51 protein-coding genes, 5 tRNA genes and 2 pseudogenes are annotated in these 57,671 nt (G+C 49.4%); 39 read left to right on the forward strand and 19 right to left on the reverse strand.

The annotated features are described in order from the left end of the window. Window positions 1-315 precede the first annotated feature (315 nt). The 4 genes from EB241_RS16190 to copA all read right to left on the reverse strand — a co-directional run bounded on the left by EB241_RS16190 (window position 316) and on the right by copA (window position 6,317). The gene (locus EB241_RS16190) at window positions 316-1,860 is read right to left on the reverse strand and encodes a methyl-accepting chemotaxis protein (protein ID WP_124234151.1); all 1,545 of its coding nucleotides are present in this window, start codon (window positions 1,858-1,860) and stop codon (window positions 316-318) included. 393 nt (window positions 1,861-2,253) lie between these two features. Next, window positions 2,254-2,733 (reverse strand): Cys-tRNA(Pro)/Cys-tRNA(Cys) deacylase YbaK, encoded by a 480-nt coding sequence (gene ybaK / locus EB241_RS16195; protein WP_124234152.1) that lies wholly within the window; start codon window positions 2,731-2,733, stop codon window positions 2,254-2,256. 182 nt (window positions 2,734-2,915) lie between these two features. Further along, window positions 2,916-3,716 (reverse strand): TraB/GumN family protein, encoded by an 801-nt coding sequence (locus tag EB241_RS16200; RefSeq protein ID WP_124234153.1) that lies wholly within the window; start codon window positions 3,714-3,716, stop codon window positions 2,916-2,918. 87 nt (window positions 3,717-3,803) lie between these two features. Then, entirely contained in the window at window positions 3,804-6,317 is a 2,514-nt protein-coding gene (copA, locus tag EB241_RS16205) for a copper-exporting P-type ATPase CopA (protein ID WP_124234154.1), read from the reverse strand. 655 nt (window positions 6,318-6,972) lie between these two features. On the opposite strand from copA, the gene ecpA reads away from it, so the two are divergent. The 6 genes from ecpA to cueR all read left to right on the forward strand — a co-directional run bounded on the left by ecpA (window position 6,973) and on the right by cueR (window position 13,607). Beyond that, window positions 6,973-7,560 carry a common pilus major fimbrillin subunit EcpA gene (gene ecpA / locus EB241_RS16210; RefSeq protein WP_124234155.1) on the forward strand — a complete coding sequence of 196 codons (588 nt, stop codon included), beginning with the start codon at window positions 6,973-6,975 and terminating at the stop codon, window positions 7,558-7,560. A gap of 100 nt (window positions 7,561-7,660) precedes the next feature. Then, window positions 7,661-8,338: an EcpB family pilus assembly chaperone gene (locus EB241_RS16215; protein WP_124234156.1), complete on the forward strand. Its 678-nt coding sequence runs from the start codon at window positions 7,661-7,663 to the stop codon at window positions 8,336-8,338. 9 nt (window positions 8,339-8,347) lie between these two features. Then, window positions 8,348-10,873: a TcfC E-set like domain-containing protein gene (locus tag EB241_RS16220; RefSeq protein WP_124234157.1), complete on the forward strand. Its 2,526-nt coding sequence runs from the start codon at window positions 8,348-8,350 to the stop codon at window positions 10,871-10,873. Window positions 10,874-10,875: 2 nt separating this feature from the next. Then, entirely contained in the window at window positions 10,876-12,489 is a 1,614-nt protein-coding gene (locus EB241_RS16225; RefSeq protein ID WP_124234158.1) for a fimbrial protein, read from the forward strand. Window positions 12,490-12,498: 9 nt separating this feature from the next. Then, window positions 12,499-13,173: a fimbrial biogenesis chaperone gene (locus EB241_RS16230; protein WP_124234159.1), complete on the forward strand. Its 675-nt coding sequence runs from the start codon at window positions 12,499-12,501 to the stop codon at window positions 13,171-13,173. A gap of 23 nt (window positions 13,174-13,196) precedes the next feature. Continuing rightward, complete coding sequence (cueR, locus tag EB241_RS16235; protein WP_124234160.1) at window positions 13,197-13,607, forward strand: Cu(I)-responsive transcriptional regulator; 411 nt, start codon at window positions 13,197-13,199, stop codon at window positions 13,605-13,607. 506 nt (window positions 13,608-14,113) lie between these two features. On the opposite strand, the gene EB241_RS16240 is transcribed toward cueR, so the two are convergent. The 5 genes from EB241_RS16240 to tesA all read right to left on the reverse strand — a co-directional run bounded on the left by EB241_RS16240 (window position 14,114) and on the right by tesA (window position 17,985). Next, on the reverse strand, window positions 14,114-14,605 hold the full coding sequence (locus tag EB241_RS16240; RefSeq protein WP_124234161.1) for an NfeD family protein: 492 nt from the start codon (window positions 14,603-14,605) through the stop codon (window positions 14,114-14,116). Next, on the reverse strand, window positions 14,602-15,516 hold the full coding sequence (locus tag EB241_RS16245) for an SPFH domain-containing protein (RefSeq protein WP_124234162.1): 915 nt from the start codon (window positions 15,514-15,516) through the stop codon (window positions 14,602-14,604). Before EB241_RS16245 ends, EB241_RS16240 begins: the two co-directional genes overlap by 4 nt. Before the next feature lie 114 nt (window positions 15,517-15,630). Next, complete coding sequence (locus EB241_RS16250; protein WP_124234163.1) at window positions 15,631-16,488, reverse strand: co-chaperone YbbN; 858 nt, start codon at window positions 16,486-16,488, stop codon at window positions 15,631-15,633. Window positions 16,489-16,541: 53 nt separating this feature from the next. Next, window positions 16,542-17,339, reverse strand: a complete 798-nt coding sequence (locus EB241_RS16255; RefSeq protein WP_124234164.1) for an SDR family oxidoreductase — start codon at window positions 17,337-17,339, stop codon at window positions 16,542-16,544. A 4-nt stretch (window positions 17,340-17,343) separates the two neighbouring features. Then, window positions 17,344-17,985: a multifunctional acyl-CoA thioesterase I/protease I/lysophospholipase L1 gene (gene tesA / locus EB241_RS16260; protein ID WP_124234165.1), complete on the reverse strand. Its 642-nt coding sequence runs from the start codon at window positions 17,983-17,985 to the stop codon at window positions 17,344-17,346. Here tesA and ybbA point away from each other — a divergent pair. Both ybbA and ybbP read left to right on the forward strand, forming a co-directional pair. Further along, complete coding sequence (gene ybbA, locus EB241_RS16265; RefSeq protein WP_124234166.1) at window positions 17,956-18,642, forward strand: putative ABC transporter ATP-binding protein YbbA; 687 nt, start codon at window positions 17,956-17,958, stop codon at window positions 18,640-18,642. The genes tesA and ybbA overlap by 30 nt on opposite strands. Continuing rightward, complete coding sequence (ybbP, locus tag EB241_RS16270; RefSeq protein WP_124234167.1) at window positions 18,639-21,056, forward strand: putative ABC transporter permease subunit YbbP; 2,418 nt, start codon at window positions 18,639-18,641, stop codon at window positions 21,054-21,056. Before ybbA ends, ybbP begins: the two co-directional genes overlap by 4 nt. 452 nt (window positions 21,057-21,508) lie before the next feature. On the opposite strand, the gene purK is transcribed toward ybbP, so the two are convergent. From purK to ppiB, 4 genes are all read right to left on the reverse strand, one after another. Continuing rightward, window positions 21,509-22,591, reverse strand: a complete 1,083-nt coding sequence (purK, locus tag EB241_RS16275) for a 5-(carboxyamino)imidazole ribonucleotide synthase (protein WP_124234168.1) — start codon at window positions 22,589-22,591, stop codon at window positions 21,509-21,511. Next, window positions 22,588-23,097, reverse strand: coding sequence for a 5-(carboxyamino)imidazole ribonucleotide mutase (gene purE, locus EB241_RS16280; protein ID WP_124234169.1), 510 nt, complete (start codon window positions 23,095-23,097; stop codon window positions 22,588-22,590). The genes purK and purE overlap by 4 nt, the downstream gene beginning before the upstream one ends. Window positions 23,098-23,232: 135 nt before the next feature. Beyond that, window positions 23,233-23,958: a UDP-2,3-diacylglucosamine diphosphatase gene (gene lpxH / locus EB241_RS16285; RefSeq protein ID WP_124234170.1), complete on the reverse strand. Its 726-nt coding sequence runs from the start codon at window positions 23,956-23,958 to the stop codon at window positions 23,233-23,235. Beyond that, window positions 23,958-24,452, reverse strand: a complete 495-nt coding sequence (gene ppiB, locus EB241_RS16290) for a peptidylprolyl isomerase B (protein ID WP_124234171.1) — start codon at window positions 24,450-24,452, stop codon at window positions 23,958-23,960. The genes lpxH and ppiB overlap by 1 nt, the downstream gene beginning before the upstream one ends. Window positions 24,453-24,687: 235 nt before the next feature. Between ppiB and cysS the strand changes: the two genes are divergently transcribed. Then, on the forward strand, window positions 24,688-26,079 hold the full coding sequence (gene cysS / locus EB241_RS16295) for a cysteine--tRNA ligase (protein WP_124234172.1): 1,392 nt from the start codon (window positions 24,688-24,690) through the stop codon (window positions 26,077-26,079). A 58-nt stretch (window positions 26,080-26,137) separates the two neighbouring features. Here the strand turns inward: cysS and ybcJ are convergent, their stop codons facing one another. Both ybcJ and folD read right to left on the reverse strand, forming a co-directional pair. Further along, window positions 26,138-26,350 carry a ribosome-associated protein YbcJ gene (ybcJ, locus tag EB241_RS16300; RefSeq protein WP_124234173.1) on the reverse strand — a complete coding sequence of 71 codons (213 nt, stop codon included), beginning with the start codon at window positions 26,348-26,350 and terminating at the stop codon, window positions 26,138-26,140. Next, window positions 26,350-27,216: a bifunctional methylenetetrahydrofolate dehydrogenase/methenyltetrahydrofolate cyclohydrolase FolD gene (gene folD / locus EB241_RS16305; protein ID WP_124234174.1), complete on the reverse strand. Its 867-nt coding sequence runs from the start codon at window positions 27,214-27,216 to the stop codon at window positions 26,350-26,352. Before folD ends, ybcJ begins: the two co-directional genes overlap by 1 nt. Before the next feature lie 186 nt (window positions 27,217-27,402). Between folD and EB241_RS16310 the strand changes: the two genes are divergently transcribed. The 16 genes and pseudogenes from EB241_RS16310 to EB241_RS21615 all read left to right on the forward strand — a co-directional run bounded on the left by EB241_RS16310 (window position 27,403) and on the right by EB241_RS21615 (window position 41,654). Further along, window positions 27,403-27,479: transfer RNA gene (locus EB241_RS16310), tRNA-Arg, on the forward strand. 195 nt (window positions 27,480-27,674) lie between these two features. Beyond that, window positions 27,675-27,749 (forward strand): annotated as a pseudogene (locus tag EB241_RS21610) (integrase); the annotation flags it as partial. A 78-nt stretch (window positions 27,750-27,827) separates the two neighbouring features. Further along, window positions 27,828-29,000, forward strand: a pseudogene (locus EB241_RS16320) (IS3 family transposase). Window positions 29,001-29,243: 243 nt separating this feature from the next. Further along, window positions 29,244-30,971 carry a glycoside hydrolase family 18 protein gene (locus EB241_RS16325; RefSeq protein WP_124234175.1) on the forward strand — a complete coding sequence of 576 codons (1,728 nt, stop codon included), beginning with the start codon at window positions 29,244-29,246 and terminating at the stop codon, window positions 30,969-30,971. Between the two features lie 85 nt (window positions 30,972-31,056). Then, window positions 31,057-31,533 carry a type II secretion system protein N gene (locus EB241_RS16330; RefSeq protein ID WP_124234176.1) on the forward strand — a complete coding sequence of 159 codons (477 nt, stop codon included), beginning with the start codon at window positions 31,057-31,059 and terminating at the stop codon, window positions 31,531-31,533. A 105-nt stretch (window positions 31,534-31,638) separates the two neighbouring features. Further along, window positions 31,639-33,561 (forward strand): type II secretion system secretin GspD, encoded by a 1,923-nt coding sequence (gene gspD / locus EB241_RS16335; RefSeq protein ID WP_407644281.1) that lies wholly within the window; start codon window positions 31,639-31,641, stop codon window positions 33,559-33,561. Further along, window positions 33,558-35,027 (forward strand): type II secretion system ATPase GspE, encoded by a 1,470-nt coding sequence (gene gspE / locus EB241_RS16340; protein ID WP_124234178.1) that lies wholly within the window; start codon window positions 33,558-33,560, stop codon window positions 35,025-35,027. Before gspD ends, gspE begins: the two co-directional genes overlap by 4 nt. 3 nt (window positions 35,028-35,030) lie before the next feature. Next, complete coding sequence (gene gspF / locus EB241_RS16345; protein WP_124234179.1) at window positions 35,031-36,239, forward strand: type II secretion system inner membrane protein GspF; 1,209 nt, start codon at window positions 35,031-35,033, stop codon at window positions 36,237-36,239. 18 nt (window positions 36,240-36,257) lie between these two features. Next, window positions 36,258-36,692: a type II secretion system major pseudopilin GspG gene (gene gspG, locus EB241_RS16350; RefSeq protein ID WP_124234180.1), complete on the forward strand. Its 435-nt coding sequence runs from the start codon at window positions 36,258-36,260 to the stop codon at window positions 36,690-36,692. Beyond that, the gene (locus tag EB241_RS16355; RefSeq protein ID WP_124234181.1) at window positions 36,685-37,251 is read left to right on the forward strand and encodes a prepilin-type N-terminal cleavage/methylation domain-containing protein; all 567 of its coding nucleotides are present in this window, start codon (window positions 36,685-36,687) and stop codon (window positions 37,249-37,251) included. Before gspG ends, EB241_RS16355 begins: the two co-directional genes overlap by 8 nt. Continuing rightward, the gene (gspI, locus tag EB241_RS16360; RefSeq protein WP_124234182.1) at window positions 37,248-37,610 is read left to right on the forward strand and encodes a type II secretion system minor pseudopilin GspI; all 363 of its coding nucleotides are present in this window, start codon (window positions 37,248-37,250) and stop codon (window positions 37,608-37,610) included. Before EB241_RS16355 ends, gspI begins: the two co-directional genes overlap by 4 nt. Then, window positions 37,607-38,212 (forward strand): type II secretion system minor pseudopilin GspJ, encoded by a 606-nt coding sequence (gspJ, locus tag EB241_RS16365; RefSeq protein ID WP_124234183.1) that lies wholly within the window; start codon window positions 37,607-37,609, stop codon window positions 38,210-38,212. The genes gspI and gspJ overlap by 4 nt, the downstream gene beginning before the upstream one ends. Further along, window positions 38,209-39,237, forward strand: coding sequence for a type II secretion system minor pseudopilin GspK (gene gspK / locus EB241_RS16370; RefSeq protein WP_124234184.1), 1,029 nt, complete (start codon window positions 38,209-38,211; stop codon window positions 39,235-39,237). The genes gspJ and gspK overlap by 4 nt, the downstream gene beginning before the upstream one ends. Window positions 39,238-39,253: 16 nt before the next feature. Next, window positions 39,254-40,414: a type II secretion system protein GspL gene (gene gspL, locus EB241_RS16375; RefSeq protein WP_124234185.1), complete on the forward strand. Its 1,161-nt coding sequence runs from the start codon at window positions 39,254-39,256 to the stop codon at window positions 40,412-40,414. After that, window positions 40,411-40,881 (forward strand): type II secretion system protein GspM, encoded by a 471-nt coding sequence (gspM, locus tag EB241_RS16380; RefSeq protein WP_124234186.1) that lies wholly within the window; start codon window positions 40,411-40,413, stop codon window positions 40,879-40,881. The genes gspL and gspM overlap by 4 nt, the downstream gene beginning before the upstream one ends. A gap of 50 nt (window positions 40,882-40,931) precedes the next feature. Then, window positions 40,932-41,654: a prepilin peptidase gene (locus EB241_RS21615; RefSeq protein WP_407644282.1), complete on the forward strand. Its 723-nt coding sequence runs from the start codon at window positions 40,932-40,934 to the stop codon at window positions 41,652-41,654. A gap of 24 nt (window positions 41,655-41,678) precedes the next feature. Here the strand turns inward: EB241_RS21615 and gspS are convergent, their stop codons facing one another. Then, entirely contained in the window at window positions 41,679-42,065 is a 387-nt protein-coding gene (gene gspS, locus EB241_RS16390; protein ID WP_124234188.1) for a type II secretion system pilot lipoprotein GspS, read from the reverse strand. A gap of 557 nt (window positions 42,066-42,622) precedes the next feature. Continuing rightward, complete coding sequence (locus EB241_RS16395) at window positions 42,623-43,213, reverse strand: DJ-1/PfpI family protein (RefSeq protein ID WP_124234189.1); 591 nt, start codon at window positions 43,211-43,213, stop codon at window positions 42,623-42,625. A 209-nt stretch (window positions 43,214-43,422) separates the two neighbouring features. Here EB241_RS16395 and mltB point away from each other — a divergent pair, with 209 nt between their 5' ends. From mltB to luxS, 14 genes are all read left to right on the forward strand, one after another. Beyond that, the gene (mltB, locus tag EB241_RS16400) at window positions 43,423-44,502 is read left to right on the forward strand and encodes a lytic murein transglycosylase B (protein WP_124234190.1); all 1,080 of its coding nucleotides are present in this window, start codon (window positions 43,423-43,425) and stop codon (window positions 44,500-44,502) included. 510 nt (window positions 44,503-45,012) lie between these two features. Next, window positions 45,013-45,507 carry a nicotinamide-nucleotide amidase gene (gene pncC / locus EB241_RS16405; protein ID WP_124234258.1) on the forward strand — a complete coding sequence of 165 codons (495 nt, stop codon included), beginning with the start codon at window positions 45,013-45,015 and terminating at the stop codon, window positions 45,505-45,507. 95 nt (window positions 45,508-45,602) lie between these two features. Further along, window positions 45,603-46,670, forward strand: a complete 1,068-nt coding sequence (gene recA / locus EB241_RS16410; RefSeq protein WP_124234191.1) for a recombinase RecA — start codon at window positions 45,603-45,605, stop codon at window positions 46,668-46,670. Window positions 46,671-46,809: 139 nt separating this feature from the next. Beyond that, window positions 46,810-47,325 carry a regulatory protein RecX gene (locus EB241_RS16415; RefSeq protein WP_124234192.1) on the forward strand — a complete coding sequence of 172 codons (516 nt, stop codon included), beginning with the start codon at window positions 46,810-46,812 and terminating at the stop codon, window positions 47,323-47,325. A gap of 138 nt (window positions 47,326-47,463) precedes the next feature. After that, window positions 47,464-50,091 (forward strand): alanine--tRNA ligase, encoded by a 2,628-nt coding sequence (gene alaS / locus EB241_RS16420; protein ID WP_124234193.1) that lies wholly within the window; start codon window positions 47,464-47,466, stop codon window positions 50,089-50,091. A 247-nt stretch (window positions 50,092-50,338) separates the two neighbouring features. Further along, entirely contained in the window at window positions 50,339-50,524 is a 186-nt protein-coding gene (csrA, locus tag EB241_RS16425) for a carbon storage regulator CsrA (RefSeq protein WP_004155916.1), read from the forward strand. A 305-nt stretch (window positions 50,525-50,829) separates the two neighbouring features. Next, window positions 50,830-50,922: transfer RNA gene (locus EB241_RS16430), tRNA-Ser, on the forward strand. A 3-nt stretch (window positions 50,923-50,925) separates the two neighbouring features. After that, window positions 50,926-51,002, forward strand: a tRNA-Arg gene (locus EB241_RS16435). A gap of 235 nt (window positions 51,003-51,237) precedes the next feature. Continuing rightward, window positions 51,238-51,314 (forward strand) — tRNA-Arg (locus EB241_RS16440). Window positions 51,315-51,645: 331 nt separating this feature from the next. Beyond that, a tRNA-Arg gene (locus EB241_RS16445) sits at window positions 51,646-51,722 on the forward strand. Window positions 51,723-52,124: 402 nt separating this feature from the next. After that, complete coding sequence (yqaB, locus tag EB241_RS16450) at window positions 52,125-52,691, forward strand: fructose-1-phosphate/6-phosphogluconate phosphatase (RefSeq protein ID WP_124234194.1); 567 nt, start codon at window positions 52,125-52,127, stop codon at window positions 52,689-52,691. 23 nt (window positions 52,692-52,714) lie between these two features. Continuing rightward, the gene (locus tag EB241_RS16455; protein WP_407644283.1) at window positions 52,715-53,128 is read left to right on the forward strand and encodes a YqaA family protein; all 414 of its coding nucleotides are present in this window, start codon (window positions 52,715-52,717) and stop codon (window positions 53,126-53,128) included. 61 nt (window positions 53,129-53,189) lie between these two features. After that, the gene (gene gshA / locus EB241_RS16460) at window positions 53,190-54,749 is read left to right on the forward strand and encodes a glutamate--cysteine ligase (protein WP_124234196.1); all 1,560 of its coding nucleotides are present in this window, start codon (window positions 53,190-53,192) and stop codon (window positions 54,747-54,749) included. 152 nt (window positions 54,750-54,901) lie between these two features. Beyond that, a complete protein-coding gene (gene luxS / locus EB241_RS16465; protein ID WP_124234197.1) occupies window positions 54,902-55,417 on the forward strand; it encodes an S-ribosylhomocysteine lyase in 516 nt (171 codons plus the stop codon). Window positions 55,418-55,466: 49 nt separating this feature from the next. On the opposite strand, the gene EB241_RS16470 is transcribed toward luxS, so the two are convergent. Then, on the reverse strand, window positions 55,467-56,753 hold the full coding sequence (locus EB241_RS16470; RefSeq protein WP_124234198.1) for an HlyC/CorC family transporter: 1,287 nt from the start codon (window positions 56,751-56,753) through the stop codon (window positions 55,467-55,469). 25 nt (window positions 56,754-56,778) lie between these two features. Next, window positions 56,779-57,570 (reverse strand): cytochrome C assembly family protein, encoded by a 792-nt coding sequence (locus tag EB241_RS16475; RefSeq protein ID WP_124234199.1) that lies wholly within the window; start codon window positions 57,568-57,570, stop codon window positions 56,779-56,781. Between the last annotated feature and the right edge of the window lie 101 nt (window positions 57,571-57,671).

Below are 57,671 nucleotides of genomic sequence, written 5' to 3' on the forward strand. Positions count from 1 at the left end.
GCTTCGAGGCGAAACTCAGGGCTAAAATTGCGTCTGTTACGTCCGGTCATAATGTCACCTGTTTTGGCTATGAGGTGATGATATCACCTCTATTCAGGTGGCCAAATTCACTATGCCACTACAAATCGAAGACAATCAGATTGTTTTTGCATTAGACGAGACCATCTGGCACCAGCAATAAAAGCATGTCATGCCGTATTAAAGGCTCATTTTGGTGAGCCTTTTTGCTGTCAACACAGAGGCGGTAGTTTTGACTTCCGCTGATCTTTTTCAGGCTGCATGTCATGCGGCCTGTGGCGTTGCGGGCATAGTGACTTACACCCGGAAGGTTTCAACCATACCTCGCAGGGCATGTGCCTGCTCAGCGAGTGACTGTGAGGCAGAAGAGGATTCTTCAACCAGTGCAGCGTTGTTCTGGGTGACGCCATCCATCTGGCTGACCGCGATGCTAACCTGCGAAATGCCCCGCATCTGTTCAGAAGATGCCAGTGATATTTCGTCCATAGACCCGGCCAAATCGCCCACCATGCCAACGATCTTCAGAATGCTCTGGCCAGTACCAGCAGCAACCTCCACACCACTCTCAATCTGTGCCACGGCCTGTTCAATTAGCTGCTTGATATCCCGTGCCGCCGTTGCGCTGCGCTGTGCAAGGGTTCTTACTTCGCCAGCCACCACCGCAAAACCACGGCCATCTTCACCCGCGCGCGCTGCTTCCACCGCCGCATTAAGCGCCAGGATATTGGTCTGAAAGGCAATACTTTCAATTACGGTGGTGATGTCTCTTACTTTTGTGGCGCTCATTGAGATGTCGCTCATGGTCTCTGACATCTGTTGTACGTCTGCTTCACCCGAACGGGCAAGCGTTGCGGCACCGCGAGCGGCCTCAGCGGTCTGCTGGGCACCCGCGGCGTTACTTTTTACCGTTGCGGTAAGCTGCTCCATGCTGGCGGCAGTTTCCTGAAGTGCGGCAGCCTGTTGCTCTGTACGTGAGGACAGCTCGGTATTACCTTGCGAAATCTCGTCCGCGGCCAGTGCCACGGAAGCGGAGGCATCTTTGATCTGCGACACCAGTTGCCGCAGATTCGTTTGCATGCTATCAAGCGACGCCAGCATGCTTGCGGTATCGTTGCGACGCAGTGCGACCTGTGTCGTCAAATCGCCTGAGGCAATAGTGGCGGCGAGCGCCTGTGCCTGTGCGGGTTCTCCGCCTAACTGCTGCATCAATGTGCGCACGGTCAGTATGCAGGTACCCGCTGCGATAAGTACTGAAACCCCTGCCAGAATAATGATAATCAGCGACGAGTGGTCGGCGGCAGCGCTGTTCTGCTCAACCGCGGACTGGCTGTTTTTCATCTGAACCTGTGCCATATCATTGAGGGCGTTCAGCAGAACATTCTGTGTGGGGCGCGTCACATTCATCAGGTAAGCGGTGGCTTGCTGCGTCTGGTTATTCAGCCCCAATTGCCCGACGCGATCCAATGAAGTAAATGTTGCCGGTTCGGCATCCGTCATGCGTTTGAACGTTTCACGTCCAGCGGGCGTAGAGTCAGTTTCAAGAATATTGCCCAGTGCCTGACGATTAGTAATGTAAAGTGTTTTCTGCTTCTGCAACCTGTCCCATTCAGATTTCATGGCCTGTGGGTCAGTCAGCAGCACGACGTTACGGACAGCAATGGCCATATCCCTCAGACTGCTACGCATATCCAGTACAAGCTGATACTTTTTCATTTTGATATTGACAGTGTCGTCCATGCCGTCGCTGGCTCTGTTAAGGGCATTCAGGGCAATTGAGGTACAGAGTATAAATAACAGAATTAGCAGACCGAAGCCGGTAAAAAGCCGCGTAGATATCTTCATTGTAGGGACCCGGGTTTATTGGTTATCCCTACTGCTATCGGCTGGTTCGGGAATTAAAAGAGAGCAGATGTAAAATAAGATCGCATTCGATGTTAAATGACTTATCTTGACATAATATGCTGTTCTTGAGGGTTTTTTAAGGTTGTTTGTTTTTTACTGGCAAAGATGTTTACCCACTGTGGTTACATTACCTTTATCCCACACACTTACTGTGTCCATGACCGCGATGCAAAAAGTGACGCGGAGTGAGAAAGCCATATCGTTATGGAGGGTGCCGCCCTAAGCATGTTTTTTATTGTCTGTTAAACCTCAGACTTTATGCTGCCAGTGGAACTATGCGGCCGTTGCTTACCGACGCTTTGCAGTAGTAAGCAGCGGAAGGTTCAGGCAGCATTAATCCTGCCGGGAAATATCGGCAAATGAGGCATTAAGTTGCTGGGACAATACCTGCGGGGCCAGTTCAATTTCCAGGCCACGTTTGCCGCCGGAAATAAAAATAGTTGGAAAGTTCAGGGCAGAGCGGTCGATGACCGTTGGCAGACGCTTTTTCTGCCCCAAAGGGCTTATCCCACCCAGCAAATATCCTGTGGTGCGCTGGGCGATGTGCCGATCGGCCATTTCCACCTTTTTTACCGTTAACGCTTTTGCTACCAGCTTCAGATCCAACTGCCCGGCGACGGGTGTTACAGCCACAGCAAGCGTCCTGTTATCGCCGTTAAGTGCCACCAGCAGCGTTTTATACACTCGTCCGGCGTCCTGGTTTAGGCGGGCCACCGCCTCATCGCCAAAATGCGTTTCACCGGTATCATGCTCATAAGAATGCAGGCGGAAACTGACTTTGTTTTTTTCCAGAAGTTTTACAGCGGGCGTCATTAAACGGGTCCTTGTGAATGAAAATCATCTGTCAGGCATGTCTTGCCGCTGCTGAAAAAAACGCTGGCGAAAATTCAGGCTTTACGCGACAATTATAGACATCAGCAATAGTCTGCTGATAACGAACTAAAATTATTAAAAAATTTCTTTTGACAGGCCAATAGTTATATTGGCCTTCTTTTTCAGCTTTTTTCCAACATGGTTAGCAAGTTCCCTTCGCCATAGAGATGCAGCGCCCCGACAGCCACCACATACCTTCCCGCTGGCAAATTACGCAGTGTCTGGCACCAACGCTGGTTACGCTGCAACATCAGCACATCATTCAGTGCTTCGTTAAAGGTATTGGGCATGTTGCTATGGCTGGTGGTTGGCGGACTTTCCAGCCACCAGCTAATCATGGTTTGCAACAGGCGGGCATTGGTGTGCCAGTGCGTCAGGGTGTCTTCCAGCAGAGAAAGCCCATTATTTGGCAGCCCATTCAGCAGCGCCAGTTGGGTTTCCGGCCCTTCCAGTTCAATAACTTTTTTCTGTTGCACGTGGGCTGCTTCCAGCAACTGGAAATCAATCCCACAGTGGGTGTGCAGACCAAGACGTTGTGCCTGCTGTGCCTGAAGCATAAGCGCTATTTGCCAGCCAGGAAGTGAATCAATGCCTTCATGGCCGATTTCCATCTCATCACACCGACGATAAAGATCGTGCAATTGTAACCCTGAAAGACGCTCTGCCAGTGGGTTACATTGTTCACTTTGGCTGAACGGCGACGCGCCAGAGGTAATATCCGCTTCAACAATCAGTGCGTCTGCACATTCAAGCTTTGCCAGCAATTGTACAGGAAGTGGTGCCATGTCTGGTGTACCCATATGAATACTACCGACCATGTGCAGCTGGCGGTGACCCAGGGTGATATCTTCTGCTGGCCATGTATAGTCTGTCCGCGAGAATTTTTGTAACAGGGATGTCAGCTTACAAAATAGTTTTGCCATATTCTCCGCCTTACCGTTATCACACCATGCTAACGTTTAAGCTGACAGCGGAACAGGCAAACAGGCGGGAAACGTGTCGGGCCGGGGTTACGCATTGTCAGATGGTTGGTAGCGGAGCAGCCGGTTTGCGTTAGTGACAACGGTCACGGACGACAACGCCATTGCCGCTCCTGCCACTACCGGACTGAGCAATGTGCCGGTCAGTGGGTAGAACACACCCGCGGCAATCGGAATACCACAGAGGTTATAAACAAATGCCCCAAGCAGGTTTTGTTTCATATTACGCAGCGTGGCGCTGGCAATCGCCAGACCATCAGCCAGGGCGTTCAGATCATTGCGCATCAGCGTCATGCCAGCGGTTTCAATTGCCACATCGCTGCCGCCACCGATAGCAATGCCCACATCGGCCTGCGCCAGCGCTGGCGCATCATTGATGCCATCGCCAATCATGGCTACCTGGTGTCCCTGCTGTTGCAGAGCGCGGATGGCATCTGCTTTACCTTCCGGCAACACGCCAGCGATCACTTTCTCCAACCCTGCCTCCAGGGCAATCGCCCGGGCAGTGGTTTCGTTATCGCCGGTTAACATCACCAGTTGATAGCCCCGTGCTTTCAGTCGTTTCAACGTCCGCACGCTGGTTGCCCGCAGCGGGTCACGAACGGAAAACAGTGCTTTTATTTCACCATCGGCTGCAAGCAAAACCGGCGTACTGCCTTTTGCCGACTGGGCGGCTATTTGCGCCGAGGCTTGCGTAATGGCGATATTCTGTTGTGACAACAGGGTACTGTTCCCCAGCCACAGTGCTGTCCCGTCAGCGTTACCACACACACCCAGCCCATGAAGGGTACGGAATTGGGTTATTTCCGGCAGGGAAATATCCCCGGCGTGATGTTGAATGGCACGGGCCAGTGGATGCTGTGAACCCTGTTCAAGCGCCGCTGCCCAGCGAAGCGCCTGCTGTTCAGTTGTACCATTGAACAGGATGATATCGATCACGCGCGGTGCCCCTTCTGTTAGCGTGCCAGTCTTATCAAACACCAGAACAGAGAGCGTGCTGGCGCGCTGTAGGGCGTTTGCATCCCGGACCAGAACGCCCGCTTCGGCGGCCCGACCGACACCAGCAATGATTGACATTGGAGTGGCAAGCCCCAGTGCGCAGGGGCAGGCAATAATCAACACGGTTGTGGCGATCGTCAGCGTATAAACAATTTGTGGTGCCGGGCCTGCGAGATACCACACTACCGCGCTGAGCAGGGCGATAAGTATGACAACCGGTACGAAAACAGCCGAAATGCGGTCGGCCAGTCGACCAATTTCTGGCTTACTGGTTTGTGCCTGACGCACCAGATGAATAATGCGTGCCAGCGTAGTGTTTTTACCCACCTCGCTGGCCGTGAACAGTACACTGCCATCCTGCATGACGGTTCCTGCATGAATTTTATCCCCCGGAGATTTTTCCTGCGGCATTGCTTCACCGGTTAACATCGCTTCATCAAGCCATGCCTGTCCCTGAGAAATAACACCGTCCACCGGAACCCGATCTCCGGTGGTTAACCGCAAGCTCATTCCTCGCCGCACATCGCCCAGACTGATGGTTTTTTCTCCGTCTTCTGTCACTACTCTGGCGCCAGGCGGAGTCAGGTCTAACAGACGTTCAAGCGCGAGGGAGGAGCGTTGACGTGCACGCTGCTCAAGCATATGACCAAGGTTTATCAGCCCGATTATCATCGCGCTGGCTTCATAATAAAGGTGACGTGAAGCGGGTGGAAATACGTCAGGCAACAGGCTGACGGTAATCGAGTAAAGCCATGCGGCGGCGGTTCCCAGCGCCACCAGGGTATCCATGGTGGTCGTCCCTTTCCGCAGGCTGAGCCAGGCGCTACGGTAAAAATGCCCCCCTGCGGTCACCATCACCAGAAGCGTCAGAAAACCCACCAACAACCAGCCGCTACGATTACTTTCTGTAAGCATCATCCGATCGCCGGTCATTCCCCATAACATCAGAGGAGTACCGAGCGCCAGTGCTACAATCGCCTGCCAGCGGAAACGGCGCATGGCATTAGTCGCCGCCTGTTGCTGTTTTTCCCGACGTTTATGATCGTCACTGATAATCTCTGCACCGTAACCGGCGTCCTGTACTGCCTGAATAAGTACAGAAGAGGAAGTATCACCCACTACCAGCGCGCTGCGTTCGGCCAGATTGACTCGCGCCTGGTGAACGCCGGACACATTGTGCAGCGCCCGTTCTACCCGTGTCACGCAGCTGGCGCAGCTCATGCCATCAATCAGCAGATGAAAACTCTCTTTCCTCTGTGCCGGAAGCTGATGAATGTCCGCTGTCAGCGCGTCCGGCTGAGATTCTGATACTGTCAGCGGTTCAGGCTTTGGGTGAATGACCTTCTGAATAGGGGAAGCATGATATCCTGCCTGTTCCACGGCAGCGATCATCTCTTCTGTACTGCCACTGCCGCTAATCTGTGCTTCGGTAAGCGTAACTTCCACACTCTGCACATCAGAACGCAGTTCCAGTGCCTCTTTCACGCGTTTAACACAGTGACCGCAGGACAGACCTTCTAACGCAAGGGTAATCGTTTGTGGCATAAATCCTCTGGGGAATCCCTTTTATCTGTACTCAGGATGGATACAAGATTAAACCTTCCAGTAACGGGAAGGTCAACGTGATGTTTTACCATGTCGTATTGTGGATGGACTAAGGCTGTTTCTGTGCCTTGTTTTATTTTTATTGTGTTTCGCAACTTGCTGTTTTGTTTTCTGGTGGTCTGTTTATGTTGGTACTTGTTGTTAAAATGATATTTTTTTTGGATTTGTCTTGCTGATATTTGAGTGCTAAAAAACATGGGATTACTTTTAGCTGTTTCGCTTATGTTAAATAATTGAGTGTTATATCTCTGTGTCTTGCTACGAAATATCCCAATAGCTGTTCTGCAAAGTTTCGTGTGAAGGTGAATCCAGTTTTATACGGCCATTCAACGTAAATACATATTATAATTGGATCTTGTAATGTTTTTTTTCTTAAAATATCATGATGTGGCCTTGTAGTGACGAAATTGGTTTTTAATTTTTGTCAAATAATATCAAGTGTGATAAAAACCAACAGGTTACCGGCAGGAGGTTGTAATCCTTTTGTAATAGAGGTTGGGTTATTTAATTACTCTTTTTTAGGTTTCGTGAAAGGTTAAGGTGTTATTCCTTTTCTGTTAAGGAAAGCAAGAATATATTTTATTAAGGATTGAAAATGAAAAGACTTGTACTTGTAACTTCTTTAGCCGCCGCATTATCTTGTGCTAATGCCGTAGCTGATATTACTACATCAGCTACGGCAAGTTGGGACGCATCTGCTACTAAAGACACTACCAGTTCCCTGATCGTTACCCCATTAAAGTCGCTGTCATTCCAATATGCTGAAAGTATCGCCGCATTCAATTCACAGGAAGGTGCTTTCGATATCACTATTCAGGGACAGGATGGTGCCACTGATTTCACATTAACCTCTCAGATTATCAGTAATACTCTGAGCCGCAGCACTGACGATTCAACACTGAATGTGGGTGTAAAATGGAACGGTGGGAGCCTGAGCAAAACGGCGGCAATCACCATGATCGACACTGCAAAAAGTCAGAGTTCCGGGCTTGATACCCTGGCATCTCCAACGGCTTTTGCAGGTTCAGAACGCGTCAGTGCCCTGGGCGCATTTAACTTCACGGTTGATTCCGCGACCTCAGATGGAAGTACCGCAGCGAAATTCTCCGATCTGGCAGATGGTTACTGGAGTGGGGATGTGAAAGTTCAGTTCACTGCTGTCTGGTCAGAATCTGCGACTTAAACTGAGTAGCAGTAAGCAACTATAAAAATTGTACATAGGAGGTCGGAGACCTCCTTTTTGCGCCTGCCTGTAACACAGATGGCGATTTTAAGGGATTGTTATGAAAATAAAAAACTGTCTTTATCTCCTTTTAACACTTTGTGTCTCCCTGTCAGTTCAGGCCATTAATGTTGGTGAGATAACGTCTATTATCACTTCTGATTCATCCAGCCTGGCAAAAGAAATAATTAATACAACGGATTCTGCCCGCTTTGTCAGTATCAGCGTGGAGCGTATTTCTTCGCCAATGGCTGGCGGAAAAATTATTCCTATACAAAGCAAGTCAGAGCTACTGTTTACGCCTGCCAGTCTGATTATGCCCGGTGATGCAAGAGAACATTTTCGTTTTATTTATGGAGGAAAAGAAGATGACAAGGAAAGGTATTATCGTCTGACATGGACGGATGAACCTGTTACCGAGTTTAATGCCATTCCGGGTCAAAAAGGTGGTCATGCAACAACGTCGGCCACCATCAGTACTATTCTGGTCGTTGCACCCAGGAAAGAACATTTTTCATTCAACTACCAGGATGGAGTGGTGAGTAATAATGGCAATACTTCATTCCGTGTTGTTGCGTTTGGCCCTTGCAAAGATAAGGGAAAAAATCAGAAGGAAGGATGCCGGGAACGTTATTATGTTATGCCAGGAAACAGTGTGAGAATGAGTAATACTGATACTGAGAAAAATAAAACACGCATCGGAATATGGCACGGTGGTAAGTACATTTCAGTTAAATAAGGTCTGTCTATGCATAAGTCAGATGGTGTTAAGTGGATTGTTCTTACCGGTGTAGTTGCGATTTGCATAACAGGAAATGCTTTTTCATCAACCTCTTTAGTGCCGGTTCGTATTAATAATTATATTGTTCCGGCTATATTTGCCAGCGCATTATACCAGGGGATGAAGGTTCCGGTATTTATTCGTTATGATAAGTCTGATGAAATTGCGCAGAGCAAGCAAAAAATAGCCGATGCATTACTCTCGCTTCATGATGGAGAGTTCCAGATTAATCAAATCACATTATCAGACTTGCCAGATCGGACCGCACTTTCATCGGAGGTGAAAAACGTGCTGGAGGGCTTGAAGAATAAACGGTTGGGGAAAGAAACTCACTTGCGATTATCAGAGGATGCATCGCTCTCCCTTGATACAAAATCTTTTTATCTTGAGTTGACGGTCAGTGAGGCGGCCACATCGGCTTTGCTGTTACCCAGAACATCTGTGTTGGGCAATTCTTCCGCCGATCATTTCTCAAACGTACTCAACTATACCTTTGGCAGCTATTACAACCAGTCCGGTGGGCTCAATAATGCCAGTAGTTACCTGACTGCAGATAATACTTCTGCCTTACGTGAACACCATTTTAACCTTAATGGATCGCTTTACGGTGTTGGCACCGCTAATCCACACGGCGGTTTGTATCGCGCAATGTATGAGCGTGATTTCCAGGGGAGACGTATTGCTCTGGGTATGGTAGATACCTGGAATTTACAGTCCGTAGCCAGTATGAGCGCACTTAACTCAAGCCGTATCTATGGTGTAAGTTACGGCAATAAGAGTAATACGCAAAGGGAAGACAATACGCTTTCGCTGGTGCCTGTCACCGTATTTTTGCCTGCGGCTGGCGAAGTTCATGTTTATCGGGATGGGAAGCTGTTAAGTATTCAAAACTTCATGATGGGGACTTATGAAGTTGACACGTCGCGCCTCCCGTTCGGTATTTATAATGTGGATGTTCAGGTGGTGGTCAATGGAAAAATAGTCAGTTCACGCACGGCACAAATCAATAAAACCTTTGCCCGAGACTCCAGCGTCACCGGAAATGTTTCATGGCAACTTTTTGGTGGTGTTCTGGAATATAACGAAACCAGTTACCGTAAAAGTGGCGATGTTTACTATGGAAAAAAACAGACCTGGATATCCGGGGTGGCTGCCGCCACTACCCAGCCCTGGCTGTCCGGTGTGACGTTAAAATCCACACTCTATGGATTTGATCATAATGTCGCCAGTGAGTCAGAGGCTAATCTTGCTTTTAACGACAGATTGAGTCTGAACCAGCAGGTACTGCTGGCGACTGACAGCAGCTGGCAAAGTATCAGTACGCTTAATCTGAATGTCCCCGGCGGCTATGGCAGTTTTTGGGGAGCGAGAAGTTTCAGCCACGCCGGCATTCATTTACCGCTGAAACGAAGTGATTCTTTTATTATCGGCTCTACGGCAAATCTTGGTAAATTTTCCCACTGGTTGGGCGTTTTTTCTGTTAGCAGAACGGATAATCGATATAATAATAACAGATATACCAATGCAAACTATTCTCAGTCTGTTTTTTCTAATCGTTATATCTCTGCTACGTTAAATACAGGCATTCAACGATACAGTTATGACAGTGGTAAAGAAGTAAATGAGAAATACGTAAGTGCCAGTCTTTCATTGCCGTTGTCAAGCTGGCTGAGTGCGGGTGTTTCCAGCGAGAATGGCAATTTTTTGGCAAATGTATCTGTACGTAGGCATTTTGATAACAGCGCTATTAACCAGGCCGGGATCTCAGTCTCCAAACGTATAAATAATAATGAAAGAAGCTATGCATCAAACAGTGCCGCGGCAAATGGTTACATGTCGTATGCTGCGAAATATAATTCAGGCACGCTGTCCGCCACCCGTTCCTCCGATGGAGGGACAACCGTAAATTTCAGCTCGCAGGGTAGTGTCGGCTTTGCCGAAAATAGCCTTACCGCTGGGCAAGGTTTGCAAAATGCTGGCCTGATGGTTAAAACAGGTTTTACGGATAATGAAAAAATCATCGCAAAAATAAATGGCAGGAATTATTCCCTGAGTGGGAAGGATAATTATATTAGTCTGCCATCTTATTCAGAATATCAAATAGAACTGATGAATGATAAAAACTCCCCGGATACCGTCGATATAATCAGTAGCAGGAAAAGTAAGGTTGTGCTTTATCCTGGCAATATCGGCGTGATTACGCCCGAAGTCAAGCAGCTGGTGACGGTTTTCGGTCGTATTCGTCGCGCAGATGGGAGTGCTTATATAAATACTGATATTGCTAATCATATCGGTAAAACCCGCACCGATGAGTATGGAGAGTTTGCGATGGATGTGGATAAACGCTATCCGGTTATCACACTCATCAACAGCGACGGTGAACGATGTGAAGCTGAACTCGACCTTCACAGTGCACGTGGTGCGATCTGGATAGGTGAAGTAACGTGTATTCCTCTGGAACGTTTCGCCTTACGTAATAAAGGGAATCAGTAAATATGTCTATTTTTCTCAAGATATTGCTACCGATCGTGGGATATTTTTTTCTGCTGATGCCGGTGAGTGCGGTGAATGTTTCCAGTAGTGGTTCCGGTAGCAATAGTTTCCTTCTTATTGAAAATGGAGTGGATAATGAGTTTTTTATTACGCCTTCTTCATTAGATCCACGTTTTTCTGGCGCCAATATCTGGACTCGTTACTCTACCAATCAGGTCAGTCTGGCTTATATCGGGTATGTGGGCTGGGCTTATGCCAACCGCTACTTTGATATGTGGATCAGTGATTCTCCCATCATCAGGCCCTTTGAGGGTATACGCTGTATGACTTCGGGTAGTGCCTGTCCTTCTTCCGGTCGCGTGCAAGCTGATGTTACTGATGATGAAGGGTTTTATCATGCAAGATCGGGAAGTTCTGTCTACAACGGAAGCTATGGGTTCGCTTCATTAAGTTCGGCGGCGTTCGAGTACTTTCGCACTATGTCGGTAGGTGAAAGTAAAGCGTTGACCCTGAACTTGTGTTACACCAACACCAACTATGATTATGCATCAGGGGTAAAATGCCGGGATCTGGCATCGGGCGCAACATGGCGTCAGTACACAAGTACCTTGACTAAAGTGGGCCATTTATCGCTAAAAAGCACCGGGGCTGCTTCTGAAATCTGGATTGCCAGTGACGGAACGCCGGGCACAAATGGAAACACTGATTTATGCTACACGGCAGTGGTCTCGAATGTTTCTGGTATGGTTTGTAAGATGGTTTCTTATCAGCTTCAGCAAACCCAGGTTGTCACATCGCTACTTCGATTCAGTATGATTATTGATACTGCAACGCTGGGTTTTTCACCTTCAGCGTCTGAAGTCAGATTTAGTGGTAATGGATCGAGCTGGCAGAATTATTCTGCTTCGGCCTCCGCGTACAGCAATTTTTTTAGCGTGGGTGATGGTTATATTTATGTTTTTTTTGCAAACAGCTTTTTCTCTAAAATACTCAACAGTGGTAAAGATTTAACTAATAAAGATGAACTTTTCACCTTCTATTTCAATAATAGCGTTAACCCGGAATCAGGTTATTATCAGTTCACTGCCTCAAATCAGATAAATATTATCCCCAAAGAATATGGCATCAGCATCATTTCTTCAGATGGTGCGTCTTTTTCCAAAGGTTCCGGCAAGATTGGCAGTGAGTCACCCATTGAATTTAGCTACAGGGTAACCACTTCTGCATCCCGTCAGGCTGACAGTATCACTGCACAGGTCACGGGGGACAGTACGATAATCAATGGCACAGCCTACTGCGTGTTCACTTCCACAGATGGCTCATTTTCTGTGCCGGTGCCAGCCTACCTTTCCTGGGTTTCAGCTTCAGGTGCAACGCAAACCAGACGTAACAGCTGTGGTGAAGATGCTGTTGATATGACATCGGCTAACTGGGTTCAAACAGCGTGGAACGCGGTTGTAGATGATGGTTACTTTTATACCACCACCCTGAAGTTACTGTTTCCGATGGATAACTCCCGATCACAGTTTACCGTCGACGGAGCAGACTGGCTGGGAACCGTCAGTGCCAGTGGCGAAGTCAGGGTCACAGCAACCTGGGTTGGCGTTGACAGGTAACGGCAGAAAATGAAAAAGATAATCTGTTCTTTCGTGTTTTTTTTGACGTTCACTTTTCCGGCGGGCGCGGTTTTTCTCGACTCACTGGTCTTCGATATTACACCTGATAAATCATTTACTTCACGGGCTGTATTGAATGACACAACAAGAAACAACCTTTATCAGCTGACCGTTTTCAAGATTGATAAACCAGGTCGGGGAGGGGAGAACCGTATTACTGGGGGAGATAAAGAAGTGCTGTACAGCCCACTTCGTTTTACGGTTCAGCCCGGTGAAAAAGACTATTTCAAACTTTTTTACCGTGGGCCTTCAGATGATCAGGAACGTTATTATCGCGTTATTTTCAGAGAGTCTCCCGTGTTACTTTTTCCTCTGAAACAGGAAAAGCAGCATATGTATGCTATTCCTGTTATTGCGTTGAGCACGCTACTTATAGTGCGTCCGCGTAATGTTAAGCTTGACTTCACGTTTGATGAAGAGAACGGCACAATACGTAATACAGGTAATACCTTCTTTCGGGTTATTATTCAGAAAGGTTGTCATGGTGATGATGAAAGTTCTCTCCAGTTCTCAATGTTGCCGGGCGAAAGCTGGCAGAATTCGCAGGTTAACGTCAACAACAGGAAATTTATTGTCGCACTCGGACGCTACTACCCACTCGGTAAGGGATGTTTTGACGGCTAAACGTGTAAGGATGGAGAGGTGAGATGAATATCAGTGATATTGCCCGTAAAACCGGACTGACAAGCAAGGCGATCCGTTTTTATGAGGAAAAAGGGGTAGTCACGCCGCCAAAGAGAAGTGAAAATGGCTACCGCTGCTACACAGAAAAGAACCTCGAAGAACTCACATTATTACGCCAGGCAAGACAGATTGGTTTCACCCTGGAAGAGTGCAGGGAAATGGTATCACTGTTTAACAACCCAAACCGTCACAGTGCTGATGTGAAAGCTCATACGCTAAATAAAGTCACTGATATTGAAAAACATATTCAGGAACTGGTGCAGATGCGTGAACGCCTGCTTGCGCTGGTTGACATCTGTCCGGGAGATGACAGTGCCGACTGCCCAATAATTAATGCTCTTGCAGGATGTTGTAAGGGTAAAAACACGGTCTGAGCCTGCTTCCTCTCAGCATGGACGTCCTCTGGTCAGACATTTGGCACAGGATACCCCATTTTACAGCTTTGTACCCTGCACCGTTCGGTGCGTTTTGCTATCCGGTTACCGCCATGTGTTTTCCCATTTTTTTATTCACCAGACCGCGTTTATCTGCAATGACTGCCCCGATCTGGCCTTTTGTCTTTCAACATGGTGCCTGGCGACTGAAAGCGATGACTTATGCCAACGCCTGAGCCCGATTGCCTTACGTTTTTCTCAGGGTAAGGATGTGTTGCCGTTTTATTCAGTATCAGGCGGGACGGGAAGAAATTATAATTATCCAACGCAAATAAACGCGCCTGCACCAAAAGAAGGTGAGAACATCACTTCCTTAGCAGAAGATATTTCTGATGTGCGGCTATACCCGTCTTCGTAGTATCATCAGGTGCTGACCGGAAAACGCTGATTGCCGCAGTGCAGGTGCGTTAAAAATATGGCGGGTGGCACCCGGCGGTTAACCCTTATTAACGCCGGATACTGCTTTCTGAGCATTCCGTTGACGCGTTATCAATGAACCTGTCAATCTGCAGGGTAATTCCTTCAACAGCCATCACCACGACCTGAGTACCCGCCGGATAATTTTCTTTTGCCTGCACGCGCCAGCTGCTGTCACCTATTCTCACATGACCAAATCCGTCAACCAGGGAATGTTCCAGGGTAAGTTTACGACCAGTCAACTGTTTGCCACGCTGATTGAGAGAGGAGGACGGCCGGTGGTTATGGCGATTTTTCAGCCAGTAATACCAGCCAATGGCGGAGAGCACAGTCAGCATGGCAAAACTGACGCCCTGCCATTCCCATGAAAATGGTACTATCCATATCAGCAAACTGACCAGCAGCGCTGCCACACCGCTCCAGAGCAGATAGCCGCTTGCACCCAGCATCTCAGCAGCCAGCAGCACGCATCCAACTGCCAGCCAGAGCAGCCAGGGAGTCGCTAACAATTCGGCCATCATTGTTGCCGATCTTTTTTAGTTTCGTTCAGCAGCTCAGAAATCCCGGCAATGGACCCTATCAGGCTGCTGGCGTCCAGCGGCATAAGCACCATTTTGCTGTTACTGGCTGTACCAATATGTTGCAGGGCATCGGTATATTTCTGGGCCACGAAGTAATTAATGGCCTGGATATCACCGGCAGCGATAGCTTCCGACACCATTTTGGTTGCGGCTGCTTCCGCCTCTGCACTTCGTTCCCGCGCCTCTGCCTGTAAAAACGCTGACTGCCTTTCTCCCTCCGCTTTAAGGATCTGTGCCTGTTTATCGCCCTCCGCACGGAGAATGGCTGCCTGGCGTACCCCCTCTGCTTCCAGAATATCTGCACGCTTGGTACGTTCAGCCTTCATTTGCGCATTCATTGATGCAGTCAGTTCGGCCGGAGGCCTCACATCACGAATTTCGATACGGGTTATTTTCACGCCCCACGGATTGGTTGCCTCATCCACAATACGCAGCAGCCGGGTATTGATGTTGTCGCGTTGCGACAGCATTTCATCCAGCTCCATCGAACCCAACACGGTTCGCATATTGGTCATGGTCAGATTCACAATCGCCAATTCCAGATTGCTGACCTCATAGGCGGCGCGTGCGGAGTCCACCACCTGAGTAAAGCAAACGGCATCAATGGTGACGCTGGCATTGTCTTTGGAAATGATCTCCTGAGAGGGGATATCAAGTACCTGTTCCATCATGCTGATCCTGCGGCCAACGCGATCCATGAAAGGCACCAGCAAATTCAGGCCCGGCTGCAACGTTTTGGTATAACGGCCAAAGCGTTCCACCGTCCATTGATAGCCCTGTGGGACAATTTTAATGCCTGACCAGACGATAATCAGGGCCAGAATAACAATGACGGGAATAACAGTCAGCATATAACCTCCGGGTTGTTGATATCACAGGCCGAAAAAATCCCTTCGGCCATCATTGACTGATCCTTACTGGCAGGCAGCTGCACTCGCTGCCACCAGCATTAAGAACGCAATAAATTAATAGAGCAACGCGTAAAGCTGTCGGCGGTATTTAGCCGCCAGTGCATCACCGGTTCCCAGCGCTGCGAGAATTTCCTGCAGCATTTTACGTGCCTGCCCTTCAGCAGCGCTTAAATCTTTCTTCAGAAAGCCGAACAGTAGCTCCAGCGCTTCCTCATTACGCCCAACCTGATGCAGTTGCAAAGCCAGTTTCGTGGCCAGTTCAGCATTATCCGGTTCGGCCGCAATCTGCTGCTGGAGCTGTTGGATTTCCGGCGTGTCCGCGGCCTGTTTCAACAGATCGATCTGCGCGATAAGTCCATGATATCTTGTGTCCTTGTCCTGTAATGGCACCACATCCAGCACCGACTGTGCTTCATCGCTGCGATTCAGGGCAATCAGCGCTTCAGCCAGCAGGAAGCCCATTTCACTGCTTTGTTTGCTTAACTGCCAGGCTTCTTTCAGCAACGGCAGCGCTTCCAGCACCTTGCCCTCATCCATCAGCTGCATACCCTGTTGCGCTTTCAGTTCTTCCTCTTTTGGCAGGACTTTATGCAACAGCGTGCGGATGGCTTCTTCCGGCTGAGGGCCCTGGAAACCATCCACTGGCTGTCCATTCTGAAACAGATATACGGTAGGAATTGAGCGAAGGCCAAATTGCTGTGCCACAGCAGGTTCTGCGTCACAATCCAGCTCTGCCAGAATAAACTGACCGGCATACTCCTGTGCCAGTCGCTCCAGCACGGGCGTCAGTTCCTGGCAGTGCTGGCTGCGACCAGACCAGAAATAGAACAGCACCGGAACCTGCATTGACTGTTCCAGCGTCTGATGCAGATTGCTTTCGTTAACGTTGATGATGGCAGGTTGTGGTGACATGGATTTATCTCTTAAAGAAAGTTTCTTACTTTATGGGGGCAGAAGCCCGTGCTTCAAGGTTTATAAGCGTTATCTGCCGGTTTACCGCGCAAAATGCGATCCAGCATCCGGCCGGGTAGCAAGCGCCGCAATACTGTCATGGCATGGGCGACAAGCGTCACAGGATAACGTAAACGCGGACGGCGGCTCTCCAGTGCATGATGAAGTTTAGATAATATTGCCTCCGGTGGCAGCGCGAAGCGGGCGGCAATACCGGGATTTTTAACCGGTCTGTCCTGTTGTGCCTGGTGCACGTTGTCAGTAAAAAGGGTGTTAATCGGACCGGGTTCAATCAGGCTGACATAAACGCCGCTGTCATGCAGTTCCATACGTAAAGCATCTGACCAGGCTTCCAGTGCGTATTTGCTGGCAGCATAAGTCCCACGACCCGGCGTGGAGATAAGGCCCAGCACCGAGCTGGTGTTGATAATTCGCGCGTTACCGTTGGCGCGTAATGCCGGAAGTAACAGGGTGGTGAGTTGGTGAGTACCAAACAGATTTGTGGCAAATTGCTGCTCCATTTGCTCACGGCTGATGGATTCCAGCGGGCCGTAAACGCCATAGCCACCGTTATTGAACAGAGCGAACAGCCTGTGATGACTCAGTTCAAGGATCTGTGCGGCAGCGTGGGCAACGCTGCTACTGTCATTCAGATCCAGTGCTATGCCGGTGAAACCCAGTTGGTTCATACGTTCCACATCCTGCGGTTTACGGCAGGCAGCGAAGATATGATAACCCCGATGCAGTAAATCGTTGGCGGCAGCCAGTCCGATCCCGCTGGAACATCCGGTTATGACGATTGTTTTTTGCATAACTTCACCTGTCAGTAGTCTGTGACTCATGTTTAACTAACGGGGCCAGCGCTTTGGCCATCAGCTCTGCGATAAATGGCTGAGCGTCGGGAGCAGGGTGAATGCCATCCTGCTGCATCCATTCCGGTTTCAGGTAAACCTGCTCCATAAAAAATGGCACTAACGGAACCGTAAATTTGTCAGCCAGACTGGGGTAAATCTCACTGAACGATGCGGTATAGCGTCGACCATAGTTGGCCGGAAGACGGATTTGCATCAGCAGGGGCTGTGCATTTGCTGCTTTGACCTGGCTAATAATTTTACTAAGGTCGTCAGCGATAGTCTGTGGTGGGAAGCCGCGTAAACCGTCATTGCCCCCCAGTTCAATCAGCACCCAACGTGGCTTATGCTGTTTCAATAACACAGGCAATCTTGCCAGCCCTTGCGCTGCGGTGTCGCCGCTTATGCTACCGTTGATGATGGTGGGTGATTTCTGCCATTTGTCATTAAGGAGCGCGGGCCATGCGGCAGTGGCAGACATCCGATAACCGGCGCTGAGGCTGTCACCAAGCACCAACAACGTATCCGCTGCGGTCGCACGTAGCGTTATCAGTAACATGACAATCAGGAAAGGGTAATGCCAGCGGAAAACATTGTTGAAGTTCATCGTCTTAGTAAGTCCGTCGGTGAGGGAGAGCATCAGCTCTCCATCCTTACCGGAGTTGAGCTGGTTGTCAAACCGGCAGAAACCATCGCCCTGATTGGTGAGTCAGGCTCGGGGAAATCCACCCTGCTGGGTATTCTTGCCGGTCTGGATGATGGCAGTGACGGAGAAGTCTTTCTGCTTGGCTCCCCTTTGCATCTGATGGATGAGGAAAAGCGGGCAGCGCTACGGGCGAAAAATGTCGGCTTTGTTTTTCAGTCGTTTATGCTGGTGCCTACCCTTAACGCGCTGGAGAATGCCCAGCTTCCCGCACTGCTTCGCGGGGAAAGTGACCGGCAAAGCCGTGAGCAGGCCCGTAACCTGTTAGCCCAGCTCGGACTGGCAGAGCGCCTGCACCATTTGCCTTCGCAGCTTTCCGGCGGTGAGCAGCAGAGGGTTGCACTTGCCAGAGCGTTCAATGGTCGTCCGGCGCTGCTGTTTGCCGATGAGCCAACCGGCAATCTGGACAGAAAAACCGGCGATCGTATTGCCGATCTGCTGTTCTCACTCAACCGTGATTTCGCCACCACGCTGATTCTGGTCACACATGATGAACAGCTGGCAGCGCGTTGTGACCGCCGACTGCGTGTCCGCGACGGTAAGCTGTGGGAGGAAGCATGATTTGGCGCTGGTTTTGGCGTGAGTGGAAATCGCCCTCGCTACTGATTGTATGGCTGGCACTGACGCTGGCGGTGGCCTGTGTACTGGCGTTGGGCTCGCTCAGTGACCGCATGGAGAAAGGGCTCACCCAGCAAAGCCGTGACTACATGGCAGGCGACCGGACATTGCAAAGCTCGCGTGAAATACCGCAGGGATGGCTGGACGAAGCCCGTCACAACGGGTTGCAGGTGGGGCGCCAACTGACGTTTATGACCATGACGTTTGCAGGAGACGTGCCGCAGCTGGCATCGGTCAAGGCGGTGGACAATATCTATCCCATGTTTGGTACTCTGCTGACCAGCCCGGCGGACCTGAAACCGGCAGAAGGGACGGTACTGGCCGCGCCGCGCCTGTTGGCATTGCTTAATCTGAAGGTGGATGACAGGCTGGATGTGGGGGACACCACGTTGCGTATTGCCGGTGAGGTCATTCAGGAGCCGGATGCGGGCTTTAATCCTTTCCAGACTGCTCCCCGGCTGTTAATGAATCTGGCGGATGTGCAAAAAACCGGGGCCATCCAGCCGGGCAGCCGCGTCACCTGGCGTTATAAATTTGCAGGTACACCAGCGCACCTGGCACGCTATGACAATTTTATCGAATCCCATATCAAGCCAGACCAGCGTTGGGTTAGCGTGGATAATTCTGACGATGCGTTAGGCAAATCGATGCAGCGGGCTCAGCAGTTCCTGCTGCTTTGTGCGCTGTTGACGCTGATGCTGGCGATTGCCGCCGTGGCCGTGGCAATGAGCCATTATTGTCGCAGCCGTTACGATTTGGTGGCCGTGCTGAAAACGCTCGGCGCTAACCGTGTAGCTTTACGTAAGCTGATTGTCGGTCAGTGGCTGGCAGTGCTGCTGCTGGCGGCACTGTCTGGTGGCATCATCGGGCAGGGTTTTGAGCGGCTTCTGCTGAAAATGTTGCAGCCTGTTTTGCCAGGAGCACTGCCTGCTGCAGGCGCATGGCCATGGCTGTGGGCAACAGGCACGCTGTTTGTTATTTCGTTTCTGGTGGGCTTGCGCCCCTATCGCTTACTGCTGGCAACCCAGCCGTTACGGGTGCTGAGGCAGGATGTGGTGGCGAATATCTGGCCGCTAAAATATTATCTTCCGACAATGGCACTGACAGTAGTGCTGCTGCTGGCAATACTGGTGGGAGGCAGTAAGCTGCTCTGGGCGCTGGTGGGGGGGGTTGTGCTGCTTTCACTGCTGTTGGGTGGCATTGGCTGGCTGGCGCTGAAGGTGCTGAAAAGACTGTCAGCAAGTAACCTGGCATTTCGCCTCGCGGTGAGTCGCCTGTTACGGCAGCCCTGGATCACCCTCAGCCAGCTGGCCGCATTTTCACTCTCCTTTATGTTGCTGGCGCTGCTGCTGGTGATGCGTGGCGATCTGCTGGACCGCTGGCAGCAACAGTTGCCGCCCGGTAGTCCTAACTATTTCCTGTTGAATCTGACTCAGGATCAGGTGTCGCAGGTGAAAACGTTCCTTCAGCAGCACCATGTTGAGCCACAGACCTTCTACCCGATCGTCCGGGCACGACTGACAGAAATTAAGAACCAACCGGCAGATCCTGCACTGGATAATTCGCTGAACCGCGAACTGAACCTTACCTGGCAGGAAGTATTACCCGATCATAACCCACTGACAGCCGGTAGCTGGCCACCACAGAAGGGCGAAGTTTCAATGGAGGAGGCTCTGGCAGAGCGGCTTGGCGTCGGGTTGGGGGACACGCTGACCTTCACCGGTGATACACAGATATTTTCAGCAAAAATCACCAGTCTGCGTAAAGTGGACTGGGAGAGCCTGAAGCCCAATTTCTTTTTTATCTTCCCACCAGGCGCACTCGAGGAACAGCCACAGACCTGGCTGACCAGCTTTCGGCTGGAAGGTAACAATGGATTGCTGACCCAGTTGAATCGCCAGTTTCCTACGCTCAGCCTGCTTGATATTGGAACTATTTTGCGACAGATAGGTCAGGTGTTGGCGCAGGTCAGTCGGGCATTGGAGATTATGGTCGTGCTGGTGACAGCATGTGGCGTGCTGCTGCTGTTGGCTCAGGTCCAGGTCGGTATGCGCCAGCGAAGGCAGGAACTGATGGTCTGGCGTACGCTGGGAGCCAGTAAAAAACTTCTGCGTGGAACCTTATGGTGCGAATTTGCCCTGCTGGGGATGGTTTCCGGTGTTGCCGCAGCCATTGGTGCAGAAGCGGCTTTGTGGGGATTACAGCGCAAGGTGTTTGATTTTCCCTGGCAGCCGGATATGTTGCTGTGGGTGGCGCTGCCATTAACCGGCGCATTGCTGCTGTCACTGTGCGGTGGCTGGTTGGGGATCCGTTTGCTGAAAGGGAAAGCGTTATTCAGGCATTATTACTCGGCATGATATCTGTGCAGCGAGCGCTGAGTGGTGGAGAACTCGCCTCTTCAGGCAACAGAAGAATCGCATCCGGTGCTTTGGCGAGCGGCGCTTTTTAAATTCAGAGCTGAATTGCTTTCTGCCCGTAGTGATACGGCATCTGACGGGATGGAACGCTCCGCTGCACACGCATAAGGATCAGGTACAGAGCGCTGACGCAGGCGGGAAAATCTGTCAGCGCCGGAGCGGTTAACAGTCTGATATAGCCGACCGGCGTCAGGGTGGTACTGCCCGATTTGAAAAAAATGCCTTTGATTACCTGTGATATAAACAGGCAGGCAATGTTTTGGCGTAGCGTAATTTCCGGCGCAGACAGGGGCTTTTAACATCACTGAACATGAGGTCTGATACTCCTCATATTTACCACATCGCCCCTCAAACTGGGGCGGCGTGGGGCACTGCTGTGTGGCGTTTGTCTGTCAGTGATGCTGGCTGTCCCTGAGTTTTTTCAGCGCCCAGTCGAGGCCACTGGCATAGTCCTCCGGTAACTGTGTTACCAGCGCATTAAGTGCGGATTGCAGCGCAACCAGGCTGATATCTGACAGATTCAGATGGCCCACTTTACGGCCGGGGCGCACCTCTTTTTCATACCAGTGCAGACGCACCAGCGGTTCATTCAGCCAGGCGGTGTTTACCGCGGTGCCAATCAGATTAACCATCACTGAAGGGGTGCTGACCACCGGTGTTGGCAGTGGCAGGTCCAGAATGGCCCGCAGGTGCAGTTCGAACTGGCTTATGGATGCGCCGTTTTGCGTCCAGTGACCGCTGTTGTGCACCCGAGGGGCCAGTTCATTAATCAGCAAACCCTGCGGTACCACAAAGCATTCCATCGCCATCACGCCAACGTAGTTTAGCGCATTCATAATAGCCGACAGCATGGCTTCTGCCTGTTTCTGTTGTGCCGGATCTGGCCGGGGGAATGCCACACTGGTACGCAGGATACCTTCCTGATGCAGGTTGTGAGTCAGTGGATAAAATACCGTGTTGCCATCTGTTCCACGGGCACCCACCAGCGACACTTCGCCAGAGAAATTGATCCCCTGTTCCACTATGCATTCACCATAACAGTCGGCGGGCAATGTACCGGTTTCGTCCTCGCGCAGACGCCACTGTCCGCGGCCATCATAGCCGCCGGTACGACGCTTAACGATGGCCAGCTCGCCCAGCATGGAAAATATCTGAGGCCATTCACCCGCATTTTTCAGCAACTGCCAGGGGGCGGTGGGCAGGTTGAGACTGTCCAGCAGTTGTTTTTGGGTCAGGCGGTCCGCCAGTCGGGGGAAAATATCGCGGTTAACGAAGGCGTTATGATCCGCCAGTTCGCGCGTCAGCGTCGTTTCCGGCCAGCGTTCGATCTCTGCGGTGATTACGCTCTGATGTATCGGCAAGGCTTCCGGTTCGGCATCCAGCCCTACCGGATAAACGGCAATACCCAGTGGTTCACCTGCCTGACGCAACATCCGGCCAAGCTGCCCATTTCCTAATACACAAACCGGCTTCATGCTTCCTCCCGTGGGTCCGGGTTATTCAGTACATCCTCTGTTTGTGCCTGGCGCCAGTCAGCAAGACGTGAAGCCAGTGACTCGTCGTGCAGGGCCAGAATCTGAGCCGCCAACAGCGCGGCATTAGCCGCACCGGCTTTGCCTATTGCCAGTGTGCCAACCGGGATACCGCGTGGCATCTGCACGATAGAGTAAAGGCTGTCAACACCGCTGAGGGCGGCGCTTTGAACCGGAACGCCCAGCACCGGTAGCAGCGTTTTGGCTGCCAGCATTCCCGGCAGATGTGCCGCGCCGCCAGCACCTGCAATGATCACCCGAAAGCCATTTTCCGCCGCCTGTTCGGCGAAACTGAACAGTTTGTCCGGCGTGCGGTGAGCTGAAACCACTTCGCAATGAAAGGGAACGGACAGGCTGGTGAGTATTTCCGCGGCAAATTGCATGGTTGCCCAGTCACTTTTGGAACCCATAACAATAGCGATGCGGGCCGGTGCGGCATTGGAAGACATGCGGGTGAGACTCCTGTGATTGTACAAACATCGTCTGATAGCCTGTTGAGCCATCAGACGGGAAGGGCAGAGAGAATATCATGACTACAGGGCAAGGAAAACGGTTGCGTAGGTGTGAGCAGAGGCGAGGCGTTGTTAAAAGGGAAAGGAACTCAGGGTGGTTTCGCTCTCGTTAACACGGATTAACCAGCCTTCGCTGTGCCAGGCACCCAGTACCAGACGTTCTGAGAGCTGACCATTTACTGTTAGCTGATGAACACCGGGCCGGTGTGTATGGCCATGAATAAGACAGTGAACCCGGTGACGGGTCATGGCATGGGCTACGGCATCATGATTGACGTCCATAATTGCCATCGTCTTACCACGGTTGGCCTGTTTGCTTCCCGCACGCATTCTGGCTGCAATTCGCTTACGTATAAAAAGCGGCAGCGCAAGAAACAGCGTCTGTAGCCAGGGCTGTTGCACTTTTCGCCGAAAATGCTGATAGCTTTGATCATCGGTACACAGCGTGTCGCCGTGCATAATCAGAATACGTTTGCCGTATAGTTCCAGCACCTTTTCCTCTGGCAGCAGCGTCATACCACAGGCAGCGGCAAAGTTTTTACCTACCAGAAAATCACGGTTGCCGTGAATAAAATAGCAGGGAACGCCTGAGCGGCTTAAGGCCAGCAGCGCGGCGGCGACCTCAGCATGCAAAGGCTGTGGATCGTCATCGCCAATCCATGATTCAAACAGATCGCCCAGAATATACAGTGCTTCGGCCTGGCAAGCGTCGCGCTGCAAAAAAGCAAGAAAACCGGCGGTAATGGCCGGTTCTTCTGTGCAGAGATGGAGATCTGCGATAAACAGCGTACAGGACATTATTCGCTGACAGTCACTTTCTGGATCACCACGTCTTCTTTTGGTACGTCCTGATGCATACCGCTGCGCCCGGTTGCGACAGCCTTAATTTTGTCCACCACGTCCATTCCTTCAACCACTTCAGCGAAAACGCAGTAACCCCAGCCTTGCAGACTTTCATCACGGAAATTCAGAAAGTCATTGTCTGCCACGTTGATAAAGAACTGTGCGGTAGCAGAGTGCGGAGCCTGAGTACGCGCCATCGCCAGCGTACCTTTGGTGTTTTTCAGACCGTTACTGGCTTCGTTACGAATCTCTTCTTTGGTCGATTTCTGATTCATGCCGGGTTCGAAGCCGCCACCCTGAATCATAAAACCATTGATAACACGGTGGAAAATTGTGTTGTCGTAGAAACCTTCACGGCAATAATCCAGGAAGTTTTTAACGGTAGCCGGCGCTTTATCATCAAAGGTTTTGATAACGATATCGCCATGATTAGTCTGGAAAGTGACCATAATTTCATTCCTGTCAGGGTGGAAGTAGTTTAACCGTTAGCCAGTGCCGCCAGATGACGGGCTTTGCAGGCGTTAGCAGAGCGCTTTTATATCACAAAAAATGATGTTGAGTCAGCTCCATAGCGCAATACCCAATCTGTATTACCTTGTTTTGCATGGCGCTTGGGTTAACAATACGTCAGAATAAGCGTTTAACCAGTAATCCACCGCACACGCTAAAAAACGGAATGTCTCAATGCTTAAGATTTTCAACACTCTGAGTCGTCAGAAAGAGGAATTTAAACCGATTAATGCCGGACAAATCGGTATGTACGTGTGTGGCATTACCGTTTACGACCTTTGCCATATTGGCCATGGCCGCACGTTTGTCGCTTTTGATGTGGTGGCGCGTTACCTGCGTTTTCTGGGCTATTCGCTGAAATATGTCCGCAATATCACCGATATTGACGATAAAATTATCAAACGTGCCAATGAAAATCAGCAGGCTATCCAGCAACTGACCGATGTCATGATTGCCGAAATGCACAAGGATTTTAACGCGCTGAATATTTTGCCACCGGATGTTGAACCCCGTGCAACCCAACATATTGATGACATCATCTCGCTGGTGAGCAGGCTGATTGAACGTGAACACGCCTATGTTGCCAGCAACGGCGATGTCATGTTCTCAGTTGAAAGCGATGCTGATTATGGCCTGTTGTCCCGTCAGGACCTTGAGCAGTTGCAGGCGGGGGCCCGTGTGGAGGTCACCGCTGAAGTGAAGCGTAACCCGATGGACTTTGTGCTGTGGAAAATGTCGAAAGCGGATGAGCCAGCCTGGCCCTCTCCGTGGGGCAATGGGCGTCCGGGCTGGCATATTGAGTGTTCAGCGATGAACTGCAAACAGCTGGGAGAGCACTTTGATATTCATGGCGGCGGATCTGATTTGATGTTTCCCCACCATGAAAATGAGATTGCTCAGTCATCCTGTGCGCACGACGGCCAGTATGTCAACTACTGGATGCATTCCGGGATGGTGATGGTTGATCGTGAAAAAATGTCCAAATCGTTGAATAATTTCTTTACGGTGCGTGACGTCCTGACACATTACGACGCGGAGACAGTGCGATATTTTTTGATGTCGGGTCACTATCGCAGCCAACTTAACTATGGTGAGGATAATCTGAAGCAGGCCCGTGCGGCGCTGGAACGTCTTTATACTGCACTCCGCCATACCGACACCTCGGCTGTCCCCTCCGGCGGTGAGATATTCGAAACCCGTTTTCGTGAGGCGATGGATGATGATTTCAACACGCCTGAGGCTTATTCCGTGTTGTTTGACATGGCGCGTGAAGTAAACCGACTGAAGGCGGAAGATACCGTGGCCGCTGATGGCCTGGCTGCAAAAATGCGTCAGCTGGCAGCCGTCCTGGGGCTGCTGGAACAGGACCCGGTGGCCTTTCTGCAAAGTGCTGCACTGAACGTTGATGACGGTGAAGTCGCTGAGATCGAAGCGCTGATTAAGATGCGCTTCGATGCCCGCCGCGAGAAAAACTGGGCACAGGCCGATGTGGCGCGAGACAAGCTGAATGCGTTGGGCGTTGTTCTGGAAGATAGCCCTCAGGGGACCACCTGGCGTCGTAAGTAACCGTTTATGCCCCTTTAACCGGGGCAGGAGAAATGCCGGAGGGTTTCCGGCATTTTTTTCAGACGGTTACCTTAATGGACATTCCGTTAAAGCTGACTTGCTGTCCTTGCGTAATTTTACAGCGCTTACGGGTTTCGACACGACCATCGACTTTGACCTGACCGTCAGCAATAGCGTCTTTCGCCGCACCGCCACTCTCAACCCAGCCTTCCAGCTTCAGCAGGTCACAGAGATCAACATGGGGGTGTTTACCCAGAGAGAATACTGCCATTATTGCGCTCCCCCATCGTTAAACTCTTCACAGGCTTGTAATGTATTTTGGATCAGTGTAGCCACCGTCATTGGGCCAACCCCACCGGGCACCGGGGTGATATATGCGGCGCGTTCAGCGGCTGCATCAAAATCCACATCACCCACGACTTTGCCATTTTCCAGACGGTTAATCCCAACATCAATGACGATTGCCCCAGGTTTGACCCAGTTACCGGGTATAAAGCCAGGCTTACCGACTGCCACGACAAGTAGATCGGCATGTTCCACATGGTGACGCAAATCTTTGGTGAATCGGTGGGTAACGGTAGTGGTACAGCCAGCCAGCAGCAGTTCCATACTCATTGGACGGCCAACAATATTGGATGCGCCGATGACCACCGCGTTCAGTCCATAGGTATCAATATGGTAGCGTTCCAACAGAGTGATTATACCGCGGGGCGTACAGGGACGAAGCATCGGGGCACGCTGGCACAGGCGACCAACGTTATAAGGATGGAAGCCATCGACATCTTTGGATGGAGATATATGCTCCAGTACCTTGACGTAATCAATTCCGGCCGGAAGCGGCAGCTGCACCAGAATTCCGTCGATGGTGCTGTCATTATTTAACCGTTCGATCAGTGCAAGGAGTTCCGCTTCGCTGGTAGATTCAGGCAGATCGTAAGAGTGTGATAAAAAGCCCACTTCCTCACAGGCACGGCGTTTGCTGCCAACATAAATTTGTGATGCCGGATTTTCACCGACCAGAACAACTGCCAGCCCTGGCGCGCGTTTACCAGCAGCAAGCCGCTGCTGTACTTTTTCAGCAACCTCTTGCCGTACCTGCTGCGCAATCGTTTTACCGTCAATAATCTTAGCTACCATCAGAGAGGGGATCCATCTGTGTTGAGTTGAAACGGGGGTGGCGCCTATTTTGTCAGAAGCAGGCGCCACTGTCAGGTACAGTTTCAGTACTAACTGCTCAATAGTGCAGCAACGGGAAAACTAACCCGGTAAAATCGTTGACTCGTCGGGTTCGCCCCGTATAATTCGACCACGCATTACCCCCATGCGCCCTTAGCTCAGCTGGATAGAGCACCGGCCTTCTAAGCCGTAGGTCACAGGTTCGAATCCTGTAGGGCGTACCAAATTCATATCAAGAGACGTCAACTTACGTCTTTTTTTATTCATTTAATTCAATGAAATAGCTGATTTTAAGCCGACTCCATTCTACCCAAGTCTACCGACATCAATCCACATCAAGTACTATTTGTTGGTATAAGTGTTGGTACAACCCCGTTCAATGACTTTTTATACCAACATCCAGCGATGGAGAGCAGCCAATGGCGCTTACAGATGTAAAAGTCCGCAGTGCGAAACCCACCGATAAAGCTTTCAAACTTACCAATGGAGAAGGGTGTAGTGGCATAGTGAATTTGGCCACCTGAACAGAGGTGATAGATATCATCGCCTCATAGTTAAAAACAGGTGACATTATGACCGGACGTAACAGACGCAATTTTAGCCCTGAGTTTCGCCTTGAAGCGGCCCAGCTTGTACTCGATCAGCATTACACCGTTGCCGCCGCTGCCACGGCAATGAATGTCGGCAAATCCACGATGGATAAGTGGGTTCGCCAGTTGAAAGAAGAACGGGCAGGAAAATCACCCATAGCTTCACCCATCACACCGGAACAGATTGAAATATGCGAGCTCAGGAAAAGACTCCAACACCTTGAAATGGAAAGAGATATACTAAAAAATGCTACCGCGCTCCTGATGTCAGATTCCCTGAACCGTTCTCATTAGTTGAGAAGCTCAGGGGGCGGTTTCCCGTTGCCGTTGTGTGCAATGTGTTTGGGGTTCATCGCAGCAGCTATAAATACTGGCGGCAACCAAAGAAGCCTGATGCCACACGCGTGGCATTACTCAGTCTTGTTCGTGAAAGCTAACGCGAAAGTAATGGTTCCGCAGGCGCACGTAATATTGCCGCGCTGGTCACCACCAAAGGCGTAAAACTGAGTCGCTGGCGGGCAACAAAGCTGATGAAAGAACTTAATCTCATCAGCTGTCAGCACCTGGCCATCGATACAAGAAGGCGTCTAAGGAACACGTAGAGATCCCCAATTATCTGGAACGCCAGTTTGCAGTAACAGAGCCTAATCAGGTCTGGTGTGGCGATGTAACTTATATCTGGGCGGGTAAACGTTGAGCTTATTTAGCCGTTGTACTTGATCTGTTTTCCCGTAAACCGGTTGGCTGGGCGATGTCATTTTTCCCGGACTCTGCACTGACAACGAAAGCGCTGTCCATGGCCTGGGAAGCACGAGGAAAGCCCGCTAATTTACTGTATCACCCGGATCAAGGTAGCCACTATCTCAGCAGAAATTTCAGACAGTTACTGTGGAGATATCAGATAAAGCAAAGCCTGAGTCGCCGGGGAAATTACTGGGATAACAGCCCGATGGAACGTTTTTTTAGAAGCCTGAAACGGAGTGGGTGCCGGATAATGGATACGCTAATTTTAGCGAAGCCAGCGCAGCGATAACGAACTACATTACGGGATATTACAGCCAGCTCAGACCCCATCAATATAATGGTGGCTTGACGCCGAATGAATCAGAACGATTGTTCTGGAGAAACTTTAAAGTCGTGGCCAGTTTCTGTTGACCACTACAAAACATGCACATTTACATTTTCTTAAGCGCATTATTTAACTTTAAAGTAAGTGCGGTCGTTCGTAGATGATTATCGTGTCGACACCAAACATAAACCTCAGCTACTACCTTTTCCCATATAACGGAATACTCTTAATGTATTAATTAAGGGAGTAAGGTTAGGAGAAAAAAATATTTTACACTAGCATCTTCATATTGACTGAAATTTAGATTCATAATAAAAAAGGCAATTAAATTGAAAAAACTTTCTCTGGCTTTAATGATTACTACGGCTTTATTTACCCAATCAGCTTTTTCGGCAGAAAATCACAGGGCGATAAGCTATTTGACTTCCTGGGGGTTAAGCGATGGTGATGCAGCGACATTAGCAAAATCTAAAATTGATAGTTTCCTTCTGGCATTCGGAAAGTGGGATGATAATGGAAATATCGTCACATCTGATGGTATAGCATCATTACCGGATTATAATGCCTGGTGGATGCCAACTGCCTATGTAACCTGGACTCAGCTGAAATTTGCGCAGCCTGAGAAAAAAATGATGCTCGCCTTTGGCGGCCAGACATATGAAGAAATCTGGTCCCATATCGATACTGCGGAGAAGCGTGAAAAGGTTGTCGCCGGGCTTGCTCAACTTCTGAAAACACCATTCCCTGTTTACAGGAAAAATATGAAGGAGTCAGAAATAGCCGGTGAATGTCTGAACTGGAACTGGAATGGTACGGTTTGTGATATGACCACTTACCAGAAAGCGGGTGAAGTTTATCTCGATGGTATTGATTTTGATTTTGAGAAAGCCGCCCGCCTGACTGAAAAAGAAAATGATGATCTTCTGCAACTGGCGACACGTCTGCGTGAGGTCGTAGGCACAGAGAAACTCATCAGCTTAACCACGTATCATGTGGGAGCGGATCCGGTGAGCTGTGCGGATAGTGCAGTTACCGAAGGTTGCTCTTATGTTGAAAATAAGCGCTCTACGCACCATGGCGAAGTGCTGACTTTACTATCGCAAAGCAAGGATATTTTTGATTTCTTCAATGTCATGGCTTATGACGCTGGACCGGAATTTAAATATCAGACTGCGATGCTTAACTATGCCAATGCGATCGGTGACGCCAGCAAAGTGGTACTGGGAAACACCATCAACTCGCAGTGGGGCCCAAACAACAATTTTACCGAATCCCGCGTGAATAATATTGCGCGTACTAAATGGCAGGCGCAGAACGGATACGGCGGCTTTTTTGTCTGGACCGTCGGAGCCAGCACTGAGCAGTTAAGTGTCGCACAACAGGCTGCCTATATCGATGAAATGAAAGATGCGGCTGACAGTGTGGAAAATGAGTCGGGGATAAAGATTAACGATCTGACTATTAAAATGGGTAGGATTACATTAGACCTTCCTACGGATGTGTTTAATGGTAAAAACCGTATCATTATCCAAAAAAATGGTTCCTATCTGGCTGAGTCCTATGAAGGGAAAAGTTATTATTCTTCAAAGGATAGCTTTACAGAAAAAAATACCGTTTTCAGTGTGGTAACCGATCTGAAAGAAGGGGATATTGTTACCGTTGATCTTTATGATGGTAAACCCGGTGGGTCTTATAACACTGTATTGCAATCTCTGAAAAAAGAAACAGTCACAAAAGAGGATGTTAACACTGATAGTATTAAACTGACCAGTGTGGATGTTACGAAGCAGGGAGTAACTGTGACCCTGCCAGACAGTGTATATCAGGAGTATAATCGAGTTATGGTCAGAAAAAATGGCCAATACTTAGGTGAGTCTTACAACGGTAAAAGTTACTTCGCTTACAAAGTGTCGGCACCTGCTGGTCAGGCCAGTTATATGATAAAAAATGCAATACAGAACGGTGATGAAATTACTGTTACATTAAATGCTGGCAAGCCAGGTGATAATTCTTCTGTCGTGCTGAAGGAGTTATATCGTGTAAAAGCCAGTTTTTAATTTTCCCGAATAACTTTCAAGGAAATCTCTTTGGAGATTTCCTTCTTTTTCTGTCAATAGGGAGATTGATTTTAAAGGAGTATAATTGAACCGAATTAATATCAATGTTCTGTTATTGTTTCTGTCTTCATGTGTTGTGATTTTTACTGCCTGGAGTATTTCTCAGATGTTCAGGGCAGTAGCAAATGAAAAAACTGAGAGAATATTGACTCATAATTTGCTCAGAGAAAGTCATTCTGTTTTCATAGCACCAGATGGACTGGTATTATTCCAATCTGTGGAACGAAAAGCCCCAAATCCGTGGAGAGTGAACGGGAAAGTTCCCGATGATAACGTACTTATTAAAGCACCGTTAAATCAATCAGGTTTAGAAGTTGTTGGCATCCTGAGTGGTAAAGATTGTGCAACATCAATTGTGATAATAAAAGAAGATAACAGCCAGAAAAGTTATCGTTGTGGGGAAACCCTGTCAGGAAGATCTGTAGTAATCGTTAAAATTTTTCATGATGTAGTAATTATTAATAACAAAAATTATTATGAAACACTACGTATTGATCAATGAATATACATGCCAATTTTTTCTTTTTTTCACGGAAATATCATCCCAGGATAAGGGATTTTTTGTGAGGTTTTTTCAAATTTGTTAAAGATAAATAGCCATGTCAGAATGCTGACATTACTAACATCTCTCCTGTTAACAGGAATGTCAGGCAGTGCCATTGCTGAAGGACTCTCTGCGAATTTTAAAAACACTGATATTCATGAGTTTATCAACACTGTCAGTGCTAACCTGAATAAAACTATCATCATAGATCCTTCAGTTCAGGGTGCCATTAGCGTTCGAAGCTACGAACAAATGGATAATGAGCAATATTATCAATTTTTCCTTAGCGTCCTGAGTGTTTATGGCTATGCCGTGGTCACCACGCCCAATGGGGCACTTAAGGTTTTGCCTGAACGTAATGCAAAATCAGCGGGCATCCGGCTATTGCGTAGTGGTGAGATACCAGAAAGTGATGAGATCATTGTCAGAATTACGCCCTTACGTAATATTTCTGGCAGAGAGCTTGCACCGTTGCTGCGTCAACTGAATAATGCCGCTGAAGGCAGTATTATTTACTATGATCCTGCCAATGTTATTCTTATGACCGGACGCGCTTCTGTTGTTAATCAGCTGGTTTCTGTCATTAAAGATGTTGATGAAAAAGCAAATTTCCAGGTTGAAACATTACATTTAAACAACGCTTCTGCGACCGGTGTGGCTAGCCTTGCCATGTCATTGTACAGCAACGGTGGTGGAGAGAATGCATCAGGGCGTATTTTGGCTCATGTCGTTGCTGATGAAAGAACAAATTCAATCTTAATTACTGGCGACGAACCCGCCAGGAAAAAAATGATTGCCACCTTAAAAAAACTGGATGAAGAAAGAGGTGCATTGCAATCTGGAAATACCCGCGTTATTTATCTTGAGTACGCGAAAGCAAAAAATTTGCTCAATGTTCTCAGTGGTATCACCAGTAGTAAATCAGCCACGCCTAATGAATCGTCCCCGCTTGTAATCAGTTCAGGCACCAGTAATGAAGTGAGCATTAAAGCTGATGAAGAAACAAATTCGCTAATTATTACTGGTCCTCAACACCTGATGAACGATATGCAGGAGGTTATTGCCAAACTCGACATACGTCGCGCGCAGGTGCTGGTTGAAGCTATTATTGTTGAAGTTTCTGATGCCGAAGGGCTGAACTTTGGTATTCAGTGGATGAATACTTACGCCGGAGGTACCAATTTTTCCTCCACCACGGGAGGATCGGTCACTACGATCCCGGATAAAGGTATCGTCAATTCATTGTCGGGATTATCAGGGCTGGCGACAGGTTTTTACCGGGGGAACTGGGCCGGACTGGTCACGGCACTGCAAACTAACAGCCAGAGCAATATCCTGGCAACGCCAAGTATTGTCACGCTTGACAATATGGAAGCTGAATTTACTGTCGGTCAGGAGGTTCCGGTATTAACCGGATCGCAAACCACGTCAGGAGATAATGTATATAACACCGTAGAAAGAAAGAGTGTGGGTATTAAATTAAAAGTTACTCCGCAAATTAATCGGGGAGACTCGGTTATGTTGAGTATCGAACAGGAAGTTTCCAGTGTATCAGACTCAGCAACCAACAATGATTTAGGTCCTACATTTGACACACGCGTGGTGCGCAATGCCGTGTTAGTTGGCACCGGTAATACGGTGGTGGTTGGAGGATTACTGGATACCAGTAATAATCATTCAGAAAATAAAGTGCCGTTGCTGGGCCGTATCCCCATACTTAAATACCTTTTTGGTGCAACCAGCAAAAAAGTCAACAAACGGAATTTGATGCTGTTTATCCGCCCGACGATAATCCGTGAACAGGATGAATTTAATCGTGTCAGCCAGCAGTCACGTGGCAAATTTAATCAGCATGATTTGAAAACGGCGGCAGATCATCAGGTTGAGCAGATACTTAATCAGGAAACCGGGCTACCCGGTTCGGCTAATGAACTCCAGCAGGTGCTCGGCAATATCAACGCCTTTTATGCCGGGCAGTCGCGATGAAAGAACATCTGTTTCCTTTTGCGTGGGTACAACAATCTGGCGTGTTCTATTTACCGGGGCCGGACCGCTTTATTGGCTTCCGTCAGAACGCCAGTCCGCTGGCTCTGGCTGAAGCCGTCAGAATTGCGCCATCCTGCCCGTTGCGGTTGATTGCTGATGAGGATTTTACCCAACAGATTATTGATACCTATCGGCAGGATGCATCTCAGGCGCGGCAGATGATGGAGAATCTCGGTAATGAGATCGATTTTTTCCAACTGGCACAGTCTCTGCCAGAGGATGAAGACCTGCTTGATTGTGATGATGGAGCCCCGGTTATCCGCTTTATCAATGCGATGCTGAGCGAGGCGATCAAGGAAACCGCCTCGGATATCCATATTGAGCCCTATGAGCGGCAGCTGCTGATCCGCTTTCGGGTCGATGGTGTTCTGCGGGCTGTGTTGACACCACCGAGACAGTTGACGGCGGTGTTGATCTCCAGAATTAAGGTGATGGCCCGGCTGGATATTGCGGAGAAGCGTTTGCCGCAGGATGGCCGTATTGCGCTGCGAATTGGTGGCCGTGCTGTTGATGTGCGTGTTTCTACTTTGCCGTCACGCTATGGCGAGAGGCTGGTACTGCGCCTGCTGGACAAAAGTGCGGTACAGCTTGATCTGGCTCAGCTCGGCATGGATCCGACTAAGCGTGACAGCATCAGCGAATTGTTAAGTAAGCCTCATGGGATCATTCTGGTTACTGGTCCTACCGGTTCCGGCAAAAGCACCACGCTTTATGCGGCTCTTAATCAGATTAACTCTCAGGATCGCAATATCATGACGGTTGAAGATCCTATTGAGTATGAGCTGGAAGGCATCGGGCAGACGCAGGTCAATCCCAAAGTGGATATGACCTTTGCCAGGGGATTGAGGGCCATTTTGCGCCAGGATCCTGACGTAGTGATGATTGGTGAGATCCGTGATACTGAAACCGCAAAAATTGCCGTACAGGCCTCACTGACCGGACATCTGGTTTTATCAACGCTACACACCAATACCGCTATCGGCGCGGTCGGTCGTTTACGCGATATGGGTGTTGAACCTTTTCTGCTGGCCAGCTCACTGACCGGTATCCTTGCTCAGCGGCTGGTGAGAACCTTATGTCGGCATTGTCGACAGGCTACGAAACTGAGCGCCGGACAGTTGAGTCACCTCGGTTTCTCTCACCACTGTGAGGAGGCTGTTACGGTGTATCAGCCGGCAGGCTGCGAGGACTGCAATCAGACCGGTTATCGAGGACGTACCGGTATCCACGAACTGTTAATGATCGATGCGCCACTTCGTCAGGCAATCGCTCAGGGGCAAAGTGAGGATGCCCTGGAGCAGATTACCCGCAGGAGTGCCAGCAGTGTTCGTGATGATGGCTGGCAAAAAGTCCTCGAAGGGATCACTTCTCTGGAAGAGGTATCCAGAGTGACAGGTCTGGACTGAATAATGAGATATCGTTACAGCGCAATCGATCGTCAGGGGAAAAAAGTGCAGGGATATCTGGACAGCCCGTCGCCCCGCGCCGCCCGGCTGAGTTTACAGACGCGAAATTTGCAGATCATGACGCTGAAAGAAGTGAGCGTCATCACAACCTCATCACGTTTTTCCTCGCGTGGACGTGCCTTGCGTGGCAATGATTTCGTACTTATCACCCGCCAGTTGGCAACATTACTGGGGGCTTCACTGCCGTTGGAAGATGCTTTGCAAGCGCTGGCCCAGCAGTGTGAAAAACCCGCACACCGCCAGATTATTCAGGATGTTCGGCAGCAGGTGCTGGAAGGGCTGTCGTTTTCGGATGCACTGGGAAAGCATTCGCGCACATTCAATACCTTTTTTCGTGCCCTGGTTGCCGCTGGTGAATCGTCAGGAAAGTTATCGCAGGTGCTGGCACGGCTGGCCGATCACGCAGAACAAAGTCAGAAAATTACCAGCAAAATTACTCAGGCACTGATTTACCCACTGATGTTGACTCTTGTTGCCGTGGGAGTAATCGCTATTTTGCTGACGTCCGTTGTGCCGAAAGTGGTTGAGCAATTTGCCTATCTGCAATCCGAACTGCCGTTGACCACGCGTGTGCTGATGGCGATGAGCGACGGCATAAAAGCAGGAGGTGGTGGGTTCCTGCTGACTTGTGGCGTGGTGGGGTTGCTGATGAAGTATCTGCTTAAAAAACCGCATTATCGTCAGCGTTGGGATGGCGGCTGCCTGCGTATTCCCCTGTTAGGGAAAATGATCCTGAATCTCAATATGGCTCGCTATGCCAAAACGCTCAATATTCTGAGCGCCAGCGCCGTACCGCTGTTGGAAGCGATGCATCTCAGCAACAGCGTGGTGACGAATCAACATGCCCGAGCCCTGTTAATGATGGCGGAAGCCAGCGTCAAAGAAGGCTCTGATCTTTCGGGTGCGCTGACACAGAGTGGTCTGCTGTCACCGATGATGCGCCATATGATTGCTTCCGGTGAACGCAGCGGTGAGCTGGACCGAATGTTGGGGCACGCCGCTGATATTCAGGAGCAGGCTTTTCTACATCAAATCACCACCCTGGTGGGGGTATTTACACCGCTGTTGGTGATAACCATGGCGGGAATTGTTTTCTTTATTGTTCTGGCTATTTTGCAACCCATCATGCAACTGAACAGCCTGATGGGATAATTTTTCTGGAGAAAGACTATGTGCCTGTGTGGTGAAAAGAGAAAGCAACGCGGTTTTACACTGCTTGAAGTGATGATCGTGATTGTGATTTTGGGCGTTCTGGCAAGCCTGATGTTACCCAGCCTGATGGGGAATAAAGATAAAGCCGACCGGCAGAAAGCGGTAAGCGATATTGTCACTCTTGAGAATGCGCTGGAAATGTACAAGCTTGACAATAATATCTATCCCAGCACTGAGCAGGGGCTGAAAGCACTGGTGAAAAAGCCTGAAATCGCGCCTGTTCCACGAAATTATCGCGAAGATGGCTATGTCCGTCGTCTTCCAAAAGATCCCTGGGGAAACGCTTATCAAATGAGGAGCCCAGGGCAACATGGCAGTGTTGATATTTATTCTTTCGGTCCATCAGGTATAGAAGGTGAGGGGAATATTACCAACTGGCAACTGGATGAATAAAAAATACGCTACTTCAGTTCGTTATTCACGGGGTTTTACGCTGCTGGAAGTCATGCTGGTAATGATGTTGTTGGCCGGTCTGGCAACGCTGATTATCAGCACCCCTCCTACAAAAGATGTCAGATGGGTGGGCGAGGAAATAGCGCTGGAATTACGGACGATTACGCATCGGTCGGTGCTGGAGCATCGTTTGTATGCAGCGGTTGTTTACCGGGATGGTATTCAGCAGTTGTTGTTAACCCGTGCGGATGATCGGGGAGTGCAAAGCGAATTATGGCCGGAATATTACTGGCATCAGGTACGGCATGTGAGGAAAAAATTCAGCGGCCGACTGCCAACAGATATAACCCTGACGCTGAATGTTGAAAACAGTGAGCTTACCTTGCAGGCAATGGATAATAGCGAAAGCCAGCAACCTCAGCTTATTTTTCAGCCTGATGGGGAAAGCAGTGATTTTATTATCACCTTATTTCATCGTGGGAAAAGTATTGGTCAGATTATTCATCAGCGGGGAAATACAGGTTTTTTTCCTGTCGTTGAGAAAGGGATACAGCCATGAAATCACGCGGTATGACCCTGCTTGAGACGATGATTGCGATGGCCATTCTTTCCCTGGCTGGTATTGCATTGATGAATAGCGATACGGAGAAAATACGCAACCTTGATCGCCTGCATGAGAAGCAGCTGGCGGCCTGGCTGGCGGATAATGCGGCGGCGGAGATAACACTCAGTGGCGGACTGAGTGCGGCGCAGAAATCGTTGAGAAAGGTGCAGTCAGGTAACAGCCAGTTTTATCTCAGCCGAAAAAGCGTCAGCACCAGTTATGAAGATGTTCAGCGGATACAGGTTGATGTTTCCTCGGTGCACGATCGGCATAAGATCATATTTTCATTATATTTTTATCTGGCGGCAAGATGAAAAAAAACAATTATAAAGGGTTTACTCTACTTGAGATGATGGTCGCTTTGATGATTTTTTCGCTGATTGGTCTTGCCGGCGTTCAACTTATTCGGGGAGGGTTAAAAAATCGCGAGCAAATGCGTGAAAAAAGTGCTGATTTTACGCAGATACAGAGAACGTTTACGCGGTTTGAACAAGACTTTGGGCAGGCGGTGGTACGAAAGAAGCTTCGGAAAGTGACCAAAGAGCTTCCTGTGGAAATGTCAGGGAAGCAGCACTCTGACCACATCAGTGAAGTGACACTGCTGCGTGGCAATAAATTCAATCCTGGTGGCTACCTTCCCCGATCGTCGCTGGAATGGGTGAAATGGCATGTTGTGGACGGAAAGTTGATGCGTGGTCATGCGGCACTGACTGACAACGGTGAGGAAGCGCAGCAGTTCACCAACGAAGTGCTCCTCGACGACGTAAGCGCCTTTCACGTGACCTTTGCTGATAAGCGCGGGTGGCATGAAAACTGGTCCGCCCAGGATACATTGCCGGAAGCGGTCGCGGTCAGCCTTGTCACCGCCGGGTCGGGTGCCCTGCAACGTGTCGTTCTGGTTCCGGGGCAGGGATGAAAATCATCTCAGAGCGTGGAATAGCCTTACTGCTGGTGTTGCTGATGATTGCAACCATGTCGGCCATCGCCATCGCCACTCAGGAATACTGGATGCATGCTTTCAGCCGTGGCAGCAGTCAACAGCAGCAAATAAAGCAAAAATGGCTGGCGCTGAGCGCCGAGAATATTCTCATACATCACTATTCCACAGCGTTTTCCGCTGCTGTTCTGCGTCCCTCACTGATCGGGAGACAGCCGCCTTTGCAACTGGATGGCAACACTTTCAACGTTGCCGTGCGCGATTTTCAGGCATGTTTTAATATTAACGCATTGTTTAATGAGAAGAAAAAAGGAAAGTCGCCGCGCGAAAATGTTAACAGCAGTAGCAGTGATGATGGTGAGGTTGATGACAGCAATATCACTGGCGATAACGATGGCAACACGGCATTACACGGTAATGAACCGGAAACGGCAGAGACGACAAAAACCACAGCTGCACTGACCTTTCCTCAGCAGGTTTTTATTCGATTACTGATGTCTTCCGGCAGGGAAGAAGCACAAGCGCGTGAGATCCTTGCAGGTATCATAACGCTTGCAGACCGACAGGGCCGCCGGTTTGCAGATATTACCGAACTAAGACTCACCGGCGTCTTTTCCCCTACGGAGTGGCGCACACTGGCTGGCCAGCTTTGTGCCTTGCCTGATGACCAACTGAAGATCAATGTAAATGGACTTAACGCCTCACACAGCGTGTTGCTTGCCGCTCTACTTGATGCATCCCTGAATGAAAAAGAAGTTGAAGAGCTGCTAAGTGCCCGGCCAAAAAAAGGCTGGCATACATTGAAGGCACTTCAGCAGCTCACAGTGCCGGAAGGCATCGGGGAGAAATTTACCAAAGCGGGGTCTTTTCTTTCGCTCAACAGTGAGTTTTTTGCGCTGGAAATTGAAATTGACCATCAGCAGCCTTTTATGATGCGTAGTCTGATACAGCGTTCCGATAAGCAGTTTAATGTCTACCGACGACAGTTTGGCATGAGTGAATAAATAAGGCGGTCCTTAAATGAGAAAACATAACTGTCAGGGAAGTCTTGTCATCCGTGCTGGCCATGATACCGCAACCCCTTTTAACTGGGCTTTTTTTTCAGGCGGTGATCATTACTCCGAAGGGGTACTTTCAGCCGATAATCCTCTTCCCACCCGTTCAGAGAACGACAGAACGGTGTTGTTGCTACCCGCCAGTCGTGTGCTGTTTTGCCGCATAATGCCTGAGCATCAGACAAAAAGACAATCGGTACAGTCGCTACTGTGGCAGATTGAAAGTGAGTTATTTACCGAGGCTGAGTCCCTGCATGGCGTCATTCTGTTACAGGATGAAGAGGGGCATTATCATATCGCGGCAGTGGATCGGGAATGGTTGGGATCCTTGCTGGCAGATCTGAAACAGATGGGTGTCACGGTCGATGCTGTGCATCCTGATGTGATGGCACTACCTTGTGGTACGGCAGTCAAACTGAATGAAGAATGGTTGGTCAGATATGACACAACGGCGGGACTGTGCGTGCCAGACAATAATCTGTCTGTTTTGTGGCGAACCATAAACGTTGAGAGTCCTGTGCATTGTCTCAGCTCCCCGTTGCCTGATATTGATGGCTGGCAGGCTGAACCTGAACGTTCTGCAATGGCTTTAATGGTAACCGGCGCGCCAGATACGCCAGGTTTATTAAGTGGAGAGTTCCAGTCTGAGCTGGCTGTCAGCAAAACGGTGGGTTTTAAAAGTCTGGTGATAACATCACTGCTCAGTTTGTTTCTGCTTATCACTCTGCCTTTATTTGAGGGCCTGTACCAGCAGTATCAGGCCAGAAAACTGAACACCACGGCGCATCAGCTGATCCGCAGCTATTATCCGGGCGTGCCGGATAATATTGTGCCGAAAGTCTGGCTGGAAAGGAAACTTCACAACCGGCAGACGCCATCAGTAACACTGGGGTTGCACACTATGTTGCAGGAAAATTATGACTTTCTACAGAGTATCAGTTGTGGGCGCGTTGAAGGCTTTTTCTGGGATAGTCAGCAACAAAAACTCGTGCTCAATATTGTTGATGCGCCGGATGATCTTTTGGACGTTGTAAATGCCCATTCTGCGGCGGGTATGATTATCAGTGCAAAGCCTGATGTTGAAAAAAACGTTACGGATGTCAGCATGACGAGGATAACGCAATGATCAAAGACAGAATAAAGGCGGTGTGGGTAACGCGGAACCGGCGGGAAAAAGTGTTGTTAGCTATTCTCGCCAGTATAATGCTGGCATTCTGTGGCAGGGTATATATTTTTAAACCGATTCTTGCCTGGCAGCATGCCAGTCATCAGGCATTACTTGAGGCTCAGCAGCAACTTCTCTGGACGGAGCGGCAAAAGGCGGCAATGGCGGCGCTACATTTGGCAGCAAAAAACAGAGAGGAACAACCGTTGCAGGAACGTCTGGAGGCCAGCTTGCCTTCCTCTCTGTCGATCAGACAGAGTGAAAATATTGGCACGAACAAGGTGGCTATATTCATGAATGATGCGGATCTTGTTCCTCTGATTGACTGGTTAAGTTATCTCGAAATGCAGGAAAGTATCCGGGTGATAGAATTTGTTTTCAATCCTGAAAGGCAAATATATCAGGCTATATTACAAGAGGAAAAATAATGGGTGCCTGGTATCCAGAACTGTATCCGGTATTTATTGCGTTGATGGGAATGACCGCGGGAAGTTTTTTTAATGTGGTTATTCATCGAGTGCCGCGAATGATATTTCAGAGTAGTTGTCATCAGTATAATCTTTTTTTTCCGCGCTCCCACTGTCCTGAATGTTATGTTTCACTGTGCTGGTATCATAATATCCCCGTACTCAGTTGGTTGTGTTTACGTGGGAAGTGCCACTCCTGTAAAACGGATATCGCCGTATCTTATCCGCTCACGGAATTATTATTTATGATAACTGCGTTGTTGATGTCATATTACGAAAGTAATGTTATAGAAATTATATTTACGTTTTTTTTCTGCGGTACGTTACTGTCACTTGCCTTAATTGATCTGCGTTATACTCTTCTGCCAGATATGTTGACTTTGCCTCTTTTATGGGGCGGATTATTGTTTCACACCCTGCCCGATGAGAGTGGGCTGATGTTGCAGGATGCTGTTTTCGGCGCCGTGGCGGGGTATATGACCCTTTGGCTTCTCTACTGGATTTTTTATGCTCTGACCGGGCGTGAAGGGCTGGGGGGCGGTGATTTCAAACTGCTGGCAGCGTTGGGAGCCTGGTCTGGTTGGAAAGCGCTCCCCATTATCTTATTACTTGCTGCCAGTACAGGTATCATCATGGTATTTGCTGCCAGAGTCCTGAAAAATAAAAAATTCAGGGATGAAATCCCTTTCGGCCCTTCACTGGCATTTGCTGGCCTGGTCTGTCACTTTTTCTGACAGCGACTCTCTCCGTTCACAGAGTCAGGAACGGTGCTGTGTCTCTGCAATAAAATTTGCCAGTGACAGCTGTAATTGCTGGCATTTTTGCGGTAATGATGTGCTGTCTCTGGTAATCATTGTCATTTTATCATTTATTTTCGGGTTAATTTCCTGATACTCGGCCGCATAGGTGTTCCACCCTTTTTTTTCTGCAAGGCTAATTGCCCTTGAGAGCAATACAGCGTCACCCGGAATTGTATTATTGCTGCACTGCTCACGCAAAAATTTGCTACCAGCGACCAGTGATGAAAGTTGATCGATCTGAACAGAAGATGCCGGGGCTGATGCTGATTTTTGCTGACATCCCGCCAAAAAAACGCATAATGTAACGACTATTATGCCTGTCACGGAGATAATGTTTTCTTTCATAGTAGACCTTTATAAGAGTAAAAATATTTTGTTGATCGCATTGGTTTTTTATTAATTACTGGCAATAAAACAGGTTGTCAGGGCATAGCCGTAAAGAACATAAGTATATCATCAGAAATACAGGTGATTATGTATTACTTAAAATAACTTTTTGATTTTGATCATAGCTATATGCCGAGACGATATTTTTACCCTAAACGTTGAAAAACAGGGAGAGCCACAGAATATCAGACGCCTTGCTCAGCCCGAATGCATCGAATAATAAAAAGGTAATCAGATATTCATTTCAAACCTGACGTAGCACGGATGATTGCATCCGGTGCTGACATCATCATGTTGATCAGGAAGCATTATTCAGGTACTGGCGGTGGGCGACCCGGCCGGGGAAGTCAACCTTTTATCCCGGTTGTTAAAAGACGTGGATACCAATGACGCTAATCGGGGCTAAATTCATCAGGCGCTGGTTTTATGCTGACTTTTCACTCCCTGAGCCGTGACAGAGCAGCGGGGCCATATCGCCTCGCTGCTGTTAACATTACCTTCTGGAAAGGGGGATTTTATCTGTTATTCATTCCCTGATTACTGCGCCAGTAATCAAAGTAGATATGGTCGGCCTGGAAATCGGCGGTAGCGGTGTCGCCGGTTAAACGCCATCCCAGCTGAAAGGCAAACTCAAAGCTCTTGCCCAGCCCCTTACCACTGAGCAGGTTGCCGTCTTCCACCACATTTTCCGGGCTCCAGACGCCATCGGTTACTGCCTTATGCAGATCGCCTGAGCAGGTATAACGCCGTCCTTTCAGCAAATGATTACCGCCAAGTACTCTTGCAGCGGCAGAGCAGATCGGTGCTATCCATTTTCCTGCTGCGTCATGTCGGGCAATAAACGCCTTCACCTGAGGATTTGCGGCGAGGTTAACCGTTCCTTCCGGCCCACCAGGGAGCACCACAGCGTCAAACTCTTCATGCTGTATGTCATTCAGCAATACATCCGCCAGCACCGGAACCGCGTGATAGCTGACAACTTCACGCTTGCTGTGGCAGGCAATCGTGATCACTTTCACCTTTAGTCGGTTTAAAATATCAATAATAATAAAGGCTTCAGCTTCTTCAAAGCCGGGTGCCAGCAGTATTGCAGCCTGTTTAGTCATCATTCCTCCTGAATAATAAAATGCATGGTCATTTTATTGAAATATCGTTTTATTTTTATAAAGTCAATGCCGGACCCGGCAGTGTGTGCGTCAATACCGAATAAAGGCAGTAAATCCTGACCAGTGAGACTTTTACATAACATATACTTTTCTTCAGGCCGGGCAATGTCTTAACATGTCCCCTACTTTTACTGTGTTGTAGGTATGCAATGCGTTATCTGGTCTCATTTTTATTTCCGCTTGTTCTGCTCTCCGCCTGTAGCAAAAGCAAGCCACTGCAACAGGCAGAGCAGCATGGCAATCCCTTCAGAAGCAGCAACGGTTTTCTGTTGGCTCCCTCGCATAATATTGCTCCAATGGACGGTGATTTTGCTGACAATCCTGCCGCCGCAGCCTTTATTAATAAAATGGTGCGCGAGCATAATTTCGATCGGCAGCAATTGCATGATGTGCTGGCACAGGCGAAAAAACTGGACTGGGTGCTTAAACTGATGGATCGCCAGGCGCCAGCTTATCAGCCACCTTCCGGGCCTAATGGTGCCTGGATCCGCTATCGCAACAAATTTATCGTGCCGGATAACGTACAGAACGGCGTGCAGTTCTGGAATCAGTACCAGGGGGCACTGGATCGCGCCTGGCAAAAATATGGTGTTCCACCGGAAATCATCGTAGGCATCATCGGCGTGGAAACCCGCTGGGGCCGCGTAATGGGCAAAACCCGCATTATTGATGCGCTGGCGACGCTCTCTTTTGCCTATCCACGTCGTGCGGATTATTTCAGTGGAGAACTGGAAACCTTTCTGCTGATGGCGAGAGAGGAGAATGATGATCCACTCGATTTGCGCGGTTCTTTCGCTGGTGCGATGGGTTATGGCCAGTTTATGCCTTCTTCCTTTAAACAATATGCAGTGGATTTTAATAACGACGGGCATATTAATTTGTGGGACCCGGAGGATGCGATTGGTAGTGTTGCACACTATTTCAGCGCCCATGGTTGGCAGAGAGAGGGGACGGTTGCCGTTCCGGCCAACGGCCAGGCACCGTTGCTGGAAAATGGTTTCAAAACCCGCTATACCCAAGGACAGCTTTCCGCTGCTGGCTTATCGCCACAGGTCCCGCTGAATGGTAATCAGCAGGTCAGTCTGCTGCGTTTCGATATGGGCCAGTATTATCAGTACTGGTATGGGTTGCCGAATTTCTATGTGATTACCCGCTACAACAACAGTAACCACTATGCGATGGCGGTATGGCAACTTGGTGAAGCGGTTCGTGATGCGCGTCGCCCCTGATATCCGTACGGAGAAATTTATCTGACCGATTGTGCCGGCGATCGCGATATCTCCACATGCTGGCCGCTGCCTGGCGGTCTGTTTCTTTTCCCGCTTCTGCCACCCTTTTCCGGTTTTAATCAGATCGGTCAGTATCGTACAACCGTCTTGTAAAATTGTTCATCTTGCTCTGCCAGGCAGCTTCTGAAGTGTATGGAATGGTTAATTAACCTCATGAAGTGCAGGAAAAATTAGCGCCCCGTTCTCTGTCTTCAGCGTAGAGGGGGAATATACCCGTGCTGCTAAAGTGCTGCCCGGTTAAATTGTTCACCATGCAGTGAATATCGCGATCGCCCAGGTCAGCTTAAGAAGTGGCCTGGCTTTTTTAAGTCGGTCCACTATCCGGGTTGACCGGCACCGATATTTTTACCCATACCGGGAAGCATCCCGCAAAGATGCCGCTCCCTTCTTCGTAGGAAATAAAAAAATGCTAATCTTGCTGTTTCTTTTATTTACTGGAAGCGAATGCTAATGACGGACAACGATCTGATGCAATTGAGTGGTAAAATTGGCCAGCAGTTACATCGTCTTCAGGCCACCATTACCACCGCAGAGTCCTGTACCGGCGGCTGGATGGCTAAAGTGTTAACTGATATTGCCGGTAGTTCGTGCTGGTTTGAGCGTGGATTTGTTACCTACAGCAATCATGCCAAGCAAGAGATGACTGGCGTTACCCCGGATTCGCTGGCGCGTTATGGTGCTGTCAGTGAGCCGGTGGTGAGGGAAATGGCTGAAGGAGCGCGGCTTGCCGCAGGTGCCGATTTTGCCATTTCTGTCAGTGGGATTGCCGGGCCGGATGGTGGTTCAGACGAGAAACCGGTAGGTACCGTCTGGTTTGGTTTTGCTGCAGTCAATCAGGAAACGTTTGCGCAACGTCAGGTTTTTTCTGGTGACAGAGAGTCCGTGCGCCGTCAGGCAACGGCCTGGGGACTGTTGACGCTATACACTCACTTTCTCAAAAATTAAACTTGATACTGTATGACTGTACAGTATAATTGTTGTCATCTGAATGTTGTAAAAAGCCACGTATGTGTGTTTACCCCGCATGATTAGGAGTTGAAATGGCGATTGACGAAAACAAGCAAAAAGCACTGGCAGCCGCGCTGGGCCAGATTGAAAAGCAATTTGGTAAAGGCTCTATCATGCGCCTGGGTGAAGACCGCACAATGGATGTGGAAACCATCTCGACTGGCTCACTGTCCCTGGATATTGCGCTTGGTGCCGGTGGCCTCCCAATGGGGCGTATTGTTGAAATTTACGGCCCTGAATCTTCCGGTAAAACCACGCTGACTTTACAGGTTATTGCAGCCGCTCAGCGTAAAGGTAAAACCTGTGCCTTTATTGATGCGGAGCACGCGCTTGACCCTGTCTATGCCAAAAAGCTTGGTGTGGATATCGACAATCTGCTGTGTTCACAGCCCGATACGGGCGAGCAGGCGTTGGAAATCTGTGACGCACTGGCGCGTTCCGGTGCCGTTGACGTGATTATTGTCGACTCCGTGGCCGCTCTGACACCAAAAGCAGAAATTGAAGGGGAAATTGGTGACTCGCACATGGGCCTTGCGGCACGCATGATGAGCCAGGCGATGCGTAAGCTGGCGGGTAACCTGAAGCAGTCCAATACCCTGCTGATTTTTATTAACCAAATTCGTATGAAAATCGGTGTGATGTTTGGTAACCCGGAAACCACCACCGGGGGGAATGCCCTGAAGTTTTACGCCTCTGTCCGTCTTGATATCCGTCGTATTGGCGCGATTAAAGAAGGTGATGAAGTCGTCGGTAGCGAAACCCGGGTAAAAGTGGTGAAAAACAAAGTTGCTGCACCATTTAAGCAGGCTGAATTCCAGATTATGTACGGTGAAGGTATCAACGTTCTGGGCGAGCTGGTGGATCTGGGAGTCAAACACAAGCTGATAGAAAAGGCCGGTGCGTGGTACAGCTACAACGGTGACAAAATTGGTCAGGGTAAAGCTAATGCAGGTAATTTCCTGAAGGAAAATCCGGCGGTGGCCAGTGAGATTGAAGCCAAACTGCGTGCTATGCTGCTTAACAATCCTGACAGCAAAGCTGATTTTTCTGCTGACGACGCTGATATGAATGAGGTCAGCGAAGCGAACGAGAACTTCTGATTTCAGGCCTGAGTGACTGTTTTTTGCCTGGTTAAAAATAAAAGGAACGGGGTTGCCCCGTTCCTTTTTTTGTTTCTTCTGTTGCTTCCCGTTACGCTGCATCCTTATGGTGTTATTGAGCCGAAAAGTGGTGGATTAGATGTCGGACGCCAAAGATCATATGCTGTTTTCCCGTCTGTTGGACCGTGCAATGCGCATCCTCGCTGCGCGTGACCATAGTGAGGCTGAATTACGTCGTAAGCTCTCATTTGTGGCAGAGTACAACGCATTTTCTGCCAGCGGCAGAAAGGCTGATTCAGAAACTCCTCCCCAGGAACAAATTGATGATGTTGTAGCCTGGTGCTACGAAAATCGTTATCTCAATGATGCCGACTTTGCCCGACGCTATATTGCCAGCCTTAGTCGTAAAGGGTATGGACCACAGCGTATACGTATGAAGCTGGGAGAGAAGGGGGTCAACCAGACGCTTATTAACGAGGCGCTGAGCGGTGCAGAGGTTGACTGGGGCAGAAAAGCATATGAAGTTGCAGAACGAAAATTTGGCCTGCCGTTTCCATCAGACTGGAAAGAAAAAGCAAAAGTGCAGCGCTATCTGATCACGAGAGGCTATCTCACCGAAGATATCCGCAGCATTTTTTCAAATTTTGATGATTGAGTAACGATGGGATTTTACTTCCCTCCGAAGAAAATTTATCTTATTCACCACTTTTTGTTCGTGCGTTATCGGTAAAAGGTTTGTCCAGCCGGTATGTCAGACCCACGAAACGTTCGCTAGCGTGATTCCAGGATATTTATGAGCAAGAGCACTGCGGAGATTCGCCAGGCGTTTCTCGACTTTTTCCACAGCAAGGGACATCAGGTTGTAGCCAGTAGCTCCCTCGTCCCGAATAACGATCCGACCTTACTGTTCACCAACGCCGGTATGAACCAGTTCAAGGATGTCTTCCTTGGCCAGGATATACGTAACTACTCACGCGCCACCACCTCACAGCGCTGTGTACGTGCAGGTGGCAAGCATAACGATTTAGAAAACGTTGGTTATACCGCCCGTCACCACACCTTTTTTGAAATGCTGGGTAACTTTAGCTTTGGCGACTACTTCAAGCGTGAGGCAATTGAGTATGCGTGGGAGCTGCTGACCAGCGCACAGTGGTTTAACCTGCCGAAAGAGAAACTGTGGGTCACCGTTTACGAAACCGATGATGAGGCTTACGACATCTGGGCGGAAAATATTGGCGTTCCTCGTGAACGTATAATCCGCATCGGCGACAACAAAGGCGGCGCTTACGCTTCTGATAACTTCTGGCAGATGGGTGACACCGGTCCATGTGGCCCCTGTACCGAGATATTCTTTGATCATGGCGATCATATCTGGGGAGGCCCTCCGGGCAGTCCTGAAGAAGATGGCGATCGCTATATTGAGATCTGGAACCTCGTGTTTATGCAGTTTAACCGGCAGTCTGATGGCACAATGTTGCCGTTGCCGAAGCCTTCTGTCGATACGGGGATGGGGCTGGAGCGTATATCAGCGGTATTGCAGCACGTAAACTCCAACTATGAAATCGATCTGTTTGAAAAACTGATCAAATCTGTCGCAGCGGTAACCGGTGCTGAAGATCTGTCCAGCAAATCCTTGCGTGTTATTGCTGATCACATTCGTTCCTGTGCTTTCCTGATTGCTGATGGCGTTATTCCCTCTAATGAGAACCGTGGCTATGTGCTGCGTCGTATCATTCGTCGGGCCATCCGTCATGGCAATATGCTCGGTGCAAAAGGTACCTTCTTCTGGAAACTGGTCGCCCCTTTGATTGAGGTAATGGGCGTGGCCGGTGATGATGTTAAACGCCAGCAGTCGCAGGTTGAACAGGTGCTGAAAACCGAAGAGGAGCAGTTTGCTAAAACGCTGGAGCGCGGTCTGGCACTACTCGATGAAGAGTTAGAGAAGCTACAGGGTAATACGCTGGATGGTGAAACGGTGTTCCGCCTGTACGATACCTTTGGTTTTCCTGTCGATCTCACCGCTGATGTCTGCCGGGAACGTAATTTGAAAATCGACGAGGCTGGTTTTGAGCAGGCAATGGAACAGCAACGTCAGCGTGCGCGCGATGCCAGTGGGTTCGGTACTGATTACAACAATGTCATCCGTACTGATGTGACTTCAGCATTTAAGGGTTACGACCAGCTGGAACTGGCCGCAGCGGTAACCGCTATTTTTGTCGATGGTAGCCCGGTAGCAGCAATTAAGTCGGGTCAGGAAGGCGTGATCGTGCTGGACCAAACGCCGTTTTATGGAGAATCGGGTGGCCAGGTGGGAGATACGGGTGAGCTGAAAGGGAGCGATGCACTCTTTACGGTTACCGACACGCAGAAATACGGTCAGGCGATTGGCCATACGGGAAAACTGGTTTCCGGTCATTTGCAGGTGGGAGAGCGTCTGGCAGCACATATCGATGAATCGCGCCGTAATCGCATTCGTCTGAACCATTCGGCAACGCATTTGCTGCATGCTGCATTGCGCCAGGTGTTAGGCAACCATGTTGCGCAGAAAGGTTCGCTGGTGAATGACAGGTATCTCCGTTTTGACTTTTCGCATTTTGAAGCGATGAAGCCGCAGGAAATCCGCCGGGTTGAAGATATCGTTAATGCGCAGATCCGCCGCAACCTCGCTGTTGACACTAAAATCATGGCGTTGGACGAAGCGAAGGCACTTGGGGCCATGGCATTGTTCGGGGAGAAGTATGATGACCATGTGCGTGTTCTGACCATGGGCGATTTCTCTACTGAACTTTGTGGTGGAATACACGCCGTTCGCACCGGTGATATAGGCCTGTTCCGCATTGTCTCTGAGTCTGGTACCGCGGCAGGAGTCCGCCGTATCGAAGCTGTGACGGGAGAAGGTGCGTTGGAGCAGATCCATACACAGAGTGAGCAGTTGCAGGATATTGCTCAATTGCTGAAAGCAAATCACAGTAATCTTAACGAAAAAGTACGGTCAGTGCTGGAAAGCATGCGTGGGCTGGAGAAAGAGTTGCAGCAACTCAAAGATCAGCAGGCGGCACAGGAAAGCGCTTCATTGAGCAGTAAAGCGGTTGATGTGAAAGGTGTGAAGCTGCTGGTTAGTGAACTGAAGGATGTTGATCCGAAGATGCTTCGCACCATGGTTGACGATCTGAAAAATCAGCTGAAGTCAGCAATTATCGTGCTGGCGACGGTTGATGCGAACAAAGTGTCGCTGATTGCAGGGGTCACTAAAGATGTGACCGATCGCGTCAAGGCTGGAGAGTTGGTAGGGCATATAGCCCAGCACATTGGCGGTAAGGGCGGTGGTCGTCCTGATATGGCTCAGGCGGGGGGCAGTGACGTTCAGGCATTGCCTGGGGCACTTGCTGGCGTTGAAGCATGGGTTGTTGCAAAACTGTAACGCTACATGAAAGCATCTCAGAGAGCACCATGAAGCGTATTTATGGTGCTCCAACCAGGTGTAATCCCAATAAATCATAAAGTCAGGTGGCTGATGAGTATTTCGGCTAAACTAAGTATCAGCAGAATGTATTGGTATGATGAAGTACTTGTAGTGAATTTGTCATAGTCTACATTTAGTGTTGTATGATGGATAATGCCGGGAGACACAGCTAACCCGACTCTTTTAATCTTTCAAGGAGCAAAGAATGCTTATTCTAACTCGTCGAGTTGGTGAAACCCTCATGATTGGTGATGAGGTGACTGTAACGGTGCTGGGAGTGAAAGGGAACCAGGTTCGCATTGGTGTGAATGCCCCTAAAGAAGTTTCGGTTCACCGCGAAGAAATTTATCAGCGCATTCAGGCCGAAAAAACTCAGCAAACGAGTTACTAACGGATAAGGTGCCTCGCTTTGACGGCGAGGTACCACCGACTTTTTCCCTGCCTCAGATTATTTCTCACTTTTTATCCTCACTCCTGCTGTTGCCGTCGCAGCTTCCTTTGCATCTTAACGTTTTAATATCTGTTGATAATTCACTCTTTTTGCCGTCAAAACATCCGTATTGTGTGTGAATTGCGCAATCAGGTGCGCGGTGGGAAAAATTGTTTGACTTATAAGGCCGGGAAAGTAATATGTGCGCCACGCAGTGCCGATGAGCAGAAACAATGTTCAGCAGCACAACTCGTCAGAGTGCGTATGGTGAGGTGGCCGAGAGGCTGAAGGCGCTCCCCTGCTAAGGGAGTATGCGGTCAAAAGCTGCATCCGGGGTTCGAATCCCCGCCTCACCGCCATTTGCATCCGTAGCTCAGCTGGATAGAGTACTCGGCTACGAACCGAGCGGTCGGAGGTTCGAATCCTCCCGGATGCACCATATTTTGTCAGACTGGTCGCAATGTTGTTCTGGTATGTAGTAATTTGTATCAGCCAGCGCCAGGGATGATAACGTTGCTTTAGCAACGGCCCGTGAGGGTGAGGCAAAGCCGAATAATCCTCCCGGATGCACCATTACTGGTGTATCTATCGTCAGGCAAGTAAGTACCGATAGCGTGTTAGCAGCGCCTGTCATGCTGAATGTTCAGCAATAGCGTTATAGCAAAAATGATAATGCATCCGTAGCTCAGCTGGATAGAGTACTCGGCTACGAACCGAGCGGTCGGAGGTTCGAATCCTCCCGGATGCACCATATTTTGTCAGACTGGTCGCAATGTTGTTCTGGTATGTAGTAATTTGTATCAGCCAGCACCAGAGATGATAACGTTGCTTTAGCAACGGCCCATGAGGGTAAGGCAAAGCCGAATAATCCTCATATTGACTCAGCTGGTATTGGTAATAACCAACGCTATGCCAGGTGCAGCGAAAGAAGCGATAAAGCCTCAGGCTGTTATCCAACAGGATATTTCCATATAACCCGGTTTTTATCTTATCCACTGCTGTAAAAATGATAGCAGTTGAAATTAACCGTTAGCTGATTATCCTCTCCGATTTGCCGCGTAACACCTCTGATTATTCTGAATGCATCCGTAGCTCAGCTGGATAGAGTACTCGGCTACGAACCGAGCGGTCGGAGGTTCGAATCCTCCCGGATGCACCATGTTTTGTCAGACTGGTCGCAATGTTGTTCGGGTATGTAGTAATTTGTATCAGCCAGCGCCAGGGATGATAACGTTGCTTTAGCAACGGCCGGTGAGGGTGAGGCAAAGCCGAATAATCCTCCCGGATGCACCATTTATGCCTGATAAATCTGCAATCTGTCTCCACCAATGGCTGTGTAAACTTTTCGCACATCTGCCTTTGTCGTGTGCTAACAGAGTCGCCCGATATTTCTCAGTAAAACTTAGCATCCCCGGAAGAACCGCCGGCTGCGTTGCCTTTCTCCGTCTTCGATAATAAAAAAACCAGTCAATTCAATGCATTTTTGACACCATGCCCGGAACGACAAAAAGCGCACTTTGCGCTACAGTATCTGTTTCCCTGTGCATGGATGGAGAAGAGTATGTACGATGGCTATGACGCTCTGATATTTGATATGGATGGCACCATCCTCGATACTGAACCTACGCACCGTCAGGCGTGGCAGACGGTGCTGGCACGTTATGGTATGAATTTTGACAAGGATATGGTGATTGGACTGAATGGTTCGCCAACGTGGCAAATTGCGAAAGTGATTATTGCCGCCAACCACAGCAGTATTGATCCCCATGCGCTGGCAGCGGAGAAAACGGTTGCCCTGAAAGAAATCCTGTTTGATGCAGTACGGCCATTGCCGCTGATTGATGTGGTAAAAGCTTATAAAGGACGTCGTCCAATGGCGGTAGGAACTGGCAGCGAACACGCGATGGCCGAAGCGCTTTTGCAGCATCTCGGGCTGCGGGACTGCTTTGATGCCATTGTTGGGGCTGATGACGTCAGGCAGCATAAACCCGCACCAGATACCTTTCTGCGCTGTGCTGAACTGATGAAAGTGATTCCGTCACGATGTGTCGTGTTTGAAGATGCTGATTTCGGCATCCGTGCTGCACAGGCGGCAGGGATGGATGTTGTTGATGTTCGCCTGCTGTGAATGAATGGCTTTCATTTGGGGCGATGTTTGCCAGTGGTTTTCTCAGCGCCACGTTATTACCGGGTAATTCGGAAGCGTTGCTGATTGGCCTGTTGGTTGCGGGCAACGTCTCCGTGCCTGGCATCGTTTTTATCGCCGCACTTGCGAACACGTTAGGCGGCCTGACAAATATTATCATTGGCCGCCTGCTGCCTCTCAGAACGCATGGGCGATGGCATACCATGGCACAGGCATGGCTTTACCGATGGGGGCCAGCGGCGCTTCTGGTCAGTTGGTTGCCTTTTGTTGGCGATCTGCTTTGTGTTCTGGCCGGATGGTTGCGTTTTTCCTGGCTTCCGGCGTTGTTTTTTCTCGCCGTGGGTAAAACGCTTCGCTACGTTGTACTGGCTGTTGTAACACTTCAGGGCATGGGATGGTGGCACTTGATTAGCAAATAATTTCTGCCGCGATTAACATTATGCTGAACAATAATAAATTTTCCCCGAGCGGGAGGTCAATTTGATCCCGGACGTATCACAGGCGCTTTCCTGGCTGGAGGCGCATCCTGACGCAATGAAAGGTATCGGTCGCGGTATCGAACGCGAAACGCTACGTGTTAACCCTAATGGTTATCTGGCCACCAGTGGGCATCCGACATCGTTTGGTTCAGCGTTAACGCATAAGTGGATTACCACTGATTTTGCCGAAATGTTGCTCGAATTTATTACACCAGTGCATGACAATATTGGCAATCTGTTGGCTTTCCTGCGCGATATTCATCGCCATGTCTCGCGTGAGCTTGGTGAAGAGCGGATGTGGCCAATGAGTATGCCTTGTCTGATTGAAGATTTTCAGCACATTGCGTTGGCACAGTATGGCAGTTCTAACATCGGCAAGATGAAAACGTTGTACCGCGAAGGGCTGAAAAATCGTTATGGCGCGCTGATGCAGGTGATATCAGGCGTTCACTATAATTTTTCGCTACCGTTATCTTTCTGGCAGGGGTGGGCCGGTGTTAGCGACGCCAGCAGTGGTCAGAATGCCATTTCTGAAGGTTATCTGCGCCTGATCCGTAACTACTATCGATTTGGTTGGGTCATCCCTTATCTGTTTGGCGCTTCTCCTGCGATTTGTTCTTCATTCCTCCAGGGCAAAGCAACCACGCTACCCTTCGAGCGTACCGATAAGGGGATGTTATGGCTGCCATATGCCACCTCTTTGCGACTGAGCGATCTGGGCTATACCAACAAATCACAAAGCGGTCTTGGCATTACCTTTAATAACCTGCCAGAGTATGTTCGGGCGCTGAAAGCAGCGATTAAAACCCCTTCTGCGGATTATGCAGCGCTGGGCGTTAAGGATGAACAGGGGCATTGGCTGCAACTCAACACTAACGTTTTGCAGATTGAAAACGAGCTCTATGCGCCTGTTCGACCCAAGCGTGTGACCCTACCGGGTGAAAACCCTTCTGATGCCTTACTGCGGGGGGGGATTGAATATATTGAAGTGCGATCTCTTGATATTAATCCGTTCTCACCCATTGGCGTTGACGAGAATCAGGTTCGTTTCCTCGACCTGTTCCTTATCTGGTGTACACTGGCCGATGCGCCTGAAATGAGTAGTGAAGAACTTGCCTGTACCCGTGCCAACTGGAATCGGGTAATTCTGGAAGGACGTAAGCCGGGTCTGATGCTGGGAATTGGCTGTGGAGATGCTCAGTATCCACTTCAGGAGGTGGGGAAAACGCTATTCAGAGATTTGCGTCGCGTGGCTGAAACGCTGGACCGCCAGCTCAGCGACCACCAGTATCAACAGGTGTGTGACAATCTGGAAGCATCGTTTGATGATCCTGAGCTGACTTTTTCAGCGCGCTTCCTGGCTATTCTTAAACAGAAAGGTATTGTAGAAACGGGTGTGGCGTTGTCAGAACAGTACAGGCAACAACTGACGGGAGAGTCGTTGGATATCCTCACCGGGTCACAGTTTGAGCAGGAAGCCATTCGCTCAATGGTTAAGCAGCGGGAAATCGAAGAAAGTGATACGCTCAGTTTTGAAGATTTTCTGCGAAGCAGAAGCTGAGAAAAGAAAAGGCCACATCACTGTGGCCAAATTAACATTTCTGTTGTTAGGGATGATGATAACAAAGTGCGCGTCTTTCAAATATTCTGACCCTGTACGACAGAGAAAGTTTCATTGTTGCGAAAAATAAATTCATTAGTTGAGGTGACTATATGCCATTGCTGGATAGCTTTACCGTCGATCACACCATCATGGCGGCACCCGCGGTCCGCGTAGCCAAGACCATGAAAACGCCTCATGGTGATACCATCACCGTTTTCGATCTGCGTTTTTGCAGGCCAAACAAAGAGGTAATGCCTGAGCGCGGCATTCACACGCTGGAGCATCTTTTTGCTGGCTTCATGCGTGATCACCTGAATGGTGATGGGGTGGAAATCATTGATATTTCCCCGATGGGTTGTCGTACCGGGTTCTATATGAGCCTTATCGGCACGCCGGACGAGCAGCGTGTGGCAAAAGCCTGGAAGGGAGCCATGCAGGATGTTCTGAAAGTGTCTGACCAGCGCAAAATCCCTGAGCTGAACGAATATCAGTGTGGCACATATGAAATGCATTCTCTTGATGAGGCGCAGGAGATCGCACGCCACATTATCGACAATGACATTCGTGTTAACCACAATGACGAGCTGGCTTTGCCGAAAGAAAAACTACAGGAATTACACATCTAGTTCTCTGCTGTTGTTCCTTATACCGTCCCGGTTACGGGACGGTAATCCCTCAGGAGCCTACCGATTCCTTCAGTGATTTTTGCGGCGTAATGCGGACCTGCTTAATCATGTTCTCCTGCACGTCGAGAATATCGATAGCGTAATTGCCGATGCGTACGGTGGTGTTAGGTAACGGAATATCCTCGATAGCTTCCAGAATCATACCGTTAACCGTTCTGGCTTCTTCTTCCGGCAGTTTCCAGTTAAATGCCTTGTTCAGTTCACGCACATTGGCACTGCCTTCAATTAGCACCGAACCGTCATTTTGCGGCACCACTTCTTCGGCAAGATTTGGTGACATTGAGGTGGTAAAGTCCCCGACAATCTCCTCAAGGATATCTTCAATCGTCACCAGCCCTTTGATATCACCATATTCATCGACCACCAGGCCCACTTTCTTTTTATTGCGCTGAAACTTGACCAACTGGATATTCAGCGGCGTACCTTCAGGGACATAATAGATTTCATCCGCTGAACGCAGCATAACCTCTTTGGTAAATTCTTTTTTCTCGGTCATCAGCCGGTAGGCTTCGCGGACCCGCAGCATGCTGATGGTGTCATCAAGAGAATCGCGATAAAGCACGATACGACCATGCGGCGTATGGGTCAGCTGGCGAACGATGGATTTCCAGTCATCGTTAATGTTGATACCAACAATCTCATTGCGTGGCACCATGATGTCATCAACGTTGACTTTCTCCAGATCGAGGACCGACAGCAACATATCCTGATTACGGCGGGACATCAGCGAGCGGGACTCGTAAACGATAGTGCGTAACTCTTCCTTACTTAACGCAGAATTGATAGCACCTTCGGTTCTCATGCCCACCAGCCGCATCAGAATGCGGGTGATGGTGTTCAACAACCAAACCAGCGGCATCATAATCAGTTGCAGCGGGCCTAGCAGAATACTGCTTGGAAAGGCGACTTTTTCAGGGTAGAGCGCCGCGACCGTTTTTGGCAATACTTCGGCAAAAACCAGTACGCAAAAGGTCAGAATACCGGTGGCAATAGCCACACCCTCATCGCCGTGAATACGCATCCCGACAATGGTCGCCAACGCAGAAGCGAGGATATTCACCAGGTTATTCCCGATCAGCACCAGACTCAGCAGGCGGTCGGGGCGGCGTAGCATCTTCTCCACCCGGCGTGCGGCACGATTGCCATTTTTTGCCTGATGGCGTAATTTGTAACGATTCAGGGTCATCATGCCGGTCTCAGACCCGGCGAACCAGGCCGAAACCAGAACCATCATCACCATAATGACAATCAAAGTGGTAGTTGAAACCTGTTCCAACGAAGCAATTCCTTGTGGTTGATGATCAGGAAGTCAGAAAGTGTTGTAACATCCTGCTACCAAAATAGGCCATGGTCAGCAAAAACGCCCCACCAAAATTAAACCAGGCGACACGGCGGCCACGCCAGCCTTCATGGTAGTGCCCCCAGAACAGAACGATGTAGGTGAACCAGGCCAGGATTGACAGCACCGCTTTATCAACATTTTCACGGCTGAAAAGGTCATGCATATAGAATAAACCGGTGCACAGTACCAGGGTCAAAAGCACCACGCCCACTTGGGTAATGTGAAACATCTTGCGTTCGATGGTCATTAAAGGGGGAATGTCGTTGCTGAGGGTCAGTCTTTTATTCTTAAGCAACCAGTCTATCCATGCCAGCTGTAGAGCATACAGCGCGGCGATCATCAGTGTCACGTAAGCAAACAGTGCCAGACCGATGTGTATCATCATTCCTGGCGTGGTTTCCAGATGAGTAATGAATGCATTCGGTACAAAGGTGGCGAAAGCCAGGTTGATTAATGCAAAGCTGTAAACAATAGGTAGCAGTATCCAGCCGCGGTTGCGGGAGGCAACAATGGTCATGATGGCGCAAATCAGCAGGCTAACCAGTGAACCTATGTTCAACAGACTGAGATTGAGTCCGCCTGGCGTTGCAAAAATACGCTGGTACAGTGCGATGCCGTGGCAAATCAGTGCTGCGATGGCGGAAATTACCGCCAGCCTTCGCCAGGTACTTTGCTTACGCAACAGGCTTGGAACAATAAGCGCAAGGCTGAAGGAGTAGGCGAACAGCGCCAGAACAGGAAATACGGACATAGAAAGTTATCTGGTACCGGTAAGCAAAAATGCAGTATAGCGCCAGCAGCGGTCGGCTCCAAACGATCTCAACGCAGAAGGCTGAGATCGCCCTTCCTTCA

This window comes from Erwinia psidii (assembly GCF_003846135.1).
In the GTDB taxonomy this organism is placed as follows: domain Bacteria; phylum Pseudomonadota; class Gammaproteobacteria; order Enterobacterales; family Enterobacteriaceae; genus Erwinia; species Erwinia psidii.

What these genes read in the sequence shown, in the direction of transcription:
- EB241_RS16190 (WP_124234151.1), bottom strand. Translation starts at nt 1,860, where the DNA reads ATGAAGATATCTACGCGGCTTTTTACCGGCTTCGGTCTGCTAATTCTG.
- ybaK (WP_124234152.1), bottom strand. Translation starts at nt 2,733, where the DNA reads ATGACGCCCGCTGTAAAACTTCTGGAAAAAAACAAAGTCAGTTTCCGC.
- EB241_RS16200 (WP_124234153.1), bottom strand. Translation starts at nt 3,716, where the DNA reads ATGGCAAAACTATTTTGTAAGCTGACATCCCTGTTACAAAAATTCTCG.
- copA (WP_124234154.1), bottom strand. Translation starts at nt 6,317, where the DNA reads ATGCCACAAACGATTACCCTTGCGTTAGAAGGTCTGTCCTGCGGTCAC.
- ecpA (WP_124234155.1), top strand. Translation starts at nt 6,973, where the DNA reads ATGAAAAGACTTGTACTTGTAACTTCTTTAGCCGCCGCATTATCTTGT.
- EB241_RS16215 (WP_124234156.1), top strand. Translation starts at nt 7,661, where the DNA reads ATGAAAATAAAAAACTGTCTTTATCTCCTTTTAACACTTTGTGTCTCC.
- EB241_RS16220 (WP_124234157.1), top strand. Translation starts at nt 8,348, where the DNA reads ATGCATAAGTCAGATGGTGTTAAGTGGATTGTTCTTACCGGTGTAGTT.
- EB241_RS16225 (WP_124234158.1), top strand. Translation starts at nt 10,876, where the DNA reads ATGTCTATTTTTCTCAAGATATTGCTACCGATCGTGGGATATTTTTTT.
- EB241_RS16230 (WP_124234159.1), top strand. Translation starts at nt 12,499, where the DNA reads ATGAAAAAGATAATCTGTTCTTTCGTGTTTTTTTTGACGTTCACTTTT.
- cueR (WP_124234160.1), top strand. Translation starts at nt 13,197, where the DNA reads ATGAATATCAGTGATATTGCCCGTAAAACCGGACTGACAAGCAAGGCG.
- EB241_RS16240 (WP_124234161.1), bottom strand. Translation starts at nt 14,605, where the DNA reads ATGATGGCCGAATTGTTAGCGACTCCCTGGCTGCTCTGGCTGGCAGTT.
- EB241_RS16245 (WP_124234162.1), bottom strand. Translation starts at nt 15,516, where the DNA reads ATGCTGACTGTTATTCCCGTCATTGTTATTCTGGCCCTGATTATCGTC.
- EB241_RS16250 (WP_124234163.1), bottom strand. Translation starts at nt 16,488, where the DNA reads ATGTCACCACAACCTGCCATCATCAACGTTAACGAAAGCAATCTGCAT.
- EB241_RS16255 (WP_124234164.1), bottom strand. Translation starts at nt 17,339, where the DNA reads ATGCAAAAAACAATCGTCATAACCGGATGTTCCAGCGGGATCGGACTG.
- ybbA (WP_124234166.1), top strand. Translation starts at nt 17,956, where the DNA reads ATGCCAGCGGAAAACATTGTTGAAGTTCATCGTCTTAGTAAGTCCGTC.
- tesA (WP_124234165.1), bottom strand. Translation starts at nt 17,985, where the DNA reads ATGAACTTCAACAATGTTTTCCGCTGGCATTACCCTTTCCTGATTGTC.
- ybbP (WP_124234167.1), top strand. Translation starts at nt 18,639, where the DNA reads ATGATTTGGCGCTGGTTTTGGCGTGAGTGGAAATCGCCCTCGCTACTG.
- purK (WP_124234168.1), bottom strand. Translation starts at nt 22,591, where the DNA reads ATGAAGCCGGTTTGTGTATTAGGAAATGGGCAGCTTGGCCGGATGTTG.
- purE (WP_124234169.1), bottom strand. Translation starts at nt 23,097, where the DNA reads ATGTCTTCCAATGCCGCACCGGCCCGCATCGCTATTGTTATGGGTTCC.
- lpxH (WP_124234170.1), bottom strand. Translation starts at nt 23,958, where the DNA reads ATGTCCTGTACGCTGTTTATCGCAGATCTCCATCTCTGCACAGAAGAA.
- ppiB (WP_124234171.1), bottom strand. Translation starts at nt 24,452, where the DNA reads ATGGTCACTTTCCAGACTAATCATGGCGATATCGTTATCAAAACCTTT.
- cysS (WP_124234172.1), top strand. Translation starts at nt 24,688, where the DNA reads ATGCTTAAGATTTTCAACACTCTGAGTCGTCAGAAAGAGGAATTTAAA.
- ybcJ (WP_124234173.1), bottom strand. Translation starts at nt 26,350, where the DNA reads ATGGCAGTATTCTCTCTGGGTAAACACCCCCATGTTGATCTCTGTGAC.
- folD (WP_124234174.1), bottom strand. Translation starts at nt 27,216, where the DNA reads ATGGTAGCTAAGATTATTGACGGTAAAACGATTGCGCAGCAGGTACGG.
- gspD (WP_407644281.1), top strand. Translation starts at nt 31,639, where the DNA reads ATGCTGACATTACTAACATCTCTCCTGTTAACAGGAATGTCAGGCAGT.
- gspE (WP_124234178.1), top strand. Translation starts at nt 33,558, where the DNA reads ATGAAAGAACATCTGTTTCCTTTTGCGTGGGTACAACAATCTGGCGTG.
- gspF (WP_124234179.1), top strand. Translation starts at nt 35,031, where the DNA reads ATGAGATATCGTTACAGCGCAATCGATCGTCAGGGGAAAAAAGTGCAG.
- gspG (WP_124234180.1), top strand. Translation starts at nt 36,258, where the DNA reads ATGTGCCTGTGTGGTGAAAAGAGAAAGCAACGCGGTTTTACACTGCTT.
- EB241_RS16355 (WP_124234181.1), top strand. Translation starts at nt 36,685, where the DNA reads ATGAATAAAAAATACGCTACTTCAGTTCGTTATTCACGGGGTTTTACG.
- gspI (WP_124234182.1), top strand. Translation starts at nt 37,248, where the DNA reads ATGAAATCACGCGGTATGACCCTGCTTGAGACGATGATTGCGATGGCC.
- gspJ (WP_124234183.1), top strand. Translation starts at nt 37,607, where the DNA reads ATGAAAAAAAACAATTATAAAGGGTTTACTCTACTTGAGATGATGGTC.
- gspK (WP_124234184.1), top strand. Translation starts at nt 38,209, where the DNA reads ATGAAAATCATCTCAGAGCGTGGAATAGCCTTACTGCTGGTGTTGCTG.
- gspL (WP_124234185.1), top strand. Translation starts at nt 39,254, where the DNA reads ATGAGAAAACATAACTGTCAGGGAAGTCTTGTCATCCGTGCTGGCCAT.
- gspM (WP_124234186.1), top strand. Translation starts at nt 40,411, where the DNA reads ATGATCAAAGACAGAATAAAGGCGGTGTGGGTAACGCGGAACCGGCGG.
- EB241_RS21615 (WP_407644282.1), top strand. Translation starts at nt 40,932, where the DNA reads ATGACCGCGGGAAGTTTTTTTAATGTGGTTATTCATCGAGTGCCGCGA.
- gspS (WP_124234188.1), bottom strand. Translation starts at nt 42,065, where the DNA reads ATGAAAGAAAACATTATCTCCGTGACAGGCATAATAGTCGTTACATTA.
- EB241_RS16395 (WP_124234189.1), bottom strand. Translation starts at nt 43,213, where the DNA reads ATGACTAAACAGGCTGCAATACTGCTGGCACCCGGCTTTGAAGAAGCT.
- mltB (WP_124234190.1), top strand. Translation starts at nt 43,423, where the DNA reads ATGCGTTATCTGGTCTCATTTTTATTTCCGCTTGTTCTGCTCTCCGCC.
- pncC (WP_124234258.1), top strand. Translation starts at nt 45,013, where the DNA reads ATGACGGACAACGATCTGATGCAATTGAGTGGTAAAATTGGCCAGCAG.
- recA (WP_124234191.1), top strand. Translation starts at nt 45,603, where the DNA reads ATGGCGATTGACGAAAACAAGCAAAAAGCACTGGCAGCCGCGCTGGGC.
- EB241_RS16415 (WP_124234192.1), top strand. Translation starts at nt 46,810, where the DNA reads ATGTCGGACGCCAAAGATCATATGCTGTTTTCCCGTCTGTTGGACCGT.
- alaS (WP_124234193.1), top strand. Translation starts at nt 47,464, where the DNA reads ATGAGCAAGAGCACTGCGGAGATTCGCCAGGCGTTTCTCGACTTTTTC.
- csrA (WP_004155916.1), top strand. Translation starts at nt 50,339, where the DNA reads ATGCTTATTCTAACTCGTCGAGTTGGTGAAACCCTCATGATTGGTGAT.
- yqaB (WP_124234194.1), top strand. Translation starts at nt 52,125, where the DNA reads ATGTACGATGGCTATGACGCTCTGATATTTGATATGGATGGCACCATC.
- EB241_RS16455 (WP_407644283.1), top strand. Translation starts at nt 52,715, where the DNA reads ATGTTTGCCAGTGGTTTTCTCAGCGCCACGTTATTACCGGGTAATTCG.
- luxS (WP_124234197.1), top strand. Translation starts at nt 54,902, where the DNA reads ATGCCATTGCTGGATAGCTTTACCGTCGATCACACCATCATGGCGGCA.
- EB241_RS16475 (WP_124234199.1), bottom strand. Translation starts at nt 57,570, where the DNA reads ATGTCCGTATTTCCTGTTCTGGCGCTGTTCGCCTACTCCTTCAGCCTT.